The sequence below is a fragment of the Actinomadura chokoriensis genome (assembly GCF_041463665.1).
Lineage (GTDB): Bacteria > Actinomycetota > Actinomycetes > Streptosporangiales > Streptosporangiaceae > Spirillospora > Spirillospora chokoriensis_A.
The window spans coordinates 113,039-167,102 of record NZ_JAXCEJ010000020.1; the positions used below are offsets into that span (position 1 = coordinate 113,039).

General features: G+C 72.2%; 54 protein-coding genes (1 of these 54 only partly in view). 28 read left to right on the top strand and 26 right to left on the bottom strand.

Going from position 1 to position 54,064, the window contains the following annotated elements:
* Positions 1-799, top strand: partial view of an ABC transporter family substrate-binding protein gene (locus tag SM418_RS27590; protein ID WP_371944558.1) — the end only. The gene continues 800 nt to the left of window position 1, outside the view; the window shows 799 of its 1,599 coding nt (coding positions 801-1,599); its start codon lies off the left edge, out of view; it ends in the stop codon at positions 797-799.
* 9 nt (positions 800-808) lie between these two features.
* On the opposite strand, the gene SM418_RS27595 is transcribed toward SM418_RS27590, so the two are convergent.
* The 5 genes from SM418_RS27595 to aceB all read right to left on the bottom strand — a co-directional run bounded on the left by SM418_RS27595 (position 809) and on the right by aceB (position 7,304).
* Entirely contained in the window at positions 809-1,519 is a 711-nt protein-coding gene (locus SM418_RS27595; protein WP_371944557.1) for a hypothetical protein, read from the bottom strand.
* 124 nt (positions 1,520-1,643) lie between these two features.
* Positions 1,644-2,930, bottom strand: coding sequence for a (Fe-S)-binding protein (locus SM418_RS27600; protein ID WP_371944556.1), 1,287 nt, complete (start codon positions 2,928-2,930; stop codon positions 1,644-1,646).
* Positions 2,930-4,126 carry an FAD-binding oxidoreductase gene (locus tag SM418_RS27605; RefSeq protein WP_371944555.1) on the bottom strand — a complete coding sequence of 399 codons (1,197 nt, stop codon included), beginning with the start codon at positions 4,124-4,126 and terminating at the stop codon, positions 2,930-2,932. The genes SM418_RS27600 and SM418_RS27605 overlap by 1 nt, the downstream gene beginning before the upstream one ends.
* The gene (locus tag SM418_RS27610; RefSeq protein WP_371944554.1) at positions 4,126-5,574 is read right to left on the bottom strand and encodes an FAD-linked oxidase C-terminal domain-containing protein; all 1,449 of its coding nucleotides are present in this window, start codon (positions 5,572-5,574) and stop codon (positions 4,126-4,128) included. The genes SM418_RS27605 and SM418_RS27610 overlap by 1 nt, the downstream gene beginning before the upstream one ends.
* Positions 5,575-5,696: 122 nt before the next feature.
* Positions 5,697-7,304 (bottom strand): malate synthase A, encoded by a 1,608-nt coding sequence (gene aceB / locus SM418_RS27615; protein ID WP_371944553.1) that lies wholly within the window; start codon positions 7,302-7,304, stop codon positions 5,697-5,699.
* Positions 7,305-7,527: 223 nt separating this feature from the next.
* On the opposite strand from aceB, the gene hflX reads away from it, so the two are divergent.
* The 7 genes from hflX (at position 7,528) to SM418_RS27650 (ending at position 17,023) form a co-directional block, all read left to right on the top strand.
* The gene (gene hflX / locus SM418_RS27620) at positions 7,528-8,970 is read left to right on the top strand and encodes a GTPase HflX (protein ID WP_371944552.1); all 1,443 of its coding nucleotides are present in this window, start codon (positions 7,528-7,530) and stop codon (positions 8,968-8,970) included.
* Positions 8,971-9,496: 526 nt separating this feature from the next.
* Positions 9,497-10,711: an imidazolonepropionase gene (gene hutI / locus SM418_RS27625; protein ID WP_176405683.1), complete on the top strand. Its 1,215-nt coding sequence runs from the start codon at positions 9,497-9,499 to the stop codon at positions 10,709-10,711.
* Positions 10,712-10,746: 35 nt separating this feature from the next.
* Positions 10,747-11,592 carry a DegV family protein gene (locus SM418_RS27630; protein WP_371944551.1) on the top strand — a complete coding sequence of 282 codons (846 nt, stop codon included), beginning with the start codon at positions 10,747-10,749 and terminating at the stop codon, positions 11,590-11,592.
* Between the two features lie 116 nt (positions 11,593-11,708).
* Positions 11,709-12,455, top strand: a complete 747-nt coding sequence (locus SM418_RS27635; protein ID WP_371944550.1) for a ComEA family DNA-binding protein — start codon at positions 11,709-11,711, stop codon at positions 12,453-12,455.
* The gene (locus SM418_RS27640; protein WP_371944549.1) at positions 12,452-14,956 is read left to right on the top strand and encodes a ComEC/Rec2 family competence protein; all 2,505 of its coding nucleotides are present in this window, start codon (positions 12,452-12,454) and stop codon (positions 14,954-14,956) included. The genes SM418_RS27635 and SM418_RS27640 overlap by 4 nt, the downstream gene beginning before the upstream one ends.
* 28 nt (positions 14,957-14,984) lie before the next feature.
* Positions 14,985-15,938 (top strand): DNA polymerase III subunit delta, encoded by a 954-nt coding sequence (gene holA / locus SM418_RS27645; RefSeq protein WP_371944548.1) that lies wholly within the window; start codon positions 14,985-14,987, stop codon positions 15,936-15,938.
* A 131-nt stretch (positions 15,939-16,069) separates the two neighbouring features.
* Positions 16,070-17,023 (top strand): DUF5954 family protein, encoded by a 954-nt coding sequence (locus SM418_RS27650; protein ID WP_371944547.1) that lies wholly within the window; start codon positions 16,070-16,072, stop codon positions 17,021-17,023.
* 45 nt (positions 17,024-17,068) lie between these two features.
* Here SM418_RS27650 and SM418_RS27655 read toward each other — a convergent pair whose 3' ends face one another.
* Both SM418_RS27655 and SM418_RS27660 read right to left on the bottom strand, forming a co-directional pair.
* Positions 17,069-17,485, bottom strand: a complete 417-nt coding sequence (locus SM418_RS27655) for an SRPBCC family protein (RefSeq protein WP_371944546.1) — start codon at positions 17,483-17,485, stop codon at positions 17,069-17,071.
* Positions 17,425-18,345 carry a LysR family transcriptional regulator gene (locus SM418_RS27660; RefSeq protein ID WP_371944545.1) on the bottom strand — a complete coding sequence of 307 codons (921 nt, stop codon included), beginning with the start codon at positions 18,343-18,345 and terminating at the stop codon, positions 17,425-17,427. Before SM418_RS27660 ends, SM418_RS27655 begins: the two co-directional genes overlap by 61 nt.
* A 69-nt stretch (positions 18,346-18,414) precedes the next feature.
* Here SM418_RS27660 and SM418_RS27665 point away from each other — a divergent pair, with 69 nt between their 5' ends.
* Positions 18,415-18,942: a hypothetical protein gene (locus SM418_RS27665; protein ID WP_371944544.1), complete on the top strand. Its 528-nt coding sequence runs from the start codon at positions 18,415-18,417 to the stop codon at positions 18,940-18,942.
* On the opposite strand, the gene SM418_RS27670 is transcribed toward SM418_RS27665, so the two are convergent.
* The gene (locus SM418_RS27670) at positions 18,884-19,432 is read right to left on the bottom strand and encodes an RNA 2'-phosphotransferase (RefSeq protein WP_371944543.1); all 549 of its coding nucleotides are present in this window, start codon (positions 19,430-19,432) and stop codon (positions 18,884-18,886) included. The two genes, SM418_RS27665 and SM418_RS27670, sit on opposite strands and share 59 nt — an antisense overlap.
* Before the next feature lie 64 nt (positions 19,433-19,496).
* Positions 19,497-19,769, bottom strand: a complete 273-nt coding sequence (gene rpsT, locus SM418_RS27675) for a 30S ribosomal protein S20 (RefSeq protein WP_371944542.1) — start codon at positions 19,767-19,769, stop codon at positions 19,497-19,499.
* 203 nt (positions 19,770-19,972) lie between these two features.
* Between rpsT and lepA the strand changes: the two genes are divergently transcribed.
* On the top strand, positions 19,973-21,847 hold the full coding sequence (lepA, locus tag SM418_RS27680) for a translation elongation factor 4 (RefSeq protein ID WP_371944541.1): 1,875 nt from the start codon (positions 19,973-19,975) through the stop codon (positions 21,845-21,847).
* Positions 21,848-21,961: 114 nt separating this feature from the next.
* Here lepA and SM418_RS27685 read toward each other — a convergent pair whose 3' ends face one another.
* From SM418_RS27685 to SM418_RS27695, 3 genes are all read right to left on the bottom strand, one after another.
* Complete coding sequence (locus SM418_RS27685; RefSeq protein ID WP_371944540.1) at positions 21,962-22,309, bottom strand: DUF4870 domain-containing protein; 348 nt, start codon at positions 22,307-22,309, stop codon at positions 21,962-21,964.
* A 333-nt stretch (positions 22,310-22,642) separates the two neighbouring features.
* Entirely contained in the window at positions 22,643-24,070 is a 1,428-nt protein-coding gene (locus SM418_RS27690; protein WP_371944539.1) for a hypothetical protein, read from the bottom strand.
* Positions 24,071-24,145: 75 nt separating this feature from the next.
* On the bottom strand, positions 24,146-25,042 hold the full coding sequence (locus SM418_RS27695) for a hypothetical protein (protein ID WP_371944538.1): 897 nt from the start codon (positions 25,040-25,042) through the stop codon (positions 24,146-24,148).
* Positions 25,043-25,251: 209 nt separating this feature from the next.
* Here SM418_RS27695 and SM418_RS27700 point away from each other — a divergent pair, with 209 nt between their 5' ends.
* Positions 25,252-25,644, top strand: a complete 393-nt coding sequence (locus tag SM418_RS27700; protein WP_371944537.1) for an antitoxin YezG family protein — start codon at positions 25,252-25,254, stop codon at positions 25,642-25,644.
* Between the two features lie 31 nt (positions 25,645-25,675).
* Positions 25,676-26,884, top strand: a complete 1,209-nt coding sequence (gene hemW, locus SM418_RS27705) for a radical SAM family heme chaperone HemW (protein WP_371944535.1) — start codon at positions 25,676-25,678, stop codon at positions 26,882-26,884.
* 34 nt (positions 26,885-26,918) lie between these two features.
* Here hemW and SM418_RS27710 read toward each other — a convergent pair whose 3' ends face one another.
* Positions 26,919-27,731, bottom strand: a complete 813-nt coding sequence (locus SM418_RS27710) for a DUF3097 domain-containing protein (protein WP_371944534.1) — start codon at positions 27,729-27,731, stop codon at positions 26,919-26,921.
* A 204-nt stretch (positions 27,732-27,935) separates the two neighbouring features.
* Here SM418_RS27710 and hrcA point away from each other — a divergent pair, with 204 nt between their 5' ends.
* The 3 genes from hrcA (at position 27,936) to SM418_RS27725 (ending at position 30,890) form a co-directional block, all read left to right on the top strand.
* Positions 27,936-28,949: a heat-inducible transcriptional repressor HrcA gene (gene hrcA, locus SM418_RS27715; RefSeq protein WP_371966123.1), complete on the top strand. Its 1,014-nt coding sequence runs from the start codon at positions 27,936-27,938 to the stop codon at positions 28,947-28,949.
* A 1-nt stretch (position 28,950) separates the two neighbouring features.
* Positions 28,951-30,087 carry a molecular chaperone DnaJ gene (dnaJ, locus tag SM418_RS27720; RefSeq protein WP_371944531.1) on the top strand — a complete coding sequence of 379 codons (1,137 nt, stop codon included), beginning with the start codon at positions 28,951-28,953 and terminating at the stop codon, positions 30,085-30,087.
* Positions 30,088-30,158: 71 nt separating this feature from the next.
* A complete protein-coding gene (locus SM418_RS27725) occupies positions 30,159-30,890 on the top strand; it encodes a 16S rRNA (uracil(1498)-N(3))-methyltransferase (RefSeq protein WP_371944530.1) in 732 nt (243 codons plus the stop codon).
* Positions 30,891-30,908: 18 nt separating this feature from the next.
* Here the strand turns inward: SM418_RS27725 and SM418_RS27730 are convergent, their stop codons facing one another.
* Both SM418_RS27730 and SM418_RS27735 read right to left on the bottom strand, forming a co-directional pair.
* Entirely contained in the window at positions 30,909-31,601 is a 693-nt protein-coding gene (locus SM418_RS27730) for a hypothetical protein (protein ID WP_371944529.1), read from the bottom strand.
* Positions 31,598-32,140 (bottom strand): SigE family RNA polymerase sigma factor, encoded by a 543-nt coding sequence (locus SM418_RS27735; RefSeq protein WP_243718326.1) that lies wholly within the window; start codon positions 32,138-32,140, stop codon positions 31,598-31,600. Before SM418_RS27735 ends, SM418_RS27730 begins: the two co-directional genes overlap by 4 nt.
* Positions 32,141-32,486: 346 nt before the next feature.
* Here SM418_RS27735 and SM418_RS27740 point away from each other — a divergent pair, with 346 nt between their 5' ends.
* The 4 genes from SM418_RS27740 to SM418_RS27755 all read left to right on the top strand — a co-directional run bounded on the left by SM418_RS27740 (position 32,487) and on the right by SM418_RS27755 (position 35,852).
* On the top strand, positions 32,487-32,831 hold the full coding sequence (locus SM418_RS27740) for a histidine triad nucleotide-binding protein (RefSeq protein WP_371944528.1): 345 nt from the start codon (positions 32,487-32,489) through the stop codon (positions 32,829-32,831).
* Between the two features lie 137 nt (positions 32,832-32,968).
* Positions 32,969-34,048: a PhoH family protein gene (locus SM418_RS27745; RefSeq protein WP_371944527.1), complete on the top strand. Its 1,080-nt coding sequence runs from the start codon at positions 32,969-32,971 to the stop codon at positions 34,046-34,048.
* Positions 34,045-34,521: an rRNA maturation RNase YbeY gene (ybeY, locus tag SM418_RS27750; RefSeq protein WP_371944526.1), complete on the top strand. Its 477-nt coding sequence runs from the start codon at positions 34,045-34,047 to the stop codon at positions 34,519-34,521. Before SM418_RS27745 ends, ybeY begins: the two co-directional genes overlap by 4 nt.
* The gene (locus SM418_RS27755; RefSeq protein WP_371944525.1) at positions 34,521-35,852 is read left to right on the top strand and encodes a hemolysin family protein; all 1,332 of its coding nucleotides are present in this window, start codon (positions 34,521-34,523) and stop codon (positions 35,850-35,852) included. Before ybeY ends, SM418_RS27755 begins: the two co-directional genes overlap by 1 nt.
* A 30-nt stretch (positions 35,853-35,882) precedes the next feature.
* Here the strand turns inward: SM418_RS27755 and SM418_RS27760 are convergent, their stop codons facing one another.
* Entirely contained in the window at positions 35,883-36,215 is a 333-nt protein-coding gene (locus tag SM418_RS27760) for a cytidine deaminase-like protein (RefSeq protein WP_371944523.1), read from the bottom strand.
* Positions 36,216-36,321: 106 nt separating this feature from the next.
* Between SM418_RS27760 and era the strand changes: the two genes are divergently transcribed.
* Positions 36,322-37,245: a GTPase Era gene (gene era, locus SM418_RS27765; RefSeq protein WP_371944521.1), complete on the top strand. Its 924-nt coding sequence runs from the start codon at positions 36,322-36,324 to the stop codon at positions 37,243-37,245.
* 76 nt (positions 37,246-37,321) lie between these two features.
* Here the strand turns inward: era and SM418_RS27770 are convergent, their stop codons facing one another.
* Positions 37,322-38,068, bottom strand: a complete 747-nt coding sequence (locus SM418_RS27770; protein WP_371944520.1) for a hypothetical protein — start codon at positions 38,066-38,068, stop codon at positions 37,322-37,324.
* Positions 38,069-38,168: 100 nt separating this feature from the next.
* Between SM418_RS27770 and SM418_RS27775 the strand changes: the two genes are divergently transcribed.
* The 3 genes from SM418_RS27775 (at position 38,169) to leuA (ending at position 41,501) form a co-directional block, all read left to right on the top strand.
* Positions 38,169-38,780, top strand: coding sequence for a hypothetical protein (locus SM418_RS27775; RefSeq protein ID WP_371944518.1), 612 nt, complete (start codon positions 38,169-38,171; stop codon positions 38,778-38,780).
* A 1-nt stretch (position 38,781) separates the two neighbouring features.
* Positions 38,782-39,540 carry a dimethylargininase gene (ddaH, locus tag SM418_RS27780; RefSeq protein WP_371944516.1) on the top strand — a complete coding sequence of 253 codons (759 nt, stop codon included), beginning with the start codon at positions 38,782-38,784 and terminating at the stop codon, positions 39,538-39,540.
* Positions 39,541-39,788: 248 nt separating this feature from the next.
* Complete coding sequence (gene leuA / locus SM418_RS27785) at positions 39,789-41,501, top strand: 2-isopropylmalate synthase (protein ID WP_371944515.1); 1,713 nt, start codon at positions 39,789-39,791, stop codon at positions 41,499-41,501.
* 95 nt (positions 41,502-41,596) lie between these two features.
* Here the strand turns inward: leuA and SM418_RS27790 are convergent, their stop codons facing one another.
* Both SM418_RS27790 and SM418_RS27795 read right to left on the bottom strand, forming a co-directional pair.
* Entirely contained in the window at positions 41,597-41,851 is a 255-nt protein-coding gene (locus tag SM418_RS27790; protein WP_371944513.1) for a protealysin inhibitor emfourin, read from the bottom strand.
* Between the two features lie 4 nt (positions 41,852-41,855).
* Positions 41,856-42,896 carry a M4 family metallopeptidase gene (locus SM418_RS27795; RefSeq protein ID WP_371944511.1) on the bottom strand — a complete coding sequence of 347 codons (1,041 nt, stop codon included), beginning with the start codon at positions 42,894-42,896 and terminating at the stop codon, positions 41,856-41,858.
* A 184-nt stretch (positions 42,897-43,080) separates the two neighbouring features.
* Here SM418_RS27795 and recO point away from each other — a divergent pair, with 184 nt between their 5' ends.
* A complete protein-coding gene (gene recO / locus SM418_RS27800; protein ID WP_371944509.1) occupies positions 43,081-43,893 on the top strand; it encodes a DNA repair protein RecO in 813 nt (270 codons plus the stop codon).
* Positions 43,890-44,687, top strand: a complete 798-nt coding sequence (locus SM418_RS27805) for an isoprenyl transferase (protein ID WP_371944507.1) — start codon at positions 43,890-43,892, stop codon at positions 44,685-44,687. The genes recO and SM418_RS27805 overlap by 4 nt, the downstream gene beginning before the upstream one ends.
* Before the next feature lie 8 nt (positions 44,688-44,695).
* Here SM418_RS27805 and SM418_RS27810 read toward each other — a convergent pair whose 3' ends face one another.
* The 7 genes from SM418_RS27810 to SM418_RS27840 form a co-directional block, all read right to left on the bottom strand.
* The gene (locus SM418_RS27810; protein WP_371944505.1) at positions 44,696-45,121 is read right to left on the bottom strand and encodes an OsmC family protein; all 426 of its coding nucleotides are present in this window, start codon (positions 45,119-45,121) and stop codon (positions 44,696-44,698) included.
* A gap of 113 nt (positions 45,122-45,234) precedes the next feature.
* Positions 45,235-46,848, bottom strand: coding sequence for a M4 family metallopeptidase (locus SM418_RS27815; protein WP_371944503.1), 1,614 nt, complete (start codon positions 46,846-46,848; stop codon positions 45,235-45,237).
* Positions 46,849-47,028: 180 nt separating this feature from the next.
* A complete protein-coding gene (locus SM418_RS27820) occupies positions 47,029-47,415 on the bottom strand; it encodes a Fur family transcriptional regulator (RefSeq protein WP_371944502.1) in 387 nt (128 codons plus the stop codon).
* Entirely contained in the window at positions 47,412-48,308 is an 897-nt protein-coding gene (locus SM418_RS27825; RefSeq protein WP_371944500.1) for a metal ABC transporter permease, read from the bottom strand. The genes SM418_RS27820 and SM418_RS27825 overlap by 4 nt, the downstream gene beginning before the upstream one ends.
* Positions 48,305-49,090, bottom strand: coding sequence for a metal ABC transporter ATP-binding protein (locus tag SM418_RS27830; RefSeq protein WP_371944498.1), 786 nt, complete (start codon positions 49,088-49,090; stop codon positions 48,305-48,307). The genes SM418_RS27825 and SM418_RS27830 overlap by 4 nt, the downstream gene beginning before the upstream one ends.
* On the bottom strand, positions 49,087-50,055 hold the full coding sequence (locus tag SM418_RS27835; RefSeq protein WP_371944496.1) for a metal ABC transporter substrate-binding protein: 969 nt from the start codon (positions 50,053-50,055) through the stop codon (positions 49,087-49,089). Before SM418_RS27835 ends, SM418_RS27830 begins: the two co-directional genes overlap by 4 nt.
* A gap of 32 nt (positions 50,056-50,087) precedes the next feature.
* Positions 50,088-50,396, bottom strand: a complete 309-nt coding sequence (locus SM418_RS27840) for a DUF6703 family protein (protein ID WP_371944494.1) — start codon at positions 50,394-50,396, stop codon at positions 50,088-50,090.
* Positions 50,397-50,425: 29 nt separating this feature from the next.
* On the opposite strand from SM418_RS27840, the gene SM418_RS27845 reads away from it, so the two are divergent.
* The 3 genes from SM418_RS27845 to SM418_RS27855 all read left to right on the top strand — a co-directional run bounded on the left by SM418_RS27845 (position 50,426) and on the right by SM418_RS27855 (position 53,874).
* Positions 50,426-50,710: an antibiotic biosynthesis monooxygenase family protein gene (locus SM418_RS27845; protein WP_371944492.1), complete on the top strand. Its 285-nt coding sequence runs from the start codon at positions 50,426-50,428 to the stop codon at positions 50,708-50,710.
* Positions 50,711-50,848: 138 nt separating this feature from the next.
* Positions 50,849-52,318 carry a glycoside hydrolase domain-containing protein gene (locus tag SM418_RS27850; protein WP_371944490.1) on the top strand — a complete coding sequence of 490 codons (1,470 nt, stop codon included), beginning with the start codon at positions 50,849-50,851 and terminating at the stop codon, positions 52,316-52,318.
* 167 nt (positions 52,319-52,485) lie between these two features.
* On the top strand, positions 52,486-53,874 hold the full coding sequence (locus SM418_RS27855) for a glycine--tRNA ligase (protein WP_371944488.1): 1,389 nt from the start codon (positions 52,486-52,488) through the stop codon (positions 53,872-53,874).
* The last annotated feature ends 190 nt before the right edge of the window (positions 53,875-54,064 follow it).

The following is a 54,064-nucleotide window of genomic DNA, read 5'->3' on the forward strand; positions in this document are numbered from 1 at the left end:
CCGCGCGGGGGGACCCGACTGGCGGCACTTCACGTTCAACGCCGCCGGGCCCGTCCTGTCCGATATTCGCGTACGGCGTGCAGTGATGCTCGGCATCGACCGGCGGATCATCGCGCGGTCCGACCTGTCCGGCCTCGGGGTGTCCGTGCGGACGCTCGGCAACCACTTCTATGTCAACACCCAGGACGGCTACCGGGACAACTCCGAAGAGTTCGGAGCGTACGACCCGGCGCGGGCCAGGCGACTCCTGGACGAGGCCGGCTGGCGACCGCACGGCAAGTACCGCGCCAAGGCCGGCCGCACGCTCGCCCTCCGGTTCGTGGTGCCGTCTGGAGTCCCTCTGAGCGGGCGTGAAGGGGAGTTGACGCGTGCACTGCTCGAACGGATCGGCGTCCGGGTGGACATCAGGCCCATCCCGGCCGACGATGCGCTGGACACCTACGTCACGCAGGGGAACTTCGACATCGTCCCGTTCTCGTGGCTGGGCACGTCGTTCCCGGTATCGCCGATGAGAGCGGTGTTCGCGCGGCCGCACGACGGACGCGTCCAGCAGAACTACTCCCGCACCGGAACCGCCGCCATCGACGCGGCGATGGACCAGGCGATCGCAGAGGTCGACCCGGCGAGGATCCACGTCCTGGTGAACAGAACCGACCGGCTCATCTGGCGCCAGGCGTCGGTCTTGCCGCTGTACCAGCGCCCACAGCTCGTCGCCGCGCGCGCGGACCTGGCCAACATGGGAGCCTGCGGCTTCCTGGAGCCCGACTACCAGGACATCGGCTTCACGAGGCGCTCCTAGCCTCGACCGTCAGGGGAACGCGAGCCGGATGCCCTTGCGGTCGCTGGTGTAGCGCGCGTTCCACACGTACATCCGCAGGTCGTCGGCGGAGAGGTCGTCATCGACCGGGAGGTCCGAGACGATCCGGACCACGTAGGACGCGCCGGCCGGCATCATCGCGTCGCCGCTCTCCTCGGTGGGCGCCTTCGCCCCGTCGATCCGGGCGGTGATCTCGCTGTGGTTGGGCAGCGTGCACATGTCGGAGGGGATGCCGGCCTGCGGCATGCAGCGGTCCCGCGCGGACGCGGGCACCTTCGCCTTCGGCATGAACAGGTCGCCGGGGAAGTCCAGCAGGACCGGCCGCCGCTGGGTGTTGGTGAGGATGTAGTCGGCGTAGGCGTACGTCGTCCCCGACGGCGGCGCCTCGGGGGCGCCGAGCGGCTGACGGCCCGTCCCGGCCTCGACGGCGGCGAGGCTGTAGCCGTAGCCCTCGGGGGTCGTGAAGTTCACCGGCGGACCGGCCTTCGGCGCGGGCACGGCCGAACCCGCCCCGGCGCCGTCGCCCTGGCTCGCCAGGGTCGGGTGGGCGCTGTCCCCGGCGTCCGTGCCGGGCCGCAGGACGACGATCCCGACGGCCACCGCGGCGATCCCCACGGCGCCCGTGAGGGCCCCGGCGAGGCCGAGCCTCCCGGCGCTGGTCTTCTTCCTCCGGCGGTGCGAGCGGTGGTGGCTGTTGGACATGATGGTGCGTGCTCCCTCGGCCGTTCTCCAGGCTCAGTAAGCGCGTCCTTATCGAGTTCAGGGCGGCAATGGCGGCTGGACACGATACCGGACGCCCGGATCGGCGGTGATCCTGGCCTGCGGGTTACGAACCGCGCGCGATAAGGGCGCCGCGGCCGAGCCCCCGCAGCGAGGCGTCCAGCACCTGCGCGGTGTGCGCGACGGCGATGCCGGCGCCGCGCCGGCGCAGCGCGGTGGCGATCTGCATCGAGCAGCCGGGGTTGGCGGCGACCAGTAGTTCGGCTCCGGTGGCGTCCACGTTCACCGCCTTGCGATCGCCGAGTTCTCCGGCGGCCTCCGGCTGGAACAGGTTATAGGTGCCGGCGGAGCCGCAGCAGATGTCCGGTTCGGCGATCTCCCTGACGCTGAGCTCGGGAATCGCAGCGAGCAGCGCACGGGGCTGGCTGCGCACGCCCTGGGCGTGGGCGAGGTGGCAGGCGTCGTGGTAGGCGACGGTGACCGGAAGCGGCCGCCGTTCCGCGCGGGGCCCGAGTTCCACGAGATACTCGGCGAGGTCACGCGTCCTCGCCGAGAGCGCCTCCGCGCGCGCCGCCCAGGCGGGATCGTCCGCGAGCAGCGCCCGGTACTCCTTCATGGCCGACCCGCAGCCCGCCGAGTTCACCACGATGACGTCGACGGACTCGAACGTCTCGACCGTCCGGCGGGCGAAGGCGCGGGCCTCGTCGGCCCGGCCGGAGTGCATGGACAGTGCCCCGCAGCACCCCTGGCCTTGGGGGATGACGACGTCGCAGCCTTCGAGAGCGAGGACGCGGGCCGTGGCCGCGTTGACGCCGGGGAAGAACTCGCTCTGCACGCAGCCGGTCAGCATCCCGACCGTGGCGCGGCGCCCGCCGCGCGCGGCGACCCGCTCGGGCAGCCTCGGCGCCTTCCCGAGAGGCGGCGCGAGCCGCTCCATCGCCGCGATGGACGGCGAGAGACGCTCCAGGATGCCGCTGCGCCGGACGAGGCGCTCCAGACCCGACTTCTGGTACGCGCGCAGGGGACCGCGCAAGGCGCGGAGCCTCCGCTTGTACGGGAACAGCTGGAAGACCATCTCCCGTATGGCCCGCTCCTTCAGCGAGCGCGGATGTTCGCTCTCGACATCGGCGCGCGTGGTCTCGATGAGACGGTCGTACTGGACGCCGGACGGGCAGGACGTCACGCAGGCCATGCATCCGAGGCAGCGGTCGAAATGCTCGACCATCGGCCCGCTGAGCGGTTCGCCCTCCACGTGCTGCTGCATGAGATGGATGCGGCCTCTGGGAGAGTCCATCTCCTCGCCCCACAGCACGTACGTCGGGCATGTGGGCAGGCAGAAACCGCAGTGGACACAGTCGTTGAGCAGGTCCGGGAGGTCGTCCTTGGCGCTCATCAGATACCTCCTACGAAGCGGCCGGGGGACAGCCTGTGATCCGGATCGAACTGGTCTTTCACACGCCGCATCAGTGCGAGCGCCGGAACCGGCCCCCACAGGTCGATCTCGCCGCGCACCTCTTCGGGGACGTAGCGTACGACGGCGTGACCACGGTGCCGGGTCAGGACATGCCTCAGACGGCCCAGGATGTCGGCCACATCTTCCGGCGTCATCTCCGGGGGTAGACCGACGTGGCCGTGTCCGCTGCCGCTCCACGTGGTGGGGATGTCCGTTCCGAGGAGGGTGAGAACGTCGCGGAGGGAAGGCGGTGGTGCGCTGATGTCGATGAGGGTGGTGCCGTCCGGATAGCGTCCCCAGCCCTCCGGTGCGGTTTCAGAGATCGAGGTGTTCTCCCCGAGGAGTTCTGCGGCTTGCCCAGCGCGCGCGGCGACACCGTCCGGCACGCCTTCCAGCAGCACTGCAACCGTTCCCGGGCCCATGTATTCGATCGCGCTCGGGGCAAGGGGGGAGTGGAGGACGCTTTGGACGGCGTCATGCGCGTCCTCTGGCCCGCCCACGGCACACGTCACGTACGCGGAGGCGGCGGGTATCGGATGCAGGCGGAACGTCGCCTCCACGATCAGGCCCAGGGTGCCGTAGGAGCCGGAGAAGAGCCGGCCGAGGTCGTAGCCGGCGACGTTCTTGACGACCTTGCCGCCCGACCGCGCGACCTGGCCGTCCGCCCGGACGACGGTGAGCCCGATGACCAGGCTCCGGGGCGTCCCGTACATCGTGCGGAGCGGGCCCGCCGCGCCCGTCGCGACCGTCCCGCCGATCGTCGAGCCGGGCAGCGGACCATCGAGGGCGAGCCGCTGCCCCCGCTCCGCGAGACTCTCACCGAACACCTCCATCGGCAGGCCGGCCTCCGCCTTGGCGACAAGGTCACCGGCGGTGTGCTCCACGAGCCGGCTGAGCCGGTGGGTGTCGACCAGCAGATCGCAGCGTTCGGGAGGCGTCCCCCAGTCCAGGCGGGTCTCGGCCCCGCGCGGGACGACGGCGAGCCCCTTCTCGGCGGCGACGTGCATGACGTCGGCGGCCTCGGTCAGATCCTTCGGCGCGGCGACGAGCGCGGGCTCGACGCCGAGCACGCCTTCCGCGGGCTCGCCGGGCCGTACGTCGGCGCAGACCTTCGCAAGGGCGTCCAGGGGCCGCATCAGAAGATGTCCGCCTTTCCCTCGTACGGGTGGGGGCCCTTGCGCTTGCCGGGCACCTCGCCGCACAGCCGCGGCGTGGGGAAGACCTTGCCCGGGTTGCACAGCCCCGCCGGGTCGAAACCGCAGCGGACCATCTGCATCGTGTCCAGATCGGCGTCGGTGAACATGCGCGGCATGTACCGGGACTTGTCCACGCCTACGCCGTGCTCGCCCGTGATGGACCCGCCGTGCTCGATGCACAGGTCGAGGATCGCGCCCGACACCGTCTCCGCGCGCTCCTCCGCGCCCGGTTCGGCGTCGTCGAACAGCACCAGCGGGTGCAGGTTGCCGTCGCCCGCGTGGAACACGTTCGCGACGCGCACGCCCGACTCCGCCGACAGCGCGTCGATGCTCGCGAGGACCTGCGGCAGCACCGTCCTCGGGATGACGCCGTCCTGGACGAGGTAGGCCGGGCTGATCCGGCCGACCGCCGCGAACGCGGACTTGCGGCCCTTCCAGATCAGCGCGCGCTCCTCGTCGTCGGCGGCGATGCGGATCTCGAACGCGCCCGCGTCCCGGCACAGCCGCTCGACCTCGGCGAACTGGGCCGCGACCTCGGCCTCCGGGCCGTCCAGCTCCACGATCAGCACCGACCCGGCGCCCGGCGGGTACTCGCAGCGCACCGCCGCCTCGGCCGCCTCGATCGCGAGGGCGTCCATCATCTCGATCGCCGCGGGGACGACGCCCGCCCCGATGATCGCCGACACCGCCGTGCCGCCCGCCTCGATCGAGTCGAACGCCGCCAGCAACGTCTGGACGGTCTCGGGGACCCGCGTCAGCCGCACCGTGATCTTGGTGGTGATGCCGAGGGTCCCCTCCGCCCCGACGAACACGCCGAGCAGGTCGTAGCCGGGCGCGTCCGCCGACAGCTCGACCAGCTCCCCGTCCGGCGTGACGATCTCGCAGGCCAGCACGTGGTGCGCGGTGAACCCGTACTTCAGGCAGTGCGCGCCGCCGGAGTTCTCCGCGACGTTCCCGCCGACCGAGCAGATCTGCTGGCTGGACGGGTCGGGCGCGAAGTAGTACCCGTACGGCCGGACGGCCCGCGTCACGTCCAGGTTGATCACGCCGGGCTCCACCACGGCCCGCTGCCCCGGGATGTCGATCTCCAGGATCCGGCGCATCCGGGACGTGACGATCAGCACGCCGTCCGTCCGGGGCAGCGCGCCGCCCGACAGCCCCGTCCCCGACCCGCGCGCCACGTACGGCACTCCCGCCGCCGCGCACTCCCGCACGATCGCCGCGATCTGCTCGGCGGTGTCGGGCAGCACGACGATCCCGGGCGTCGCCCGGTGGTTGGTGAGGCCGTCGCACTCGTACGTGCGCAGGCGCACCGGATCACTGATCACCGAGTCGGCCCCGGTGATCTCCGCCAGCCGGCGTGCGAGCCCTGTGAGCTTGGTCTCCATCTCCTCCACCCTCCCTCGCCCGCGTACCGCTCGCAAGATCCGGCCACCGCCTCGTCCGCCTCGGCGGACGTGCGGCGGCCGGCGCCGCGGGCGCCGGCCGCCGGAGGCACCGCTCAGGGTGCTTACGGGAACTGCTGGTAGGCCGGGGTGGTGAGGAACTCGGAGTAGTCGTCGGCCAGGGTGACCTTTTTGAAGAGGGTCACGGCCTGGTCGTAGCGGGGCTCGTTGTACGCCTGGCCCAGCTCCGCGCGGATCTGGGCGAGCTCCTCGTCCAGGAGCTGCTCGACCCACTCCTTGGTGATCTTCCGGCCCTCGGCGGTGGAGACGCCGTTGTAGATCCACTGCCACACCTGGGAGCGGGAGATCTCGGCGGTGGCCGCATCCTCCATCAGGTTGTGGATCGCGACCGCGCCGGCGCCGTCCAGCCAGGTGGCGAGGTAGCGCAGCGCCACGTCGATGTTGTTGCGCAGGCCGGTCTCGGTGATCTCGCCCGGGGTGTCCTTGACGTTCAGCAGATCGGCGGCGGAGACGTGCACGTCCTCGCGGAGCCGGTCGCGCTGGTTCGGCTTGTCGCCGAGGACGCCGTCGAACACCTCGCGGCAGATCGGGACGAGGTCGGGGTGCGCGACCCAGGAGCCGTCGAAGCCGTCGCCGGACTCGCGGGTCTTGTCGGCGCGGACCTTCTCCAGCGCGACCTTGTTGACCTCCTCGTCCCGGCGGGACGGGATGAACGCCGCCATGCCGCCGATCGCGTGCGCGCCGCGCTTGTGGCACGTCCGGACGAGCAGCTCGGTGTAGGCGCGCATGAACGGCGCGGTCATCGTGATCGCGTTGCGCTCGGGGAGGATGAAGTCGGCGCCCCGGTCCCGGAACTTCTTGATCACCGAGAACAGGTAGTCCCAGCGGCCGGCGTTCAGCCCCGCGGAGTGGTCGCGCAGCTCGTAGAGGATCTCCTCCATCTCGAACGCGGCCGGGATCGTCTCGATCAGGACGGTCGCGCGGATGGTGCCGCGCGGGATCTCCAGGGCGTCCTGGGCGAGGTTGAACGCGTCGTTCCAGAGCCGCGCCTCGAGGTGGCTCTCCATCTTCGGAAGGTAGAAGTAGGGCCCCTTGCCCTTCGCAAGCTGGCGGCGCGCCGAGTGGAAGAGGTAGAGGCCGAAGTCGAACAGCGATCCGGACATGGGCTCGCCGTCGACCAGGAGGTGCTTCTCCTCCATGTGCCAGCCGCGCGGCCGGACGACGATGGTCGCGAGCTCCTCGTCGGCCTTCAGCGCGTAGGACTTGCCGCTCTTGCCGTCGGTGAAGTCGATGGTGCGGTCGAGGGCGTCCCGCAGGTTGAGCTGTCCCTCGATCATGTTGTCCCACAGCGGGGTGTTGGCGTCCTCGAAGTCGGCCAGCCACACCTTCGCACCCGAGTTCAGCGCGTTGATCGTCATCTTCCGGTCGGTCGGGCCGGTGATCTCGACGCGGCGGTCCACCAGGCCGGGCGCGGGCTCGGCGACGCGCCAGGCGTCGTCGGCGCGGACGACCGCGGTCTCGGGCAGGAAGTCCAGCGTCCCGCCCGCGGAGAGCTTGCGCTGCCGCTCGGCGCGGGCCTCGAGGAGCTCCTTGCGGCGAGCGCCGAACTCGCGCTGCAGGGCGGCGAGCAGGCCGAGCGCCTCGGGGGTCAGGATCTCCTCGTAGCGATCGCCGAGGGGTCCGGTGACCTCGATGCCTTCCAGTCCAGCCATCTGCTCGCCCTTTCGTATGGTGAAATTCGACTTCTGTTACGTGGAGAACGGTACTCGGCGGTACGAGGCCCGGTCAAAGCGGGTGTTCCCTGCCACATCTCCCCGCGCGCGCTTACGTCAACCCAGGGCGGAAACCATGGCTATAACCAGGTGACCACCAGCGAGGCGCGTGAGACGATCGCCGGGAAGATACGGCCGCTAGGCGGCGTTCTACTGAGGACATATGACACAGCCTTTCTCTGCAGACCAGACCCAGAGCCAGACCCAGGACGAGCACGAGTACGAGCCCATGACGGGCGAGCTCGACCTGGAGGACCGGAGGGCACTGCGCCGCGTCGCGGGCCTGTCCACCGAGCTGACCGACGTCACCGAGGTCGAGTACCGCGCGCTGCGGCTGGAGCGGGTCGTCCTCGTGGGCGTGTGGACCGAGGGAACGGCCGAGGCGGCCGAGAACTCCCTGCGCGAGCTGGCATTGCTCGCCGAGACCGCGGGCTCGCAGGTGCTCGAAGGGCTCGTCCAGCGCCGGTCCCGTCCCGACCCCGCCACCTACATCGGCTCAGGCAAGGCCGCGGAGCTGCGCGACGTGGTCATCTCCACCGGCGCCGACACCGTCATCTGCGACGGCGAGCTGGCCCCGAGCCAGCTGCGGCACCTGGAGGAGACCGTCCAGGTCAAGGTCATCGACCGGACCGCGCTGATCCTCGACATCTTCGCCCAGCACGCCAAGAGCCGGGAGGGCAAGGCGCAGGTCGAGCTGGCCCAGCTCAACTACCTCCTGCCGCGGCTGCGCGGCTGGGGCGGCAACCTGTCCCGGCAGGTCGGCGGGCGCGCCGCGGGCGGCGTCGGCATCGGCGGCCGCGGCCCCGGCGAGACCAAGATCGAGCTGGACCGGCGGCGAATCCGCACCCGGATGGCCAAGCTGCGCCGGCAGATCGCCGAGATGTCCAAGGCGCGCGACACCAAGCGCGGCGAGCGCCGCCGCCACCAGGTGCCCGCCGTCGCCATCGCGGGCTACACCAACGCCGGCAAGTCGTCGCTGCTCAACCGGCTCACCGGCGCCGGGGTGCTGGTGGAGAACGCGCTGTTCGCCACCCTCGACCCCACCGTCCGGCGCGCCGAGACGCCCGGCGGGCGCGCCTACACCCTCGCCGACACGGTCGGGTTCGTCCGGCATCTGCCGCACCAGCTCGTCGAGGCGTTCCGGTCGACGCTGGAGGAGGTCACCGACGCCGGGCTGGTCCTGCACGTCGTGGACGGCTCCGATCCGGACCCCGAGGCGCAGATCGACGCCGTCCGCGAGGTGCTGCGCGAGATCGACGCCGACGCGATCCCCGAGATCATCGTCATCAACAAGGCCGACGCCGCCGACGACCTCGCGATCGCGCGGCTGCAGCGCCGCGAGCCGCACAGCGTCGTCGTGTCCGCCCGCACCGGTTTCGGCATCGAGGAGCTGCGCGCCGCCATCGAGGCCGACCTGCCGGGGCTGGAGAGCGAACTCCACGCTCTCGTGCCGTACGAGCGCGGCGACCTCGTCGCCCAGGTGCACGAGCGGGGCGAGGTGCTCAAGCAGGAGCACGTCGCCGAAGGCACCCTCCTGCACGCCCGCGTGCCGGCGGTCCTCGCGAGCGACCTCGCCCAGTACGAGACCGTCTCACCGACGGCCTGATCCGACCCGCCGGGCCCCGCGCGGGCCCGGTGGGGTTCGGGCCCGCGTGCGTTAGGGCCCGCGTTCGGGACGCGTGCAGTCGGGACGGCGTGCTCGGGACGGCGCGTGTATTCAGGACGGCGCGGGTTCGGTTTTCGGGTCGTCTGGAACCCGGTGACAGCCCCGTCCCGGTCGCCGAACGGTGACAGCTTGTCCAATCCGCTTGACGGTTCGGTTGAAACCCGTACGGTCTTAGAGCTAGGGCGGGGGGATGGCTGTCGATGCGCTACGACCAGAGGTTGTCGGACGGGCCTTCGGTGCACTACCGTGACGAAACCGATATCTCCGGTCTCGTTGCCAGTGGTGGCCGTCCGGCCACCCGACCCTCCAATGGTGAATCGCCGGCACCCAGTCGGTGTTTCGGATCGAGAGCAGGTGGCCATGGCAGGTCCGAACACTGCAGCGAGGGCGGGCGGCCCGTCACAGCGCCATCCGGCGCCCGGTACCGCGCCGAAGGGCGCACGGCTCCATCCAGGTCGGTGACCCCATGACGGTACGGCTGTTGACGAACATCGGCAGGCTCTGGACGGGCACCGACGTCTGCAGCAACGCCGCGGTGCTCATCCACGACGACCGGATCGTCTGGGCCGGGCCCGCGTCCGACCTCCCGCAGAGCGTCCCCGGCATCATCGACGACATCGTCGACGTCGACCACGTCGAGAACCTCGGCGGCGGCCTCGTCACCCCGGGGCTCATCGACGCGCACTCCCACCCGGTCTACGCGGGCAACCGCTGGGCCGAACTCGCCATGCGCACCAGCGGGTCGTCCCACTCGGCCATCACCGCCGCGGGCGGCGGCGTCAACTCCACCGTGACCGTCACCCGGGGGACCGACCCCTGGACGCTGTGCAACGGCGTCCGCGAACGGCTCCGCCAGTGGATCCTCGCCGGCACGACCACCGTCGAGGCCAAGACCGGCTACCACCTCACCCGCGACGGCGAGCTCGCCGACATCCGGATGCTGCGGTCGCTGGAGGGCGAGCCGTCCATGCCGCGCATCCACGCGACGTTCCTCGCCGCGCACATCCTCCCGCCCGAGTTCTTCGGCCGCCGCCGCGACTACATCGAGGCCGTCCGGCTCTGGGCCGGCGACGCCGCCGTCGCGGGCGCCGACTCGATCGACGTCTACTGCGACGAGGGCCACTTCACCGCCGAGGAGGCGCGGGCCCTGCTGCTCACCGGCAAGCGCGCCGGGCTGAAGGCCCGCATGCACGCCTGCGCCAACGAGCGCATCGGCGCCGCGCAGGTCGCCGCCGAGGTCGGCTGCGCGTCCGCCGACCTGCTCACCCAGGCCAACGACGACGACATCAAAGCGCTCGCCCACGCCGGCGTCACCGCCACCGTCTGCCCCGGCAGCGCCCTCAACAGCAGCCGGGCCCCGGCGCCCGTCCGGCAGATGCTCGACCGCGGCGTCACCGTCGCGCTCGGCACCGACCACAACCCGGGCCAGTGCGGCATCACGTCGATGCCGCTCGTCATCGGGCTGTCCGTCGCCATGTTCGGGCTGAGCGTGACCGAGGCCCTGCGCGCCGCCACGCTCGGCGGGGCCGCCGCGCTGCGGGTCGGCGACCGCGGCTCCCTCGCGCCCGGGATGCTCGCCGACATCGTCCTGTGGGACGCCGACCACGAGGGCGCGTTCGCGTGGGCGTTCGGGCTGCGGGCGCTGCGCATCTGGCGCGGCGGCGTGCCCGTCCAGCCCTGACGGTTTCAGCGCTTGTACGGGGTAATGTCCCTGCCATGGGCAGTGCGGTCGCGGTCGTCACGGATTCCACCGCCTACCTTCCCCCTGGGCTCGCCGAGCGGCACGGGCTGACCGTCGTACCGCTGCAGATCTCCGTGGGCGGCGCCACCCGCGACGAAGGCGACATCAGCACCGCGGAAGCCGCGCAGGCGCTGAAGGAGCGGCACCCCATCACGACGTCGCGTCCGGCGCCGGAACGCTTCGCCGGCGTGTACGAGGCCGCGGCCTCGTCCGGCGCCCGCCACATCGTGTCGGTGCACCTGTCGTCCGCCCTGTCCGGGACGGTGGAGGCCGCACGTCTCGCGGCTCGCGACGCACCCGTCCCCGTCACGGTCATCGACAGCGGCACGATCGGGTTGGGGCTCGGCTTCGCCGCCCTCTCCGCGGCGGCCACCGCCATGTCGGGCGGCACGGCGGAGTCGTCGGCGTCGGCCGCCGTCCGCCGGGCCGAACTCACCCGGTCCCTCATCTATGTCGACACCCTTGAGCACCTGCGGCGCGGTGGCCGGATCGGCGCCGCCGCCTCTCTCCTCGGTTCGGCGCTCATGATGAAGCCCCTCCTGGACATCGCGGACGGACGTATCGCGCCGCTCGAGAAAGTCCGCACCTCCTCGCGCGCGCTCGCCCGGCTCGAAGAACTCGCCGTCGCCGAGGCCGGTGACCGGCGGGTCGACCTGGGCGTCCAGCACCTCTTCGCCGCATCCCGCGCGGAAACCCTCGCCGCCCGCCTGCGCGAGCGTATCTCGCACGTCGAGGACGTCTACGTCGGCGAGGTCGGCCCGGTCATCGGCGCCCACGTAGGCCCCGGCATGCTCGGCGTCGTGGTGGCCCCGCAACTCTGACGCGCGAGCCTGACGTCCGCGAACACGTCAGCTACCGGGGGCGGCGCCGTCGCGAGTTATCCACAATCTCCGAAGCCGTCGCGGCCGTCCCCCGGCTCTCCTTAGCGTCGGACCACATGAGACCCGACGCGCAGGACCGCCTGACCGCCCTCATCGGGAGGGTGCGGCCGCCCGCCCCTCCTCCCGACGCACCGCCGTCGGCCCGCTTACGGGCGACCTTCCGGGCGACGCCCGAACGATCCCACGTCCGGACGCTCGTTCTCATCGGCGTGGTCGCCGCCCTGGTCGCGGCCGGCTACCTGTGGCTCGCGCGCCCGCGCCCTCAGGCGTCCGCGGCCCCCATGGCCGGCGCCACGCTCGCCGGCCCGCGGCCCGCCGTCTCCGCGCGCCCGGCCGCGGCACCCTCCGTGGTCGTCCACGTCCTCGGCAAGGTGAGGCGGCCGGGCGTGGTCACGCTGCCGTCCGGCTCCAGGGTCGCCGAGGCCATCAAGGCCGCCGGCGGGGTCCGCCCGGGCGCCAGAACCGGCACGCTCAACCTCGCCCGCGAACTCGTGGACGGCGAGCAGATCCCGGTCGGCGTGCCCCGGCCCGCCCAGCCACCGGGTGTCGGCGCGTCTGCCGGCACGTCCGGTCCTGGCGCGTCCGGTCCCGGCACGTCCGGCGCGTCCGGCGCGCCGCTCGACCTCAACGCCGCCACCCCCGACCAACTGGACGACCTCCCTGGCGTCGGTCCCGTCCTCGCCCAGCGCATCGCCGCCTACCGCGCCCAGCACGGCGGCTTCCGCTCGGTCGAGCAACTCCAGGAGGTCAGCGGCATAGGCGCCCGCCGCTTCGAAGACCTGAAACCCATGGTCCGCGTATGACCCACGACATCCGGCTGCTGGCCCCCGCCCTCGCCACCTGGCTGACGGCCGCCCTGACCATGGGCCTTCCTCCGTGGCTCACCTATGCCCTGGCCGCCGCCGCGGCCCTGGCGTCCCTCTACCTCCTGGCCGGCCGCCGCCAGACCCGACCGGCCACCCCTCCGAGCGGGCGAGAAGCGCACCGCGACTCCGATGACCGGCGCCGACCGGCGGCAGCGGCGGCTGGGAACCTTCTCCGTCAGCCCGGCCGACCGGGAAGCCCAGAGCGGAGCACGTTCTTCGGCTCGCCCGGCCACGGGCTGCCGCGCGCCGTTCCACGGTGTGCGCAGGCGCGTTCCACGCACGGGCGCCGACTTCCCGGACTGCGTCCGGGCTGTGGCGGTGGCCGTCGGCGGGTCGTGCTCGGCGTCGTCCTGGCATGCGCGGCGGCGTCGGCCTGCGGCGTGGCGCTCCGGGTGACCGCCGTCGGCGGCGGGCCGGTGCGGGACCTCGCGCGCGCCGGACGGTTCGCGACGGCCGAGGCCGTGGTGACCGGCGACCCGCAGGGCAAACCGGGCGGCGGCCGCCAGATGATCATCGTCCGGGCCCGCGCCGAGGCGGTGCCGCGGGCGAAGATCCGCGTCCCGGTGCTGCTCATCGCGGGCGATCCCCGCTGGCTGCGCCTCGTGCCCAGCCAGCGGGTCCGGCTGCGCGGCCGGTTCGTGCCGCCCCGAGGCCACGACCTCCTGGCCGCGGTCGTGATCGTCCGGGGGCCGCCCACCCTGCTCGGGCCGCCCTCCAGGGTGCAGCGCGCCGCCGAGCACGTGCGCGCGCGCCTGCGGGCGGCGGTGCAGCACATGCCACCCGACCGGCGCGGAGTGCTGCCCGGCATGGTCGTCGGCGACACCTCCCGCCTCGATCCCGCGCTCGCGGACGACTTCCGGACGGCCGGCCTCACCCACCTCCTGGTGGTCTCCGGCGCCAACCTGGCGATCGTCGCCGGGGCGGTTCTCGGGCTGTGCCGTCTCGCCGGCCTCGGCCGCCGCCGCGCCCCGCCCGTGGCCGTCCTCGCGGTGCTGGCGTTCGTCATCGTCGCGCGGCCGGAACCGAGCGTTCTGCGGGCGGCGGTCATGGGCGTGATCGGCATCCTCGCGCTGTTCACCGGCCGGGAACGGCAGGGGCTGCCCGCGCTCGCCGCCGCCGTCCTCCTCCTCGTCCTGATCGATCCCGAACTCGCGCGCTCCTACGGATTCGCGCTGTCGGTCCTCGCGACGGCCGGGCTGCTCGTCCTCGCGCCGCCGTGGCGGGAACGGCTCGCGCGCCGGCTGCCCGGCCCCCTCGCCGACGCCCTCGCCGTGTCGGCCGCCGCCGAGGTCGCGGTGGCCCCGGTCCTGGTGATGATCTCCGGCGAGGTGGGCGTCGTCTCCGTCCTCGCGAACCTGCTGGCGGCCCCCGCCGTCGCCCCCGCCACCATCCTCGGCGCTCTCGGCGCGGTGACGGCGACCGTCTCGCTGCCGGTCGCCCGGCTGGTCGTGTGGCCCGCCGGCCTCGCCGTCGGCTGGATCATCCGGGTCGCCCGCACCGCCGCCGCGCTGCCGTACGCGACCGTCCCCTGGGCCGGCGGCGGCCTCGGCGCCGCCACCCTCCTGGCGGCCGCCGCGGCGGCCGTCCTGATCCTGCGCAGCGGCCGCCTGCGCCTGATCGCCGCCGCGGCCATGACCGGGGTCCTGATCGCGGTCGTCGCCATGCGCGCGACGGCTCCCGGGTGGCCTCCGCCCGGATGGCAAATGGTGGCCTGCGATGTGGGCCAAGGCGACGCGCTGGTCCTGTCCGCCGGTCCGGGCCAGGCCGTCGTCGTCGACACGGGCCCGGAGCCCGCCCCCGTCGACCGCTGCCTCCGGCGCCTTCGCGTGATCGACGTGCCGCTCCTGATCCTGACCCATCCGCACGCCGACCACATGAACGGCACCTCCGGCGTCCGCCGCCACCGCACGGTCCACGAGGTGCTGACGACACCCCTCACCTCGGGCCGCGAGGCGCGCCACACCTTCGGCCTCCGATCCCGCCACGCCGAATCGGGCCAGCAGTGGCGCGTAGGCGATCTGACGCTCTCGATCCTGTCCCCGCTCACCGCCGCCCACCGCCTCTCAGCAGGGGACGACGGCACCGCGGTCAACAACGCGAGCGTGGTCCTGGTCGCCCGCAAACCGGGCTTCAGCGCGCTCCTGGCAGGCGACATCGAAGCGGACGCCCAGCGCGCCCTGGAGACGGCCGTCCCCCACGTCCAGGTCCTCAAGGTCCCGCACCACGGCTCCCGCAGCCAGGACCCCCGGTTCCTGGCCGCCGCCCACGCGTCCATCTCGCTGATCTCGGTCGGCGAACGCAACGACTACGGCCACCCGTCCCCGGCGACCCTCACCCTTCTCCGCCGCCTCCACACGCAGATTCACCGCACCGACCAGGAAGGAGACATAGCCATAGTCCGCACGAACACCGCCATGACAGCCGTCCCCCGCCACTGACCGCATCCGAACGTGGGATGCTGCTGGGGTGTCGGTTGAGTCCATCGTTCTGGTCGTCGGGGACGAAGAGCTGCTCGTGGAGCGGGCGATCGGGGAGGTCGTCGCGTCCGTGCGCGGGGAGGACCCGGAGGCGGAGGTCATCGATCTGGCGCCGGGCGGGCTGGAGACCGGGCGGATCTCGGAGCTGACGTCGCCGTCGCTGTTCGGCGGCGCGAAGGTGCTGGTGATCCGGTCGGCGCAGGACCTCGGCAAGGACCTGACGGCCGAGGTGCTGAAGTACGCCAGGAACCCGGCCGACGATGTGGTGCTGGTGGCCGTCCACCACGGCGGGGCCAGGGGGAAGGCGCTGGTCGACGGGCTGGTCAAGCTCAAGGCCCGCAAGATCTCGTGCCCGAAGGTCACCAAGGCGGGGGAGCGGATCGACTTCGTCCGGGCCGAGATCCGCCGGGCGGGCGGGAAGATCTCGGCCGACGGCGCGCGCGGGCTGCTCGACGCGGTGGGGAACGACCTGCGCGAGCTGGCGGCGGCGTGCAGCCAGCTGGTGGCCGACACCGGGGGGAAGGTCGACGACGCGGCCGTCGCCCGCTACTACCGGGGGCGCGCCGAGGTCAGCGGGTTCACGGTGGCGGACAAGGCCATCGAGGGCCAGCTGGCCGAGGCCCTGGAGCAGCTCCGGTGGGCGCTCGCCACGGGGGTGGCGCCGGTGCTGATCGTCAGCGCGCTCGCCCAGGGCGTGCGGGGGCTGGCGAAGGTCGGCGGCGCGCCCCGCGGCGCGCGCGGCGCCGCGCTGGCGAAGGACCTGGGCATGCCGCCGTGGAAGATCGATCGAGTGCAGAAGCAGTTGCGGGGCTGGTCCGGCGACGGGGTCGCCCGAGCGCTGGCGGCGGTCGCCGAGGCCGATGAGGCCGTCAAGGGCGGCGCGGCCGATCCCGCGTACGCCCTGGAGAAGACCGTCGCGGAGATCGTCGCCGCGCGCGGCTGACCAGCCTCGCGGCGCGACGCGCGGTGCGGTGCGGTGCGGTGCGGTGCCAGGGTCGAGCCGCCCGCTTGCCCAGGAGGGCTGTTTTTCACGAAACGTGTGCGGGTGGATCGGATCTGTGACCATGATGTGGCATGAGCTTCCCGTTGATGCCCGGTTACGACCGCATCGATATGGTCGCCGATCTCGACCCGGTGGCGGCGGTGCGGGACAAGGAGCTCGGCGAGCGGATCCAGGAGTACCCCAAACTGTTCCCCGCCGGGTCGCCCGACTTCGGATTCGCGATCCAGAGCGGGACGGGCTGGCGCATCGGGTGCCTCGGCGCGTCCGATCCGGAAGGCGGACGCAGGAGCCTGGCCGTCCATCTGCGTCAGACCGTGGCCGAGCAGGAGCCCGCGCCGGACCTGGCCCGCGCGATGCTGGCGGCCGCCGGACGGCTCGACCCCGAGGAGGGCGAGCAGCTCGCCAAGGACGAGTGGGAGATCGGCGACCGGCGTTACCGGGTGATCCGGATCGAGAAGTTCACCCTGATCGGCGGGGGCGAGATGGAGCCTCCCCGGTCCACCGACACCGAACCGGACGGATGGCCGGTGCCGCTCCGCGACCACCCCATCGAACCGCTGGCTCCGTCCGGCCACTGGGAGACGCAACTGCGGCTGAACCTGGTCGGGTTCCGCCCCATTCCGGGCACCGTCCCGGAGATCGTCCAGACCGAGGCCGCCCACGCGATCCGGTCGCACCCGGGAGTGATCCTGCTGCCGCCGACCTTCACCGTGGTGGAGATCAAGGACGGCGCCTGGGATCCCATCACCGGAGGCGAGGGCCCCCTTCAGGCGCGCGACAATCTGGCCGCCCATTTCACCCAGCTGCTGCCCCTGCTCCGCAACTATCAGGGCGATCCCGCGTCGGCGGCCGAGCTCGCCGAGTGGGCGCGGGCGGCGGAGGAGATCAAGGCGGTGCGCGGGTACGAGTTCGCGACGATGGGGCGCCGGTTCCGCACGGTGCGGATCTCGCGGATGATGCGGGTCGGCCGGGACGGTCCAGAAGGCCCGCGGCCGTCCGATCAGGACCGCTATGGCCTTCAGTAGGGGAGAAGCCGCCCGCGCCCGGGATGACGGTCGATCCCGGAGACCTCATCGTTCGGCCTTGGCCTTCAGGCCGTTGGCCTCCATCGTCACGTAGCGGCGGGTCAGGCGCCCCGTCAGCAGGGAGAACAGGGGAGCCAGGGGGCCCTTCTGGGTGAGGGTCAGGTGGACGGCGACCGTGCCGCCGGGGGTCCGGACGATGTCGTGGGCGGCGATGGTGGTCACGCCGGGGGAGCGGGACTCCCAGGTGAAGGTCTCGTTCTCCTTGAAGGCGGTGACCGTCCAGGTCGCGGCGGGGATCTTCGGTTGGTGGACGCGCGCCCGGCTGGAGAGGGCGAAGGGTCTGTCGAGCACTTCGACGCGGTTGATCGACTCCGTCATCTCGGGCCAGCGTTCGACGTCCTTCAGGAGGTTCCAGACGGTCTCGGGCGGGGCGTCGATATCGACGGTGATCTCGAAGCGCACGGTGTACTCCTCACGGCGGTGCGTACGGCGGTCAGGAGGCCGGTTACCAGGGGGTCGTCGGCGCGGCCCGGCAGGTGCAGAGCGTAGTAGGGGACGGCCGGCAGGTCGATGATCTCGCGGGCGGCCAGGCCGGGCGGCGGGGGCACGCAGCCGTTCACGACGGCCAGGCCGACGCGCAGGGACACGAAGTGCAGCATGAGCGGCCAGCCTTCGGCCTCGACCGCGAGTGTCCAGGGGACCTCGGCCGCGCGCAGCGCGCGTTCGAGCGTGATGCGGTGCGGGCCGGTCGGGGGCGGGACGACGAGGGCGGCGCCGGCGAGGTCGGCGAGGGTGAGGCGGGGACGCGCGGTCAACGGGTGGCCGTCCGGCATGACGAGCGTCTGCGGGTAGGACGCCAGCGGTTCCGCCTCCACGTCGCCCGGGAGGACGTCGAGGACGGCGACGCCCACGTCGGCGCGCCCGGTCCGGACGGCGGTGAGGGTGCGGGCGCGGTCGCCGTTGATCAGGCGGACGCCCGGGTGGACGGCGTCGCCGAGCAGGTACAGGTAGGCGCCTTCGCCGGCGGCGAGGGTGGGGACGCGGGAGGCGGCGGCACCGTCGACCTCCGCGAGGAACGCCGTCATGCGGGCGTCGAGGTCACGGGCGAAGCGGGCGACCCGCTCGCCGGCGGGGGTCAGGACCAGGCGGCGTCCGTGCCGGGTGTAGAGGGGGCGGCCGAGGGTTTCGGAGAGTTTGCGCACCTTGACGTGGAGGGCGGGCTGGGAGAGGTGGAGTTCGTCGGCGGCCCGCGTGAAGTTGAGGTGGTCGGCGAAGACGGCGAACGAGGCGAGCGCGTCCGTGGACAGGCGGCTCAGATCCATAGTCATGGACTATAACGAGGTCGCTAATCGATAGTTCTGTTTTAGGGTTCAGGGTTCGAGAGTTGAGACATGGACATCGAACCTCGGCTCGGCGTCGATTTCGGCCGGGTCATCCACGGGGGTCTGCTGGCTCCCGGCGACGACGACACCGTGTTCCTGGGCGGCAGTTTCGAGGAGGCCCTCGCCTCGCCCGCGACCGAGGGCGTCTACGAGGTGCTGCCCGGGCTCATCACGGCCTTCGAAGGGCGCGCCTGGATCATTTCCAAATGCGGCGACCGGATCCGGAAACGGACGCTCGCATGGCTCGACCATCATGACTTCTACGCCAGGACGGGGCTGCCCAGGGAGAACGTCCGGTTCTGCCGGAAACGCACGGAGAAGGCGGGGCACTGCGCGGATCTCGGCATCACCCACATGATCGATGACCGGCTGGACGTGCACCGGACCATTCGCGACATCGTGCCCTACCGGTACCTGTTCGGGCCGAGTGAGGGACCGGAATGGGTGCGGCACCTGTCCGACTGGGCCGCCGCGGAGGTCATTCGCGGAGATATTCCGGCGGCACGGAACCGGCCAGCCACACGCCGTTCGCGCTGACCCGGAACTCGTGCCCGTCGCCGGCCATCCGGCCGGACTCCACCGTGAGGACGACGGGCCGGCCGCGGCGGGCGCCGACGCGCCGGGCCGTCTCGCGGTCGGCGGAGAGATGGACGGCGTGCCTGCCCATCGGCAGCAGTCCCTCACACAGGATCGCGTCCGCGGAACGGCGGACGGTGCCGTGATAGAGGCATTCCGGCGGGGGCGTCGGAGGCAGGTTCAACTCGACGGGGATCGAATGCCCCTGGACGGCCCGTATCCGGTTCCCGTCCAGTTCGTAGCGCTTCTTGTCGTTGACTTCGACCACGTGTTCCAGTTCGGAACGGGTCAACGCGAAGCCGTGCCGCTCGGCGGCGGCGAGAAGTTCGGTGACGTCCGCCCAGCCTTCGGGCGACAGCGTGAGACCGATCCGCTCGGGGCGGTGCCGCAGATGCTTGGCGAGATACTTTGAGATCTTCACCATGCGGCGCTCGTCCAGACGCTCGTCCATGGGCGTGGACCGGACATGCGTCGGGGCCGGCCGGTGACGCGGGCCGGCCCCGGGCGCGCGGCTCTTACTCGGCCGCCTGCAGGGCGGCGGTGCGCTTGGCGATCGCCGACTTGCGGTTGGCGGCCTGGTTCTTGTGGATGACGCCCTTGCTGGCGGCCTTGTCGAGCTTGCGCGCCGCGGTGCGCTGCGCGGTGACGGCCTCGTCGAGGTTGCCGGCGTCGGCGGCCTCGCGGAACTTGCGGATCGCCGTCTTCAGCTCGGACTTGACGGCCTTGTTGCGCAGCCGGGCCTTCTCGTTCTGCTTGTTGCGCTTGATCTGGGACTTGATGTTAGCCACGTCGTAGTGCCTCAGCTTGGTAGCGATCCTCGCCTGCTCGCCGGCAGGCTCCAACAGATGTCTGAACGGGGGCGGGACGGTGCCCCCGGGGCACGACGCTACGCCACACGCAGTCGCACAGCCTACCAATCACTGGCGCCCGCCCCAAACCGGGCCGTGCACGGAGCATCGCGCACGGCATGGGACTATGGAAGCACATATCCATGCCCACCAGTGAGTTTTGCGAACGGACCCCGGTGCCAGCGCCTCAGCCCGACAAGACCGATCCCGCGATCATCCGCAACTTCTGCATCATCGCGCACATCGACCACGGCAAGTCGACCCTCGCGGACCGGATGCTGCAGCTGACGGGTGTGGTGGAGGCGCGCCAGATGCGCGCCCAGTACCTCGACCGCATGGACATCGAGCGCGAGCGCGGCATCACGATCAAGAGCCAGGCCGTCCGGCTGCCCTGGACGTCGGGCGGCGTCGACCACGTCCTCAACCTGATCGACACCCCGGGGCACGTCGACTTCTCCTACGAGGTGTCGCGGTCGCTGGCGGCGTGCGAGGGCGCGGTCCTGCTGGTGGACGCGGCGCAGGGCATCGAGGCGCAGACGCTCGCGAACCTGTACCTGGCCATCGAGGCGGACCTGCACCTCATTCCGGTGCTGAACAAGATCGACCTTCCGGCGGCCCAGCCCGACAAGTACGCCGAGGAACTGGCCGGGATCATCGGCTGCGACCCGTCGGACGTGCTGCGCGTGTCCGGCAAGACCGGCGAGGGCGTCCGCGAGCTGCTCGACAAGATCGTCGCGGAGGTGCCGGCGCCGGTCGGCGACCCGGACGGCCCCGCCCGCGCACTGATCTTCGACTCCGTCTACGACACCTACCGCGGCGTCGTCACCTACGTCCGGATCATGGACGGCCGCCTGTCGCGCCGCGAGAAGAGCCTCATGATGTCGACCGGGGCCGCGCACGAGACCCTGGAGGTCGGCGTGATCTCCCCGGAGCCGAAGCCCGTGCAGGGCCTCGGCGTCGGCGAGGTCGGGTACCTGATCACCGGGGTCAAGGACGTCCGGCAGGCGCGGGTCGGCGACACCGTGACCGGCGCGTCCCGGCAGGCGGCCGAGGCGCTCGGCGGCTACCGCGACCCGAAGCCCATGGTGTTCTCCGGCCTCTACCCGATGGACGGCGACCAGTACCCGGAGTTGCGGGACGCGCTCGACAAGCTGCGGCTGAACGACGCCGCGCTCGTGTACGAGCCGGAGACGTCGGCGGCGCTCGGGTTCGGGTTCCGCTGCGGCTTCCTCGGCCTGCTGCACATGGAGATCGTCCGGGAGCGGCTGGAGCGCGAGTTCGACCTGTCGCTGATCTCGACCGCGCCGAACGTCGTCTACCGCGTGGTGATGGAGGACGGCAGCGAGCACACCGTCACCAACCCCAGCGAGTTCCCCGAGGGCAAGATCGGCGCGGTGTACGAGCCGGTGGTGAAGGCGACGCTGCTGTCCCCGGCCGAGCACATCGGCGCGATCATGGAGCTGTGCCAGGGCCGCCGCGGCGTGCTGCTCGGCATGGACTACCTCTCCGAGGACCGCGTCGAGATCCGCTACACGCTGCCGCTCGCCGAGATCATCTTCGACTTCTTCGACCAGTTGAAGTCGCGGACGCGCGGGTACGCCTCGCTCGACTACGAGCCCAGCGGGGAGCAGGAGGCCGAGCTCGTGAAGGTCGACATCCTGCTGCAGGGCGAGTCGGTGGACGCGTTCAGCCAGATCGTCCACCGGGACAAGTCCCGCGAGTACGGGCTGATGATGACGTCCAAGCTGAAGGAGCTCATCCCCCGGCAGCAGTACGAGGTGCCCATCCAGGCCGCGATCGGCGCCCGGATCATCGCCCGCGAGAACATCCGCGCCATCCGCAAGGACGTCCTCGCCAAGTGCTACGGCGGCGACATCTCCCGCAAGCGCAAGCTGCTGGAGAAGCAGAAGGAGGGCAAGAAGCGGATGAAGACCATCGGGCGGGTGGACGTCCCGCAGGAGGCCTTCGTCGCCGCCCTCTCCACCGGCGGCGGCGACGCCGACAAGGGCAAGAAGTAGGCCCCGCCCCGGGCCCCGCCTAAACGGCGCCTACTTCACGGCCTACTTCACGGCCTACTTCACGGCCTACTTCACGGCCTACTTCACGGCCTACTTCACGGCCTACTTCACGGCCTACTTCACGATGGGCCACGCCACCGGGGCCGGGACGCTGCGGAACTCGCCGCGGTTGGCGGCCCGCCCCGCGTAGACGAGGAAGAACATCACGGCGGCCGTGAACAGCAGCGGCACCCAGATGAGGACGTCGACTGCGAGGGACAGCAGGCCGAAGACGAACCAGACGGCGATGGCGGCGATGCCCATGTTGAGGCCCTGCGCGGCATGCCGGCGGACGAACGGTGAGCGGGCCTTGCCGAAGTAGACGATGGCCGGTGCGATCGCGCCGACCAGGAACTGGCCCAGGTACGCCATCAGCGACCACGTCTTGTCGTCATCGCTGACTGGCCCGTAGTGACCGGGCATCTGGGCGGTGCCTCCACCGGGCTGGGGCTGTTGCCAGGCCGCGTTGGGCTGCTGCTGAGCATGCTGGGGTTGCTGCCAAACGTTCCCTGGTTGCTGCCAGGGAGCCTGCTGCTGCGGCTGCTGCCAGACGTTCCCTGGTTGCTGCCCTTGGCCGGGCGACGGGGGAGGCCCGTAGGCCATGGCGGACGTCCTCTCCTCTAGTTCGCTGCGCGTTCGCGGTGCGAGCTATTGCGCGAAGTGTATGACTCATTGGACGCGCCAGAAGTTCGGACGGGTTCCCCGGAACCGCCCGGCCCGTGGCCGTTTCGCGCCACGGGCCGGCCCATATCGCGGTTACGGACGCCAGATGACGGCGGACGGGTTCGCCTGGGTGAGCGTGACCGAGCCCGTCCATGCGATGGACGACGGCTGAGGCAGGTACGCCTCGTCCAGGAAGAACCCCCGGTTGACGGACGTGACCGTGGCGGGCGCGCCGTTGTCGCCGGACCCGGTAGGACGGCGGATCGCCTCGATGCTCGCGATGTCGGAGACCCGCGTCCCTTCCGGCAGTTCGACGGTGGTGGCGACGGCGCCGTCACGATCGATCGACCAGGTCGGCTCGTCATGGTCGGACCGGTACAGCGTGGACGTGTCGGACTTCAGCCGGACACCGAGCGCCACGCCCGGCACCGACCCGGTCCCGGCCGCCGCGCCCGTCGCCTTGGCGAACTCCGCGAAGAGGTACGTGCGCTGGTCGCCGACCTCCCGCGTCGCCGGATCGGACGGGTTCTCGATCTTCCCTTCCCGGACCATCTCCTGCGCCGCGACCCGGTACGTCCACGGCTCGCGGTCCATGACGACCTCGCGCGCGCGCCCGTCCGGACGGGTCCCGGACGCGTCGAGGAGGAAGCGCAGCGGCGGCTCCGGCGAGACCACGTCGCACATGTTGTTGTTCTGCGTGCAGGTCTGGAGGACCGGATGGTCGCCCTCGTAGCGCCCGCTGAACTTCAGCGTCAGGTGCATGGGCGCCTGGTAGACGGCGGTGCCGTCCACCCGGTTCCCGGACGCGTCCACCTCGACCCGGTACACCCACTCGATGTCGGTCGTCCGGCCCCAGCGGGCCATCAGCGCGGGCGTGTCGGTGCCGCCGTCCTCGTTGCTCCAGACCACCGAGTACTCGATGACGCGGTGCCCCGGCGTGGCCGCGGCCCGCGTCTCGTGCCAGGCGATCAGCGGGGTGTCGGTGGCGGCGTTCTGGTAGGGGTCGCCGAAGGGCCAGCCCGTCCGGCCGACGACGACCGGCGCGTGGCGGAGGGCGAGCGCGTCCGACGTCCGGACCGCGGCCCGCCGGAGCGTGACGCGGCGGGCGGCGGGCGCGCTGCCCTTCGCGAAGCGCAGCGTCACCCTGTGGCGGCCCTTCCCGACATGTCCGAGGCCGAGGCTCCGGGGGATCGGGTCTGACGAGGGGACGACGAGGTCGGTCACATGGCGTCCGTCCACCGAGATCGACACGACGGCGGACTCGGCGCCCGCACGCGCCCAGGAGACCCCCGGGGCGGACGCGGTGAAGGAGATCACCGCCTCCCCGTCCCGGCGCGCGGTGAACGGCAGCGACCGGGCGGGCCCGCCGCGCCGGACGGTGATCGTCCCGGCGGCGGAGGACGTGAGGGCGGAGGACGCGGCGGGGGAGGCGTGGGCGGGCAGGGCGGTGAGGGTGAGGGGAGCGCCGGCGAGGGCGGCGCCGGTCACGGCGAGCACGGCATGACGCGCACGGCTTCTCATGATCAGGAACCTAGGGCGGCCGGGTCGCGTTCCGGTGACGGCAGGGTCGCCCGCGGGTGTCGGCTCGGTGAGCCTTCAGGCACGGCTCCGGTGCGGCGTCCGGTGCGGCGCGGGGACGGCGGGCGGCTGCAGCGACACCGCCGTGAAGGGCTCGGCGTCGCCGGGCAGGTCGGGCCCGTAGAGCGTGAGCCCGGACGCGGCCAGCCGGACCGTGCGCCCCCGCCGGACGACCTCGTGCCCCAGTTCCCGCAGCAGCGCGACCACGTCGCGGGCGGGCTCGTCGAGCAGGTCGACGCCGTCCACCCGGAACCGCATCTCCGGGTTGCCGCTCCAGCCGGGCGACCGCGTCCCGCAGATCTCGGCGAGCCGCTCCACGCCGTCCTCGCCCCGGTCGGTGGACAGCGCCAGCGTCCCGCGACCCACCCGGACGCTGCGATGATCGGCCCAGCCGCACAGCAGCGACGCCTTCGGCGGCGGGGTGCCGCACCGCTCGGCGACCGCGGCGAGCGTCGTCCACGCGTCGGGGGCGTGCGTGGAGAACAGCAGGTTCGCCTCCGGCAGCAGCGCCCCGCGCCCCGGCTCCAGCGTGATCACGAACGGCGCGACCCGGCCGGGGAACCGCGCCGGATCGGCCTCCCGGAGCGTGACGAGCCCCTCCCACGCGACCGGCTCGTCCACCGCGAACCAGGTGATCACGGCCTCGACGCCGAGGGCGCGGAACGTCGCGTCGGTCAGCCGCTCGGCGACCGCCTCCCGCAGCCCCTCGGCCGTCTCGGCGAGCCTGCGCCGCCACCACGGCGGTTCGGGATCGCCGCCCCCGCCCGTCGACCAGCGCGTTCCCGCGCCGGCGAAGTCGCTGCGCCGCTCGCCGCCCGCCCCGTCGACCACCACGCAGTGCCAGCCGTCCGGCTCGCCCTGCAGCAACACGCGCGCCGGCGCGCGTCCCCGCTCGGTCGCACCCTCGTCCACCATCCCGATGACACTATCCACCCAAGAGGGTCGGCACGCTCCATTCCGGCCGCGCGGCGGGTGGTTTCACCACGACACGGCGGTGGTTGCTCGACCTGGGCGCGTATGTCGGTACGGTCGGAAGCAGCGGCCAGACGGTCCCGACCCGACCTCCCGGAGGTAGCGTGACCCACCCCGAGCAGGTTCTGCGTTCTGCGAAGGAACGGGAAACGGTGAACGGCGCCGTCCGCGCGCTGCGCTCCGCCGCCCCCGACGGCTGGGAACGGCTCGACTTCGAGTTCCGCGCGACCGTGGGCATCGACAGCGCCTCGTTCGAGGTCGAGGACGCCGGCGGCGGGCGCCGCACCGCCATCCCGCCGGGGCAGGCCATCGGCAGGATGGACGAGCTGCGCCGCGTCATGTACCGCAGCGGCAAGGGCGCCTGGTTCACCGCGCGCCTGCAGATCGAGCGCTCCGGCCGGTTCAGCGCCGAGTTCGACTACGACGGCGAGCCCGACTTCACCCCGCCCCTCACCCCGTCCGCCTACGCCCTGGACCTCGACCGCTTCCCCCGCTCGGAGACCCACATCCCGGACTGGCTCCGCGCCAAGCTCGACGAGGTCTGAAGCAGGGCTGCACGCGAGGCAGACTTGAGGGGTGCCCTCGACCCTTCCCGATGGTGATCCCGTACCGGCCGACGGTGCGCTGCCCGGCAGCGCCCTGAACGGCCTCGGGGACCGTCCCTTCGCCTTCTACGTCCATGTGCCCTTCTGCGTGACGCGGTGCGGGTACTGCGACTTCAACACCTACACCGCGACGGAACTCGGGCCTGGGGCGAGCCGTGATTCCTACGCCGACACCGCCATCGGCGAGGTGCGCACGGCCCGCCGTGTGCTCGGGGACGCGGACCTCCCCGTCGAGACGGTTTTCGTGGGCGGCGGCACACCGACGCTGCTTCCGCCTGACGACCTGGGCCGAATCCTGGCCGCGATCGACGCCGAGTTCGGGCTCGCCAGGAACGCGGAGATCACCACGGAGGCGAATCCCGAATCGGTGGACGAGAGGTACGTGGCCGAACTCCGGCAGGCCGGGTTCACCCGTATCTCGTACGGCATGCAGAGCGCGCGCGAGCACGTCCTAGCCGTCCTGGAGCGCGCCCACACCCCCGGGCGCGTCCCGCAAGTCGTCGAGTGGACGCGTAGGGCGGGCTTCGAGCACATCAACCTGGACCTCATCTACGGGACGCCAGGGGAGACCGACGACGACTGGAAAGCCTCCCTGGAGGCGGCCCTGGCATCAGAACCAGACCATGTGTCGGCGTACGCGCTCATCGTGGAGGAGGGCACCCGCCTGGCGGCGCAGGTGAGGCGGGGTGAACTGACCGCGCCCGACGACGACGCCATGGCCGACCGCTACCTCATCGCAGACGAGATGCTCAGCGCCCACGGCCTGCACTGGTACGAGATCTCCAACTGGGCCGCCGACCCCTCCGCCGCCTGCCGCCACAACATGCTCTATTGGACGGGCGCCGACTGGTGGGGCGTAGGCCCAGGCGCGCACAGCCACGTCGGCGGAACGCGCTGGTGGAACGTCAAGCATCCCGCCGCCTACGCCTCTCGCCTGGCCGAAGGCACCACGCCCGCCCACGCCAGGGAGATCCTGACCGACGACGACCGCCACATCGAGCGCATCATGCTCGAACTACGCCTGGCCCAGGGCTGTCCCACCGAACTCCTGGACGACAAGGCCGTCCGCAGAGCCATCGATGAGGGCCTGCTGGAACCGGCACCTTACGAGCAGGGCCGCGCCGTCCTGACCCTCCGTGGCCGCCTCTTGGCCGACGCACTGGTCCGCGACCTGACCTAGGCGCAGGTGGCGAGCCCAGCCACCTGCGCCTGGGCTACGCAGTGACGAAGTCGATGAGCTCCTCCACCCGGCCCAGGAGGTCGGGCTCCAGGTCGGTGTAGGAGTTGACCGAGTTCAGGATCCGCTTCCACGCGGCGCCGGTCTCGACGCCCCAGCCGAGTTCGGCGACGACGCCCTCCTTCCACGGGATGCCGCGCGGGATGCGGGGCCAGGCGCGGATGCCGACGGCCGCCGGCTTGACCGCCTCCCAGATGTCGATGAAGGGATGCCCGGTGATGAGGACGTGCGGGGACGACACCCGCGCGGCGATCCGGGACTCCTTGGACCCCTCCACCAGGTGGTCGACGAGGACGCCGAGACGGCGCTCCTCGCCAGGGCCGAACTCCTCGACGATGGCGGGCAGGTCGTCCACGCCTTCGAGGTACTCCACGACGACGCCCTCGACGCGCAGGTCGTGTCCCCAGATCTTCTCGACAAGCTCGGCGTCGTGGACGCCCTCCACGTAGATGCGGCTCTCCTTGGCCACCTGGGCGCGCAGCCCCTGGACGGCGATGGACCCGGACGCCGAACGCGCCGGCCCCTTGGGCGCGGCGGTCGGCCGGACCAGCGTGACCGGCTTGCCGTCGATCAGGAAGCCGGACTTGGTGAGCGGGAACACGCGCCGCTTGCCGAACCGGTCCTCCAGGGTGACGCCGAACTTGTCGCAGCCGACCACCGCGCCGCAGAAGCCGCTGCCCGGATCCTCCGCCACCAGCCCGGGTTCCGCCGCGACCTCGGGAATCTGCCCTTTCCGGGGCCTGCGCCAGTCGCCGGCGAGCACGTCGTTTCCGTAGTCCTTACTGTGCACGGGTCCGCACATTAACCCTCCGGAACGGCCGCGTGGCGTCGCTCCTCGTCCCTCGGCGTGGCGTCCGCGTTCGATACGGATAGGATCGCGCAGCCGTGCGGGGAGTGCACAGGCACTCCGATCGGGGTCCCGGGGCCGTACAATTGGCACTCCAGAGTAAGGAGTGCCAGCGGCACGGGCCGGCCGGACGAGGGAGGTGAGGCCGTGCTGGACGACCGGAAACTCGCGGTCCTGCGCGCCATCGTCGAGGACTTCGTCTCGACCAACGAACCGGTGGGGTCGAAGGCCCTGGCGGACCGGCACAACCTCGGGGTGTCGCCGGCGACCATCCGCAACGACATGGCGGTGCTGGAGGAGCAGGGCTACATCGCCCAGCCGCACACCAGCGCCGGGCGCGTTCCCACAGACAAGGGCTACCGGCTGTTCGTCGACCGGCTGTCCACGATCAAGCCGCTTTCGGTCGCCGAGCGGCGCGCGATCGAGACGTTCCTGTCGGGCGCCTACGACCTCGACGACGTCGTCGGCCGCACGGTGCGGCTGCTCGCGCAGCTCACCCGGCAGGTCGCCGTCGTGCAGTACCCGTCGCTGACCCGCTCGTCGGTGCGGCACGTGGAGCTGGTCCCGGTCGCCGAGGGACGGCTGCTGCTCGTCCTGATCACCAACACCGGGCGGGTGGAGCAGCGGCTCATCGAGACGCCCGCCGGCCTGTCCGAGGAATCGATCGGGCACCTGCGGGCGTTGCTCAACACGTGCCTGGACGGGCTCGGCTTCGGCGAAGTGCCGGCCGCCGTCGCCGACCTCCCCGAGAAGGTGGGGCCGGACGACCGGCCGGTCGCGGCGGCGGTGCTGTCGGTCCTGCTGGAGACGCTCGTCGAGAACCACGAAGAGAAGATCGTTTTCGCCGGCGCGGCCAACCTCGCCGCCGTGGACTTCTCGCAGAGCCTGCGGGAGGTACTGGTGGCACTTGAGGAGCAGGTCGTCCTCATGCGGCTGCTCGGCGAGACCGGAGACTCCTCTACAGTTACGGTGCGGATCGGCACCGAGAACCCCGACCTGGGGCTCCGATCGACCTCGGTCGTCGCCGCGGACTACGGGGTGGGCGACCTCACCTTGGCCCGGCTTGGAGTGCTCGGGCCTACACGCATGGATTACCCCAGCACGATGGGAGCGGTACGGGCAGTGGCACGCTACGTGGGACAGATCCTGGCGGGGTCGTAAGGTGGCGAACGACTACTACGCGACCCTGGGCGTCCGGCGCGACGCCAGCGCCGACGAGGTGAAGAAGGCCTACCGCCGGCTCGCCCGGGAGCTTCACCCGGACGTCAATCCTGATCCGGAGACCCAGGAGAAGTTCAAGGAGATCACCCAGGCGTACGAGGTGCTCTCCGACCCGAAGAAGCGCGAGATGTACGACCTCGGTGCGGACCCGTTCGCGTCCGGGGCGGGGGCGGGCGCCGGCGGCTTCGGCGGCGCCGGGTTCCCGTTCAGCGACATCATGGACGCCTTCTTCGGGACGGCGACCTCGCGCGGCCCGCGGTCGCGGGCGCGGCGCGGCCGGAACGCGACGCTGCGGGTCGAGCTCGACCTCGGCGAGACCGCGTTCGGCACGACCCGCGAGCTGTCCATCGACACCGCGGTCGCCTGCGGCGCCTGCGAGGGGTCGGGCTGCGCGCCCGGCACCCACCCGGACACGTGCGACACCTGCCACGGGCGCGGCGAGGTGCAGCAGGTGCAGCGCTCGTTCCTCGGCCAGGTCATGACGGCCCGGCCGTGCCCGGCGTGCGGCGGGTTCGGCTCGGTGATCCGCAACCCGTGCACCGAGTGCTCCGGCGACGGCCGGGTCCGCACCCGGCGGACCGTCAAGGTCAAGATCCCGGCCGGGGTGGAGAACGGCATCCACATCCAGCTCGCCGGCGAGGGCGAGGTCGGCCCGGGCGGCGGCCCGCCCGGCGACCTGTTCCTGGAGATCGTGGAGAAGCCGCACCCGATCTTCGAGCGGGAGGGCGACGACCTGCACTGCACGGTCGAGATCCCGATGACCGCGGCGGCGCTCGGCACCAGCGTGACCATCGAGACGCTGGACGCGGCCGAGAGCGTCGACATCAAGCCCGGCACGCAGTCCGGGCAGGTCATCACGCTCTACAACCGGGGCGTGCGGCACCTCAACGAGAGCGGCCGCGGCGACCTGATGATCCACGTCAACGTGGAGACGCCGAACCGGCTGGACGAGGAGCAGGAGGACCTGCTCCGCCGCCTCGCGGCGCTGCGCGGCGAGGAGCGCCCGCCCGGCAAGTTCGCGCCCGGCCAGCGCAGCGGCGTGTTCTCCCGCATCAAGGACGTCTTCAACCAGCACTGAAGCGAGGTGGCGGCGGCCTACCGGGAGGGCCGCCGCGGCGATTCGGAGCAGGGTGACCATGGAGGTCCCTCATGAGCCCGCCGGTGTTCCTCGCGGGTACGGACGCGCTCGAGCGGGACACGGTCGTCCTGGACGGGCCCGAGGGGCGGCACGCGGCGGCCGTGCGGCGGCTGCGGCCCGGTGAGCGCGTCGACCTGACCGACGGCGCGGGCCTGCTGGCCGAGTGCGTCGTCACCGCCGCGGACCGGGCGTCCCTCACCCTGGACGTGCGAAGCCGGCACAGGGAGCCGCCGCCCTCGCCGCGCCTCGTGGTCGTCCAGGCCCTGCCGAAGGGCGACCGGGGCGAGCTGGCGGTCGAGGTCATGACCGAGGTCGGCGTGGACGTGATCGTCCCGTGGGCGGCGGACCGCTGCGTCACCCGGTGGCGTCCCGAACGCCGCGACAAGGCACTCGCACGCTGGCGCGCGACCGCGCGGGAGGCGGGCAAGCAGGCGCGGCGCGGCCGGCTGCCCGAGGTGCCGGAGCTGGCGTCCACCGAGGACGTCGCCGCGCGGATGGCCGGCGCGTCCCTGGCCCTGATCCTGCACGAGGAGGCCGAGGCGCCGCTGAGCGCCGTGGAGCCGCCCGCGGAGGGCGACATCGTGCTCGTGGTCGGCCCGGAGGGCGGGATCACGGAGGCGGAACTGGACCGGTTCGCCGCAGCCGGCGGGCGTCCCGCAAGGCTCGGCCCGACCGTGTTGCGCACGTCGACCGCCGGGGTGGCGGCGGCCAGCGTGCTGCTGGCCGCCACCGGACGCTGGTAGGGCCGCCCGCCCGGGACGTCAGGGGGTGGTCGCGGCGCCCTGCTCGGTCGTGTTCGCCGGCTCGCTCGTCGGCGCCTGCGTGGGCGTGTCGGTGGGCTTCTCCGACGTCGGCGGCGCGGGCGGCTCCGGCGTGGTCGACACGGGCGGCTCCGTCGTCGGGGTGCTGCTCGGGCACGGCGTGGTCGCCGTGGCCGGCGCGGCGGTCGCGCCTGGCGAGCCGGAGGCCGCGCCCACCGACGGCGGCGGGATGCGGCAGGACGACAGCCCCGGCTTGGAACTCGGGGCCGAGGTCGACGAGGCCGACGGCGCGCCGGACGGGCTGCTCCCCGGCGACGACGGGTCGGGGAACTCCGGGTTGCCCTGGGCGTCGGTGCGGTCGCCGTCGCTGTTGTTCTGCCCGCCGCCGGACGGCCCGTTGTTGCCGACCGTCTGCTGGATGAGGTTCATGGTCTGCGGGGCCGTCACGCCGAGCGCGGCGATCGCCACGGAGGCGGCCACGGCGAGGACGGGCCGCGCCCAGTTGACGGTGAACCGGTCGAACCCGAACCGGGCGGGGCCGAACCGTCCGATACCGAACCGGCGGCGCCGGCCGTCGGCTATCCGGGCCCGGATGTGCTCCAGGCCGTCGCTCGCGGGGTTGACCGCGTCCGCCTCCGCGTGCAGGGCGCGGCGGAGGATCTCGCCGAGCTCGTCGTGGGGGTCGGTGGTCATGAGAACTGCTCCAGGACGTTGCGTAGCGCGGTCATTCCGCGCGCCGTATGACTCTTCACGGCGCCTCGGGAGATGCCCATCGCGCCCGCGATCTCCGCTTCGGAGAGATCGGCGTAGTAGCGCAGGACGAGTGCCTCCCGCTGGCGGGCGGGAAGCCGGGACAACGCGTCGATGACCGCCGAGCGTTCCAGCTCCCCGATGGCCCCGGCCTCGGCGCTCGGCGCGTCCGGCAGGCCCTTCGGGGCGTACTTCTCGACGACGGCGCGGTGCCGGAGCACCGATCGCGACCGGTTCACCACGGACTGGCGCAGGTACGACAGGGCCTTGTCGGGGTCGCGCAGCCGCCGCCAGCCGCCGTGCATGGCGACGAAGGCGTCCTGGACGACCTCTTCGGCCGTCCCGGCGTCGCGGACGAGCATGGCTGCCAGGCGTACGAGCGAGCGGTAGTTGGCGCTGTAGAGCGCGGTCACCGCCTGATCGGCGTCCCAGGCGACGGCCACTGCCCCGGCCGTGCCCCTGGCCACGAGGGTCTCGGTCACGTCAGTTCGACGCGTGCCCTCCTCACCCGGTTTACGGAAGGGCAATTCCTGGTCTGCCTCGGTCACCTGTCCGCCGCCTCTGCCGGCCCCGGCCGTCTCCATTCGGACGGTCGCCCTCGGGGCGGCACGAATCGGTGTCCCCGCCCGGCGCCGAGCATGCCGCAATCCCTTGCGAACCGGGGGGTACGCCTGAGCTGACAACCTTAACCAGTGACCGGTCGCGATGGTGACCGCAAACGGAGGTCGGCTCCCGAAAAAACGCGTCGGGCGCGGAGCGCGGCGGGCCCGGCCGCGCGGGGGTCGGTAGGATTCCGGGGCGGTCACGGGCCGTTGCGAGGGGAGACAGATGATCGACTGCCTGTTCTGCAAGATCGTTTCCGGGGACGTGCCCGCCAAGATCGTCCGGGAGTCGGCGGGGACGGTGGCGTTCCGGGACATCAACCCGCAGGCGCCCACGCACGTGCTGGTCATCCCGCGGGACCACCATCCGACGGTGGCCGAGCTCGCCGCGTCCGATGCCGGGCTGCTCGCCGAGGTCGTCCGGGAGGCCCACGAGGTCGCCGTCGACGAGGGCATCGCCGAGAGCGGCTACCGGCTCGTGTTCAACACCGGCGTCCAGGCCGGGCAGACCGTCTTCCACGTGCACGTCCACGTGCTCGGCGGCCGCGGCCTGAACTGGCCGCCCGGCTGACCCCCGCGCGGCCGGGCGGACGTCACGCCACGCGAAAAACCTTTCGGCGTCGTGTCGTGGGTGCCCAGTACGATGGAAGCCAACTGGACACCCGGAGCAGACAGAAGGCAGGTCCGAAAGGCCGCAAGGCCCGGCTGATGGTCGAATCAACTCACACGAGGGCAACTCGCACGGGGCGCGACGACCGCAACGGCTCGCGCTCGCAGATCAAGATCGTGGTGCCGGACGACCATTCGATGGTGAGCCTGCTCGGCTCCCGGGATGAGCTGCTCCACGCGATCGAGCAGGCGTTCGGCAGCGACATCGACATCCACGTCCGCGGCAACGAGATCACGGTGACCGGCGCGGAGAGCGACACCGACCTGGTGTCCCGGCTCTTCACCGAGATGCTCGAACTGCTGAAGGGCGGCACGCAGCTCACCCCCGACGCGGTCGAGCGCAGCCTGGCGATGCTGCGCGGCGAGAGCGACGCCCGCCCGGCCGAGGTCCTGACCCTGGACGTGCTGTCCAGCAGGGGCCGGACGATCCGCCCGAAGACGCTGAACCAGCGGCGCTACGTCGACGCGATCGACAAGCACACGATCGTGTTCGGGATCGGTCCCGCCGGCACCGGCAAGACCTACCTGGCGATGGCCAAGGCCGTCCGCGCGCTGCAGGACAAGCAGGTCAACCGCATCATCCTGACGCGCCCCGCGGTCGAGGCGGGGGAGCGGCTCGGGTTCCTGCCCGGAACGCTCTACGAGAAGATCGACCCGTACCTGCGGCCGCTCTACGACGCGCTGCACGACATGGTCGACCCGGACTCGATCCCGCGCCTGATGGCCGCCGGCACCATCGAGGTCGCCCCCCTGGCGTACATGCGCGGACGGACGCTGAACGACTCGTTCATCATCCTGGACGAGGCGCAGAACACCTCGGCCGAGCAGATGAAGATGTTCCTCACCCGGCTCGGCTTCGGCTCGAAGGTCGTCGTGACCGGCGACGTCACCCAGGTCGACCTGCCGAACGGGCAGACGAGCGGGCTGCGCGTCGTCCAGGACATCCTGGAGGGCGTCGAGGACATCGACTTCTGCCGGCTGGACAGCCGCGACGTCGTCCGGCACAAGCTCGTCACCGACATCGTCGACGCCTACAACCGCTGGGACGAGACGCGGGTGCCGGAGTTCAAGCAGGGCGCGGCCGGCCGCGGCGGGTCCCGCAAGCGGGGGCGGCAGTGAGCATCGAGGTGCTGAACGAGTCGGGCGTGCCGGTCGACGAGAGGGCCATCGGGGAGCTGTCCCGGCACGTCCTCGACGGCATGCGCGTCCACCCGCTGGCGGAGCTGTCGATCCTGCTGGTCGACGAGGCCGCGATGACCGAGCTGCACGAGAAGTGGATGGACGAACCGGGCCCGACCGACGTGCTGTCCTTCCCCATGGACGAGCTGCGCCCCGGCCACATGTCCGGCGGCGCCGACGAGGACGGCGAGACCGATCCGGGGCTGCTCGGCGACGTCGTCCTGTGCCCGGCGGTGGCGGAGCGCCAGGCGCGCGAGGCCGGGCACGACACCGAGGCGGAGCTGGAGCTGCTGTGCGCGCACGGCATCCTCCATCTCCTCGGCTACGACCACGCTGAGCCGGAGGAGCACAAGGAGATGTTCGGCCTGCAGGCCGAGCTCCTCGCCTCCTGGCGGGAGGAACGCGGCGGCTGATGAGCACCGCGCAGGTGTGGCTGTCCGCCCTGGCGGTGGGCCTGGTGTTCATGGCGGGCCTGCTGGCCGGCACCGAGACGGCGCTGGCCCGGGTGTCGCGCGTCACCGTCGAGGAGGTCGTCCGCGAGGGGCGGCGCGGCGCGAAACGGCTGGCCGAGGTGGTCGCAGACCCCGCCCGCTACGTCAACATGGTGCTGCTGCTGCGCATCGGCTGCGAGCTGGTCGCGACCGTGATCGTGGCGGACCTGTGCATCTCCTGGCTGGACGAGACGTGGCGCGCCTACGTGACCGCCGCGGTGGTCATGATCCTGGTCAGCTACGTGGTGATCGGGGTCGGGCCGCGCACGCTCGGCATCCAGCACGCCGACCGGATCGCGCTGGCCGGCGCCGCGGTGATCCATCCGGTGACCCGGGTGCTCGGGCCGCTGCCCGCGCTGCTGATCGCGCTCGGCAACGCGCTGACGCCCGGCAAGGGCTTCCGGGAGGGCCCGTTCGCGTCCGAGGCGGAGCTGCGCGACCTGGTCGACCTCGCCGAGCAGCGCAGCCTGATCGAGCCGGTCGAGCGGGAGATGATCCACTCGGTGTTCGAGCTGGGCGACACCCTCGTCCGCGAGGTGATGGTGCCGCGCACCGACATCGTGTTCGTCGAGCGCACCAAGACGCTGCGGCAGGCGATGTCGCTCGCACTGCGCAGCGGCTTCTCCCGCATCCCCGTCGTCGGCGAGAACGAGGACGACGTCGTCGGCATCGCCTACCTGAAGGACATCGTCCGCCGCAGCCAGGAGCACCGCGAGGGGGAGTCGGTCGAGACGGTCGACTCGGTGATGCGCTCGGCCACCTACGTGCCCGACAGCAAGCCGATCGACGAGCTGCTGCGCGAGATGCAGGCCCGGCAGATCCACGTCGCGATCGTCATCGACGAGTACGGCGGCACCGCGGGCCTCGTCACCATCGAGGACATCCTGGAGGAGATCGTCGGGGAGATCACCGACGAGTACGACCGCGAGATCCCGCCGGTGACCTGGCTCCCGGACGGCGCCGCCCGCGTCACCGCCCGCCTGCCCGTCGAGGACCTCGCCGAGCTGTTCGACGTCGAGCTCGACGGCGAGGACGTCGAGACGGTCGGCGGGCTGCTGGCGCACGCCCTCGGCCGCGTCCCCATCGAGGGCTCCACGGCGGAGGTCGGCCCCGGCGAGGGCGACCCCGTTCTGTCCCTCAAGGCGGAGACGATCGCCGGCCGCCGCAACCGCATCGGCACCGTGCTGGTGCACCGGCTGGGCGCGACCGCCGCGGACGCGTCCGACACCGGGGAACCGGACCGGGCACGCTAGGACCGCGGCTCAGCGGGTCGTGCGCAGGGCTCAGCGGGTCGTGCGCAAGGTCCCGTCGTGGCCCGCGACGAGGACGGGCGCCTTGGGGCCGAGGTCGCGGACGGCGGCGACGTCGGCGGGGTCGGGAGCGTCGTCCTCGGTGACGACGGCGGCGGCCTCCAGGTCTTCGGCGCCGCTGGAGACGGCCATCGCTACGGCGGCCTTGAGGGCCGAGAGCTTCAGGGACGGCAGGTCCACGCTCGTGGCGGAGTAGGTGCGGCCCGTCTCGTCGCGCACGGCGGCGCCCTCGGCGGCGCCCGTGCGGGCCCGTGCCGACCTGGCCAGGGTGATGATCTTCGCGTCCTCGGCGTTCAGCTCGCTCACGCCGCCAAGCGTACGGGGTGGCGCACAGGTCCGCTCCATCGCCCGGGCGCCCCCGCGGCATGCCCGGACGTGCCGGGCGCACGGCCGGGTAAGGGACAATCGACGTGTGACGAGTCTGGGGAATGGGACGCCGGAGGGGCGCCGGGCGGGGTTCGCGTGCTTCATCGGCCGCCCGAACGTGGGGAAGTCGACCCTGATGAACGCGCTCGTCGGGACGAAGGTGGCGATCACCAGCAGCCGCCCGCAGACGACGCGGCGGGCGATCCGGGGCATCGTGCACCGGCCGGACGCGCAGCTGGTCGTCGTCGACACGCCCGGCCTGCACAAGCCCCGGACGCTGCTCGGGGAACGGCTGGACAGCCTCGTCCGGTCCACGCTGACCGAGGTGGACGCGATCGGCTTCTGCGTGCCGGCCGACCAGCCCGTCGGGCCGGGCGACAAGTACATCGCCCGCGAGCTGGCCGGGGTGAAGAAGACGCCCGTGGTGGCGATCGTGACGAAGACCGACCTGGCCGCGCCCGAGCAGGTCGCCGAGCAGCTCCTCGCGGTCGGCCGGCTGGGGGAGTTCGCCGACATCGTGCCGTGCTCCGCCGAGAGCGGCTTCCAGGTCGATCTCGTCGGCGACCTGCTGATCTCCCACCTGCCGGAGGGGATGCCGCTCTACCCGGAGGGCGACCTCACCGACGAGCCCGAGCAGGTCCTGATCAGCGAGCTGATCCGCGAGGCGGCGCTGGAGGGCGTCCGGGAGGAACTGCCCCACTCGATCGCCGTGGTGGTCGACGAGATGGCGCCGCGCGAGGGCCGCGACGACCTCGTCGACGTCTACGCGCACCTGTACGTCGAGCGGCCCAGCCAGAAGGGCATCATCATCGGGCACAAGGGCTCGCGGCTCCGCGAGGTGGGCGCGGCGGCGCGGCGGCAGATCGAGGCGCTGCTCGGCACCAAGGTCTTCCTCGACCTGCGCGTCAGTGTCCTCAAGGACTGGCAGCGCGACCCGAAGCAGCTCCGCCGGCTCGGTTTCTACGACTGACGCCGGCCCTACGACTGACGTCGCCCTACGACTGACGTCGCCCTACGACGACACCGCCTTACGACCGGCGCCGCCCCTACGGCTGATCCTTACGCTGCTCCTCCTCGGCGGGCGACCCGGACGACAGCGGGTCCTCCCGGCGGCCCCAGGCCTGGTCCTCCTCGGGCCAGGAGGCGTAGTCGCCCGGCTGGCCCGGGTAGGCGAGCTCCGGCTGGTACTCGTCCGGCTGCTGCGACCGCGACACCCGCTCGCCGATGGGGCGGGCGAGGCTGAAACCGACCACGAACAGGGCCGCGACGACCCCGAGGTACCAGCCGTAGCGGACGGTGATCTGGTAGCCGAGGTCGAGGCCGGTCTCGGGCAGGTCGTCGCGGACGTCGCCCAGCCGCAGCACGAAGATCCCGCAGACCAGCAGGGCGAGCGTGCCGGGGACGGCGGCGAGCCCGCCGATCCGGGCGTCGCGGCCGATCAGGTCCCAGAAGGCCAGCGCGATCGAGACGACGGCCAGCACCGGGACGGCGAGGACCATGTCGTCGGCGTCGATGCCGGCGACGCTGCCGAGGTCGCGGCTGAGCGTGCGGCCGAACAGGTCGACGACGACCTGCGCGTGCGCCCACGGCAGGAACGCCGACACGAGCAGCGCCGACGCGGAGGCGACCACGGCGAGGATCCACGGGGTGCCGCGCCGCGCGGCGGGCGGCCCGGCGGGCGCCTCCGCGGCCTCGGCCGGGTCGGCGGCGGGCGGCGGGTAGCCGTCGACGGGCGGCAGGAAGGACGGGCGGGAGCGCGCACGTTCCGCGTCGGAACCCAGGTCACCGGTCATGAACCCAGCGTAAAGGCAGGAACGGCATTGACCGGGACGGCCACGTCGGCGCCCCCGTGTCGGTACTTTGGACGAAGTCCGTTATGGGAGGAGAACCCGGGTGTTGCTCGTTTTCGGCCTCACGGCGGTGTTCCGTACGGTCAGCGAGGGGACGTTCCACTGCCCGCAGTGCGGGGGCGACCGTCCCTACCGCAGGCGTGCGGGCCGCCGCTGGTTCTCGGTGTTCTTCGTCCCGATGATCCCGCTGTGGCGGCTCGGCCACGCCGTCGAGTGCCGGACGTGCCGGGGCCGTTTCCCCGGCTCGGCGCTGCGGACGCCGACCGCGCAGCAGATGGCGGAGACGCTGGCCGCGGGCATGCGGGCGGCGGCCGCCCTGGTGCTGCGGGCCGGCGACCCGTCCGACGCGGTGGCCCGCGCCCGCGCGATCGCCACGGTCACCGGGTACGGCGAGCCCGACTACGACGCCGACGCCGTGAACGCCGACCTCGGGCTGCGCCGCACGTTCCTGGAGCGGGAGGTCGTCCAGGCCGGGGCGCAGCTCGCGGTGGAGGCCAAGGAGTGGTTCCTGGCGCAGGCCGTCCGGATCGGGCTCGCGGACGGCCCGCTCGGCGAGGGCGAGCGGCAGGCCCTGCACGGCGTCGCGGACCTGCTCGGCATGTCCCCCGCGTACGCGCTGGGCGTGATCGTGACCACCGAGGGGGCGTCGCGCTGACATGGGCCGCGCCGGCAGAGCGCTCGTCCGGGCCCCCGGCCCGCGGATCGCGGAGGGGATCGTCACCCACGCCGCCCGCCGCCGCGTGGACGCCGCGCTCGCCGCGCGGCAGCACGAGGCGTACGTCGCGGCGCTGCGGTCGGCGGGCTGGCGGGTCCGCGCGGCGCCGCCGGCCGACGACCGGCCCGACGCGGTGTTCATCGAGGACGTCCTGGTCGTCGCCGGCGACCTCGCGATCGTGTGCCGGTCGGGGGAGGAGCGCCGCCGGGGCGAGCGGCCTGGCGCGGAGCTGGCGGCGCGCGAGCTCGGCCTGCGGATCGAGCGGATCAAGGATCCGGGCACCCTGGACGGCGGCGACGTGCTGAGCGTCGGGGACACCGTCTACGTGGGGCGCGGCGACCGCACGAATGAGGAGGGCATCTGCCAGCTCGCGCACCTGCTGGGCGGGCGGAAGGTCGTGCCGGTGGACACCCGCGGCTGCCTGCACCTGAAGTCGGCGCTGACCGCGCTGCCCGACGGCGGCCTGATCGGCATCCCCGAGATGGTGGACACCTCGGTGCTGCCGTGCCTGCGCGTCGCTCCCGAACCGTCGGGCGCCCACGTGGTGCCGCTCGGCCCCGACCACGTCCTGATGGCCGCGTCGGCGCCGCGCACGGCGGCGGGGCTGGCGGCCGACGGCCTGCGCGTCACGAGCGTCGACATCAGCGAGTTCGAGGCTCTCGACGGCTGCGTGACCTGCCTCTGCGTGCTCGTCCCCTAATGGGAGCTGCCGGGGAATGGCGCGGCCGCCGGCGAGCGTTCCGGTGAGATGGAGAAGGCCCTTCTCGTCTCAACATGCGGACGCCGGTTTCCGTAACACGGATGGCATCTGTTAACTTGACGATCGTGTTGCGTGAGCTGCTCCTCCTTAGCGGCCGCAGCGGGGGCCTGTAAGACAGGCCGGCTCCCTCGCTGCGGGACTTTGACGTGGACGTCGGCCGCGAGGTTCGAGCAGAGAGATCTCAACGGATGTATCCGCAACAGCAGTCCTCCGGCATGCCCTTCCAGCGCTACCGCGGGTTCGCGCCGATCAGGCTGACCGACCGGACCTGGCCGGACCAGGTCATCACCGAGGCCCCGCGCTGGTGCGCGGTCGACCTGCGGGACGGCAACCAGGCGCTGATCGACCCGATGGACGCCCACCGCAAGCTCAAGATGTTCGAGCTGCTGGTGGCGATGGGCTACAAGGAGATCGAGGTCGGGTTCCCGGCGGCCAGCCAGACCGACTTCGACTTCGTCCGGCAGATCATCGAGGAGGACCGGATCCCCGGCGACGTGGTGATCCAGGTCCTGACGCAGGCCAGGCCGGAGCTGATCGAGCGGACCTTCGAGGCGGTGCGCGGCGCCGGGCGGGCGATCGTGCACCTGTACAACTCGACCAGCACGCTGCAGCGCCGCGTCGTGTTCGGCCAGGACAAGGACGGCATCACCGCCATCGCCGTCGAGGGCGCCAAGCTGTGCGCGAAGCTCGCCGAGGACATGGGCGACACCGAGATCTTCTTCCAGTACTCGCCGGAGTCGTTCACCGGCACCGAGCTGGAGTACGCCGTGGAGGTCTGCAACGCCGTCAACGACGTATGGAAGCCGACCCCGGACAGGAAGGTCATCGTCAACTTGCCGGCGACCGTCGAGATGGCGACGCCGAACGTGTACGCCGACCAGATCGAGTGGATGAACCGGAACCTCGCCTACCGCGACTCCGTCATCCTGTCGCTGCACCCCCACAACGACCGCGGCACGGCCGTCGCCGCCGCCGAGCTGGGCTACCTGGCGGGCGCCGACCGCATCGAGGGCTGCCTGTTCGGCAACGGCGAGCGCACCGGCAACGTCTGCCTGGTCACGCTGGGCCTGAACCTGTTCACCCAGGGCGTCGACCCGCAGATCGACTTCTCCGACATCGACGAGATCCGCCGGACGGTCGAGTACTGCAACCAGCTGCCCGTCCACGAGCGGCACCCCTACGGCGGGGACCTGGTCTACACCGCGTTCTCCGGCTCCCACCAGGACGCCATCAACAAGGGCTTCGACCACCTGAAGCGGGACGCCGAGGCCGCCGGGTCGCCGGTGGAGGAGTACCCCTGGGAGGTCCCGTACCTGCCGATCGACCCGCACGACGTCGGCCGGACGTACGAGGCCGTGATCCGCGTCAACAGCCAGTCGGGCAAGGGCGGCGTCGCCTACGTCATGAAGACCGAGCACTCCCTGGAACTGCCGCGCCGGCTGCAGATCGAGTTCTCGCGGGTGGTGCAGGAGCACACCGACAGCGAGGGCGGCGAGGTCACGCCCGAGCGCATGTGGGAGATCTTCCAGGCCGAGTTCTTCGCCAACGGCCCGCGCGCCGGCCTGCTGGCGCACCGCGCCACGTCCCGGGTGGACGAGAAGGACGCGCTCAGCTGCGACGTCCGCGTCGACGGCGAGATCCGCGAGATCGAGGGCGTCGGCAACGGCCCGGTCTCCGCGTTCGAGGACGCGCTCGCCACGGTCGGGATCAACGTGCGGGTGCTGGACTACGCCGAGCACGCGATGAGCGCCGGCGGCGACGCCCGCGCCGCCGCCTACGTCGAGTGCGACGTGAACGGGACGACCGTGTGGGGCGTCGGCATCGACGGCAACATCGTGACCGCGTCCCTCAAGGCGATCCTGTCCGCCGTGAACCGGGTGGCCCGCGCTCAGGAGAAGTGAGCCTCGGCGTGCCGCTGAACCCCGTGGTCACCGGCCGGTGACCACGGGGTGGACGCCTCGCCCCCGGCCGGGCTCCGGGGGGTGAGGCGATCGGGTCAGCGGGCCCGGCCGAGGACGTGGTGGACGAGTTCGCGGAGCGGGCCGTGGAGCTGGGCCTCGCCGACGGTCGTTCGGTCGCCGTCGATGTCGATTTCGTAGAGGAACTGGTCGGGGATCCGGCCCGGCGGCGGGACCGTCTTCAGGTCGACCCGGTGGACGAGCCTCGTCAGCATGGGGTCGCTGGCGCTGTCGGACTCGGCGCGCCGTTCGATCCCCGCGAATCCTCCGCTGCGGACGACTGTCACTCTCACTGCGCTATCCGTTCGGCTGCTGGGGGAGACCTACCCCCGTCCAGGCCCGGTTCACCGCCTTCGTCTCGACCGCGTCGGCACCGTAGAGCCGGACGGCGGACCGGACGGTCGCGGCGGCGAACCCGGCGAAGTCGACATCGGCGGCCAGAGTGCCGCCGGTGAGCGTGTCGTACCAGACGCGGCCGGCGCTCTCCCAGGCGTTGCCGCCGATGGCGGTGGCCGTGAGGTAGAAGGCGCGGTTGGGGATGCCCGAGTTGATGTGGACGCCGCCGTTGTCGCGGTAGGTCTCGACGTAGTGGTCCATGTGGGCGGGCTGCGGGTCCTTGCCGAGGCGCGGGTCGTCGTAGGCGGTGCCGGGCTCCTTCAGCGAGCGGAGCGCGACGCCGCGGACGCCGGGGGCGAGGAGGCCCTGCCCGATGAGCCAGTCGGCCCGGTCGGCGGTCTGCCCGAGATGCCACTGCTTGATGAGCGAGCCGAACACGTCCGACATGGACTCGTTGAGCGCGCCCGCCTGACCGTAGTACTCCAGGTTGGCGGTGTACTGCGTGATGCCGTGGGTGAGTTCGTGCCCGGTGACGTCGAGGGGGCCGGTGAACCCGGTGAACAGGACGCCGTCGCCGTCGCCGTACACCATCTGCTCGCCGTTCCAGAAGGCGTTGTCGTACTTGTCGCCGTAGTGGACGGTCGAGACCATCCGCAGGCCGGCGCCGTCGATCGAGTTGCGCCGGTAGGCGGCCTCGAAGAAGTCGAACGTCGCGCCGAGCCAGTCGTAGGCCTGGTCGGCGGCCTCGTCGCCGGTGGCGGGCGCCCCCTCGGCGCGCACGGTGCGGCCGGGCAGCTCCTCGCGGCCGCCGGCGTCGCCGATCGTCCGGTCGGGGACGAAGTCCGCGGAGGGGGCGGGGGCCCCGGCCGCGGCCGTCTTCCGGTCGGCGAACTGCGCCGAGGTGAGCGCCAGCGTACGGCGCGCGCGGTCGCGGAGGGCCGGATCATCGGCGTCGCGGGCGATCCGCTCCAGCATGTGCGGTGGCACGATGTGGCATCTCATGCCACAACGCTGCCAGTTCCGCGTGATTCGAGCCACAATTTTCGGCGCGCCGCCGCGGCCGAATCCGGTCACGTTATGTGATTGGTGCGAAGCGGAGCGGAACCAGTCGGGTGACTTGTGGGGATCCTGGGGAGATGTCCGACGCCGCACCGAGGCATCGCGCGGCGTGCGTCAGAATGAGGGGGTGACCCTCTACCGCGACGAAGGCATCGTCCTGCGCACCCAGAAGCTGGGCGAGGCCGATCGCATCGTGACGGTGCTGACCCGGCGCACCGGCCGGATCCGCGCCGCGGCGAAGGGGGTCCGCAAGACCAGGTCCCGTTTCGGGGCGCGGCTGGAGCCGTTCACCCACGTGGACCTCCAGCTCTACGAGCGGCGCTCCCTCGACCTCATCACGCAGGCCGAGACGCTGCGCCCGTACGGGGAGGCGCTCGTCAGCGACTACCCCCGCTACACGGCGGGGACGGCGATGCTGGAGACGGCCGAGAAGCTGACGAGCGAGGAGGGCGAGCCCGCGCTGCGGCAGTTCCTGCTGCTGGTCGGCGGGCTGCGCACGCTCGCCGAGCGCCGCCACGACCCCCGGCTCGTCCTGGACGCCTTCCTGCTGCGCTCGCTGTCGGTCGCCGGGTGGGCGCCCGCGCTCGACGAGTGCTGCCGCTGCGGCACCCGCGGCGGGCTGCGCGGGTTCGCGATCGCGGCGGGCGGCGCGATCTGCGCGAACTGCCGGCAGCCGGGCGCCGCGACCCCGGCGCCGCCGACGTTCGCCCTGATGCTGGCGCTGCTGCGCGGCGACTGGGAGTACGCCGACGGCAGCGAGCAGCGCCACCGGGCCGAGTCCAGCGGCCTGGTGGCCGCCTATCTCCAGTGGCATCTGGAACACGGGATCCGGTCGCTTCGCCACGTGGAGCGCCAAGCCCCTCCCGAGGCCCCGCACGACCACGCACACGACCACGCGTACGACCACGCGTACGACGACATCGACAGGGAGCGAGTTTGAGCAGGGCCGTATCGCCGCCGGAGCCGCACCGCGACGGCGCCACCCCGCCCGCGATCCCCGCGGACCTCGTGCCGCGGCACATCGCCATCGTCATGGACGGCAACGGCCGCTGGGCGAAGGAGCGCGGGCTGCCGCGCACCGAGGGGCACAAGCGCGGCGAGGACTCGCTCTTCGACGTGATCATGGGGGCGATCGAGCTGGGCGTCCCCTACCTGTCGGCGTACGCGTTCTCCACCGAGAACTGGAAGAGGTCGCCGGACGAGGTGCGGTTCCTGATGGGCTTCAACCGGGACGTGATCCGCCGCCGCCGCGACCAGCTCCACTCCATGGGCGTGCGGGTGCGGTGGGCGGGCCGGCGGCCGAGGCTGTGGCGCAGCGTCATCAAGGAGCTGGAGACGGCCGAGGAGATGACGCGCCACAACGACGTCCTCACGCTGCAGTTCTGCGTGAACTACGGCGGGCGGGCGGAGATCGCGGACGCGGCGGCGGCGATCGCCCGCGACGTCCGGGACGGCCGGCTCAACCCGGACAAGGTCAACGAGAAGGTCTTCGCCCGCTACCTGGACGAGCCCGGCATCCCGGACGTCGACCTGTTCCTGCGCTCGTCGGGGGAGCAGCGCACGTCCAATTTCCTGCTGTGGCAGTCGGCGTACGCGGAGATGGTGTTCCTCGACACGCTCTGGCCGGACTTCGACCGGCGCCACCTGTGGCACGCGTGCGAGCTGTACGCCTCACGCGACCGCCGGTACGGCGGCGCGGTCCCGAACAGGGCGGAACCGGCCGCCGCCGGCTGACGGCGTCCTCAGACGAGGGCGGCGTCCAGGGTGATCTTGGTGCCCGTGAGGGCCTTGCTGACGGGGCAGTTCTCCTTGGCGCCCTGGGCGGCCTTCTCGAAGTCGGCCGCGGACAGGCCGGGCACGCTCGCCCGGACGGTCAGGTGGATGCCGGTGATGCCCTCGCCCGGCTGGAACGTGACCTCCGCCTTGGTGTCCACCTTCTCCGGCGGCGTTCCGGCCCCGGCGAGGGCGTGCGAGAGCGCCATCGAGTAGCAGGTGGAGTGGGCGGCGGCGATGAGTTCCTCCGGGCTCGTCCGCCCGCCCGGCTCCTCGGATCGCGATGCCCAGGTCACGTCGTAGGTGCCGAGCTTCGAGGAGTCCAGCGAGACCGTCCCCTGGCCCTCGATGAGCGAGCCTTCCCAGTGTGCGTTCGCGGTGCGTGTCGTAGCCATGTCCCTGATTCTTCACCATGGCCCCGCGCCGTGGATCATCAACCCGGTAAAGCCCCGCACCCGCGCCGCGGATCGGACGCTGATGCGGGGCCCTCGTTCCGGAACAGGGGTCTCTAGGTGACGTTCACCGCGGACCAGGCGGCGGCCACGGTGCTGTACTGGGTGCTGCCCGCGCCGTAGAGGTCCGTGGCCGCGTTCAGGGTCGCCGTGCGCGCCCCCTTGTAGTCGGTCGAGGACGTCATGTAGGTGGTCAGCGCCCGGTACCAGATCCTCGTGGCGGCGTCCCGGCCGATGCCGGTGATCGTCGAGCCGTTGGACGTGGGGCTGTTGTAGGAGACGCCGTTGATCGTCTTCGCGCCGCTGCCCTCGGACAGCAGGTAGTAGAAGTGGTTGGCGACGCCCGAGGAGTAGTGCACGTCGAGGTTCTTGGTGGTGGACGACCAGGAGTCGGCCGAGTTGCCGTCCTTGCTGGGCTTGTCCATGAACCGCAGTGCTGCCCGGCCGAGGCCGGACAGGACGACCTCCTCGCCGACCAGGTAGTCGCCGACGTCGTTGGAGTTGTTCGCGTAGAACTCGACGGCTGCGGCCATGATGTCGGACGTCGCCTCGTTCAGCCCGCCGGACTCCCCGGAGTAGGTGAGGTTCGCGGTCGCGCTGGTGACGCCGTGGCTCATCTCGTGCGCGGCCACGTCCAGAGACGTCAGCGGGCCGAACTGGGTGCCGTCACCGTCGCCGTAGGTCATGCAGAAGCACGAGTCGTCCCAGAAGGCGTTGGCGTAGGAGCTGCCGTAGTGGACGCGGTTGTACGATCCCGCGCCGTCGCCTTCGATGCCGGTGCGGCCGAAGACGTTCTTGTAGAAGTCCCAGGTCATGTTGGTGCCGAACTGGGCGTCGACGGCGACGGTGGAGCGGTCGGACGTCGTCCCGGTGCCCCAGTGGTTGTCGGCGTCGGTGAACAGCGTGGCGGGGGCGCGCCTGATGCACCAGCCGAGGAAGCAGAGGTCGGTCTGGTTCCCGGCGTCGCCGGTGTAGGTGTTGCCGCGCGTCGGGTCCTTCAGCTGGAAGGTGCTGCCCGAGGCGGTGGTCTCCAGCGGGACCGTCCCGGTGTAGAGCGACTGGCCGTCGCCCGCCGCGGTGCGGACGGTCTCCTCGCGCAGCAGGACCTTGCCGGTCGCGGCGTCCACGGAGGTGAAGACGCGGCTCGGGGTCCCGTCGGCCTGCGTGCCGACGGTCTGGACGCGCCAGGCGAGGCGGGGCTGGTGGTCGCCGGTGCGCGCCTCGACGACGAGCGCGGGGGAGCCCTTCGTCTTGCGGTGCTTCGTGACGGCGCGCTTCTCGGCGGTCTTGGCGGGGACCTCCGGGCTGGAGTCGGCCGGCGCCTCGGCGAGCGTGCCGCTGCTGCCGCGCCACGCGCCAGAGGCCGACTGGTGGACGACGAGGTCGCCGCCCAGCACCGGTAGCCCGTCGTAGGTGCGCGTCATTCGAGTGTGGGAGGTGCCGTCCCGGTCCAGGGTGACCCTGACGACGCGGAACGCCTGCCCGTCTCCGCCGCGCACCTGCGCGCCGCGTTCGGCGAGCGCGTGCAGCGCCCGCTCGGCGGCCTTCTGCGGTGTCGGCGGTGTCGGCGCCCGTCCCGCGGACGCGGGCAGCGCGGTGCCGGCGGTCGCGAGCAGGGTCGCCGAGGCCAGGAGCACGGTCCTTCGGCTGGTGAACGCCCGTCTTGTCATGAACGCCCTCTCGTGCGGGCGCCACGCACCCCCGAGAGGCCCGCCGTCGGGCCTGCCATGGCGACGGGTTATTTATGACATAGGGCAGGAAGGTTGTAGATGTGACAATTCGCCAAGAATTGCCTACGGAGCGTGTGAAGTACGCGCCTTGCTACTGATCAGTAGACCAGGGCCGCCGGGTCAGCGCGCCTTCGCGGCGCACCCGCCGCAGGTGCCGAACACCTCGACGGTGTGGGTGATGTCGGTGAACCCGTGCTCGGCGGCGATCGTGTCCGCCCAGCGCTCCACGGCCGGGCCCTCCACCTCCACCGTCCGGCCGCAGCCGCGGCAGACGAGGTGGTGGTGGTGCTGCTCGGTCCGGCAGGCGCGGTAGACGGCCTCGCCCTCGTCGGTGCGCAGCACGTCGACCTCGCCCGCGTCGCTGAGCGCCTGCAGCGCCCGGTAGACGGTGGTGAGCCCGATCTTGGAACCGTCGGCGCGCAGGTCGGCGTAGATGTCCTGCGCGCTGCGGAACCTCTCGCAGCCGGCCAGCACCTGCCGTACCGCGTCCCGGCGGGCCGTCGTCATCCCCTGAGCACCTCCGCCTCGGCATCGACGCGCGCCTCCCCGCCCGGCCCGGCGTGGACGGCCTCGCCCGCGCTCGCCCGGGCGCGCCTGCGGCGCACCACCGAGCCCCCGGCGACCGCGACCACGAACGCCGCGAGGGCCAGCAGCACGATCGAGGGGCCCGGAGGCAGATCGTACTCGAAGGACCCGGCGAGCCCGGAAACGGCCGACAGCACCCCGATCCCCATCGCGGCCAGCATCGTCCCCCAAAAGCCCCGGGTGACCTGCTGCGCCGCCGCCACCGGGACGACCATCAGCGCGCTGACCAGCAGCAGCCCGATCGCGCGCATCGAGATCACTACCGTGACCGCGGCGGTCGCGGCGATCAGCACGCCGAGGAACCGGACGGGCAGGCCCGCCGCCCGCGCGACCTCCTCGTCCTGGCACAGCAGGAACAGCTCGCGGCCGAACAGCGCGATGATCGCGAGGACGGCGGCGGCGAGCCCCGCGACCACGTACAGGTCGGTCACGGTCACGCTGCTGATCGAGCCGAACAGGTAGGACTGGAGGGTCGCCGAGCCGTCGCCGTTGGCGTTCGTGAGGAGCACGCCGCCTGCGAGCCCGCCGTAGAAAAGCAGCGCGAGCACGACGTCCCCGCCGCTGCGGCTGCGGGCCCGCAGCACCTCGATCGCCACGGCGCCGAGCACCGACACCGCCAGCGCGCCGAGTACGGGGGAGGTGCTGGTGAGCAGTCCCAGCCCGATGCCGGTCAGCGCGATGTGCCCGATGCCGTCGCCGAGCAGCGACAGCCTGCGCTGCACGATGAACGTGCCCACGGCGGGGGCGGTCAGCCCGATCAGCACCGCCATCACCAGGGCGACGCGCATGAAGTCGTACTGCAGCATCTCGCTCACGCGGGCCTTCCCGTGGTCGCCGTCCGGCCGACCGTCGTCGCGTGGGTGGTGGTCTCGTGGACGATGCGCCCCCGGCCCAGCTCGATCGTGCGGGTGACGAGCGGCTCCAGCGGGCCGAGCTCGTGCGCGACGAGGACCACGGTGCGCCCCTCCCCGGCCAGCTCGTGGAGCGTGGAGGCGAGCGCCGCCTGGCTGCGCGCGTCCACGCCGGCGGTCGGCTCGTCCATCACGAACACGTCGGGCTCGCCGGCGAGAGCGCGGGCGATCAGCACCCGCTGCTGCTGGCCGCCCGACAGCAGGTGCGCCGAGTCGCGGGCCCGCTCGCCGAGCCCGACCGCCCGCAGCGCGCGGTCGACGGCCGCGCGGTCGGCCGCCCGGTCGGTGAACAGGGCGGGCAGCCGGCGGGACCGGCGGCCCACCCGCCCGGACGCCACGACCTCCCGGACGGTCGCCGGTACGCCGCCGCCCATCGGCAGCCGCTGCGGAACGTAGCCGAGGCGGTTCCAGGCGCGGAACCGGGCGGGCGGCTCGCCGTAGATCTCGGTGCGGCCGGCGGCCAGCGGGACGAGCCCGAGCAGCGCCTTGACCAGCGTGGACTTGCCCGCGCCGTTCGCGCCGAGGACCGCCAGCACGTCGCCCGCCTCGACCCGCAGGTCGACGCCGGCGAGCACCTCGCGGCCGTCCCGCCGGACGGTGCCGCCCGTCATGGCGAACGGCGGGGCGGTCTCCTCGCTCGGCGCGGTCTCCTTGCTCGGGGCGGTCTCCTCGGTCGGGCGGGTCATGAGCACTCCAGGGCGGGACGCAGCGTCCGCAGGTTCTGTCGCATGATCGTCATGTAGTCGCCGGACGAGCCTTCCTCGATGCCCTCGACCGGGTCCAGCACGGCCGTCCGGACACCCGCCTCGCGGGCCAGCGCCTCGGCGACCTTCGGGCTGACCAGCGTCTCGGTGAAGACCGTCGTCGCGCCGGAGGCGGACACCAGCCGGGTCAGCTCGGCGAGCCGCTTCGGGGAGGGCCCGCCGGACGGGTCGACGCCGGAGACCGGGCGCTGCCGCAGCCCGTAACGGTCAGCGAGGTAGCCGAACGCGGCGTGCGCGGTGACGATGTCCCTGCGCGCGCAGGTCTCCAGTCCGTCGCCGAAGGCGCGGTCGAGCCCGTTCAGCTCGCCGGCCGCGGCCGCGGCGCGCCGCAGGTAGCCGGACGCGCGGCCGGGGTCGGCGGCGGCCAGCCGCTCGCCGAGAGCGGTCGCGACGGTCGCCATGCGGCTCGGGTCGAGCCACAGGTGCGGGTCGTAGGACGCCTCCCGGTGCCGGACGCCGTCGTGGGCCTCCTCGTCGCGGGTCTCGCCCGGCGGCGGCAGCGTCCTCACCAGGGACGCGGCGTCCAGCGACCGGCCGCGTTCCGCGTGCCTGGCGACGGCGTCGTCCACGGCGGGCTGGACGCCCGCGACGTAGACGGAGAGGTCGGCGTCCTCGATGTTCGCGACCTGCCGGGCGGTCAGCTCCAGGTCGTGGGGTTCGGTTCCGGGCCTGGTGAGCGTCCGCACGAAGACGTCGTCTCCGCCGACCTTCTCCACCAGCCATGCCATCGGATAGAACGACGCGACCACCGCGGTCTTGCCGGGTGGGACGTCGGCGTCCGCGTCGGCGCAGCCCGTCAGGCCCGCGGCGAGCCCGGCCAGGGCGAGGACCACCGCGGGGAGGACGGCCGCGGGGAGGGCGCGCAGGGACTCGCGGAGGCGGGGCACACGGCGATTATGGACGAAGATGAAAACGGTTGTCAAAATCGGCCGATGCCGCGTCCCAGGGCGAAACCGACGAGGACCGCCAGCGTGACGATCCGCAGCAGCCGTCCCGAGCCGTCCAGCGCGGGCCAGTTGAGATAGGCGAACCAGCCCAGCGCGACGGCGAGGACCAGCAGCCCGGCGGCGGCGACCCAGCCCGTCCCGGCCATGCCGACCACCAGCAGCACGAACACCGCGGCGAGCAGCACCCACCGCGGCAGCCGGTGCAGGAACACCAGCGGAGCCGCGCTCCGCCGCTCGACGGCCGCCCGCAGGCCGCCCTCGCGCTCACGTCTCGTCTCCACGCGCCCCAACGTACTGCGAGGATGGGCGGATGATCGCGATAACCCGGTACCGGGTGCCGGGCGAGGAGGCCGACGGCTTCGCCGAGCGGATGACCGCGGTGCTGGCGGCGCTGTCGGCGAGCCCGGGGTTCCGCTCCGGCCGCCTCGCCCGCACCGTCGACGACCCCGGCCTGTGGGCCCTCGTCACCGAATGGGACGGCGCCGGGCACTACCGGCGCGCGCTCGGCGGGTACGACGTCCGGCTCCAGTTCATGCCGCTCGCGGTGATGGCGGTCGACGAGCCCGGCGCCTACGAGATCGTCAGCTCGGCCTGACCCGGCCGGTCCGCCGGCCGCCCGGTTCACGGGCCGGGCAACCGCCGGGCAAGAAGCGTGCGGCCCCGGTTTCGGGTGCCGCGTTCATGGTCATCTTCGCCCATACGTGATCATGCCGCGGTCCTCGGGGGAGTCGTCATGCGCCATGCGGTCCTGTTCAGCGTGCTCTCGGCGGCTGCGGTCGTTCCCGTTCTCGCCGTCCTCGGTACCGGCCCCGGACGGGTCGCGTCCCGTCCGGCCGCCGCACTGACGGGGGGTGCGCCGACCGGGGGTGCGCCGACAGGGGGAACGCCGGCGAGGGGAACGCCGGTGGAGGGCGCGCTGACGGGGACAGCCGGGCCTCGCGTCGTCGAGTACCGGGGCCTGCGCGTTCCCGTCCCGGCCGGCTGGCGGGTCCACCGGCTGGACGCGGATCCGGCCCGGTGCGTCCGCTACGACCGGCACGCCGTCTACCTCGGGCGTCCCGGGCCGCAGCCCGACTGCCCGGCGCGAGTCGTCGGCCGCACCGAGGCCGTGCACATCGAGCCGTTGGACGGCGCGTCGGTGGACGGCGGGCCCGCGGATGTCGGCCACGCAGGGGGCAGACGCGGCGCGCGGACGGTCGTGCACGCAGGCAGGCTCGCCACGCTCACCGTCGCACCGAACGCCGCCCACGAGACGCGGCTCACCCTCCCCGAGGCCGGGGTCATGATCACCGGCGTGTACGGGCGGGACCCGGGACGGCTCCAGCGGATGCTGCGCGGCGCCCGGCTGTCCGCGAGATGGACCGCGACGCCGCGCACGTCCGCCGCGGGCTCCGAGTCCGGCGTGCGCCGGGCGGCCCCGACCCCGCCTCCGGCCCTCGCTTCCGTCGTCGCCCCTGCGACCGCCGCTGACGATAATCCGGCGGGTCCGGTGGATCCGGTGCAGGATGCCGATCTGGACCGTCCGTGGGTGCGCGGCAAAGGGTTCGACACGTGCACGGCCCCGTCGCTGGCGACCATGATGGCGTGGCGCCCCTCGTTCAAGGTCACCAACATCTACATCGGCGGTGCCGCGCGCGGCTGCGCCCAGCCGAACCTGACCGCGTCCTGGGTGCGGCAGGTCCGCAGGATGGGGTACCGCATCACGCCCACCTACGTCGGCCTGCAGGCGCCGTGCGGCACCCGTCCGCAGCGGTTCACCGCCGGGAACGCCGCCGGACAGGGCGCGAAGGCCGCCGTGGACGCCGCCCGCAGGGCCAGGGCGCTCGGCATCCCGGAGGGCAAGCCGATCTACTTCGACATGGAGGCCTACAACGGCGGAGAACGCGGGTGCAAGGCCGCCGTCCTGCGGTTCGTCGACCAATGGGTCGAGCGGCTGACCGACGAGGGCTACGTCCCCTGCCTCTACAGCAGCGCGAGATCCGCCATCCGCGACGTCGGCCGGGCGACCGGGATCAGCAAGCCCGAGGCCGTCTGGTTCGCCAACTGGAACGGCCTGGCCTCGGTCTACGACGACCCGTTCCTGCCGGACGGCTGGTGGGCACCGCACCGCCGTGTCAAGCAGTACCGGGGCGCCCACCGGGAGACGCACGGCGGCGTCACGCTCGACATCGACAGCGACATCGCGGACGGCCGCGTCTACTAGCGCGTTTCCAGGCCGCCGGGTGCCCTAAGCTGGGGAATGCTCTCCGGCGGCGGCGATGCCCGCGCCGGGGCTCATCACCGGGGATCACACTCGCCGCCGCCCGCCGCCGCGCGGGGCCGGGGTGCACTCACTGTCCCGCCGACCGCCAGCCGGATGGAGAAGATTTCATGGCACGCCGTTCCGATGTGCTGGACACGATCGTCAACCTCGCCAAGCGGCGGGGGCTGGTCTACCCGTCGAGCGAGATCTACGGCGGGCTCCGCGCGTCCTGGGACTACGGGCCGCTCGGCGTCGAGCTGAAGAACAACGTCAAGCGCCAGTGGTGGAAGGCCATGGTGCAGGGCCGCGACGACATCGTCGGCCTCGACTCGTGCGTCATCCTGGCGCGCGAGGTCTGGGAGGCCAGCGGCCACGTCCAGGCGTTCGTCGACCCGCTCACCGAGTGCCAGTCATGCCACAAGCGCTTCCGGGCCGACCACCTGGAGGAGGCCTACGAGGAGAAGCACGGCCGCCCGCCCGCCGGCGGCCTGGCCGACATCGGCTGCCCGAACTGCGGCGTCAAGGGCTCCTTCACCGAGCCGAAGATGTTCAACGGCCTGCTCAAGACCTACCTCGGCCCCGTCGAGGACGCGTCCGGCCTCGCCTACCTGCGTCCCGAGACCGCGCAGGGCATCTTCATCAACTACCTGAACGTCCAGCAGTCCGCGCGCCGCAAGGTGCCGTTCGGCATCGGGCAGATCGGCAAGTCGTTCCGCAACGAGATCACGCCCGGCAACTTCATCTTCCGGACCCGCGAGTTCGAGCAGATGGAGATGGAGTTCTTCGTCAAGCCCGGCAGCGACGAGGAATGGCACCAGTACTGGATCGACGAGCGCATGCAGTGGTACGTCGACCTCGGCATCCGCAAGGAGAACCTGCGGCTGTACGAGCACCCGCAGGAGAAGCTGTCGCACTACTCCAAGCGCACCGTGGACGTGGAGTACAAGTTCGACTTCGTCGGCAGCGAGTGGGGCGAGCTCGAGGGCATCGCCAACCGCACCGACTACGACCTGACGACGCACTCCAAGGCGTCCGGCGCCGACCTGTCGTTCTTCGACCAGGAGTCCGGCGACCGGTTCACCCCGTACGTGATCGAGCCCGCGGCGGGCGTCGACCGCTGCACGCTCACGTTCATGATGGACGCCTACGCCGAGGACGAGGCGCCCAACGCCAAGGGCAAGCTGGAGAAGCGCGCCGTGATGCGGCTCGACCGCCGGCTCGCCCCGGTCAAGGTCGCGGTGCTGCCGCTGTCGCGCAACGCGGACCTGTCGCCGAAGGCCCGCGACCTCGCCGCGCGGCTGCGCCGGAACTGGAACGTCGACTTCGACGACGCCGGCGCCATCGGCCGCCGCTACCGCCGCCAGGACGAGATCGGCACCCCGTTCTGCGTCACCGTCGACTTCGACACCCTGGAGGACGACGCGGTGACCGTCCGGGAGCGCGACTCGATGAGCCAGGAGCGCATCGCGATCGGGCAGGTCGAGTCGTTCCTCGCCGCGCAGCTCGTCGGCTGCTGACGCGGCTCGCAAGACCGCTACGGGCCGCCCCCGCGTGCTGGGGGCGGCCCGCCTCATTCGGGAGCACCTAGGCCCTGTTCGTAGTTCAGATCAGTTGCCGCTGGTCACGATCGTGTGATTCCCCCCCGCCGGGGCGGGAGCGGGCGGTATCACCAGTGTGTGACACGCGGTGATGTGACCGATACGGAAT

Excerpts from the sequence above, each read along its gene's own strand:
- SM418_RS27600 (WP_371944556.1), bottom strand. The coding sequence starts at position 2,930 with ATGAGCGCCAAGGACGACCTCCCGGACCTGCTCAACGACTGTGTCCAC.
- hutI (WP_176405683.1), top strand. The coding sequence starts at position 9,497 with ATGACGGTACGGCTGTTGACGAACATCGGCAGGCTCTGGACGGGCACC.
- SM418_RS27820 (WP_371944502.1), bottom strand. The coding sequence starts at position 47,415 with ATGACGACGGCCCGCCGGGACGCGGTACGGCAGGTGCTGGCCGGCTGC.
- SM418_RS27640 (WP_371944549.1), top strand. The coding sequence starts at position 12,452 with ATGACCCACGACATCCGGCTGCTGGCCCCCGCCCTCGCCACCTGGCTG.
- SM418_RS27630 (WP_371944551.1), top strand. The coding sequence starts at position 10,747 with ATGGGCAGTGCGGTCGCGGTCGTCACGGATTCCACCGCCTACCTTCCC.
- SM418_RS27815 (WP_371944503.1), bottom strand. The coding sequence starts at position 46,848 with ATGACAAGACGGGCGTTCACCAGCCGAAGGACCGTGCTCCTGGCCTCG.
- lepA (WP_371944541.1), top strand. The coding sequence starts at position 19,973 with ATGCCCACCAGTGAGTTTTGCGAACGGACCCCGGTGCCAGCGCCTCAG.
- aceB (WP_371944553.1), bottom strand. The coding sequence starts at position 7,304 with ATGGCTGGACTGGAAGGCATCGAGGTCACCGGACCCCTCGGCGATCGC.
- SM418_RS27665 (WP_371944544.1), top strand. The coding sequence starts at position 18,415 with ATGGACATCGAACCTCGGCTCGGCGTCGATTTCGGCCGGGTCATCCAC.
- SM418_RS27770 (WP_371944520.1), bottom strand. The coding sequence starts at position 38,068 with ATGACCGGTGACCTGGGTTCCGACGCGGAACGTGCGCGCTCCCGCCCG.
- SM418_RS27725 (WP_371944530.1), top strand. The coding sequence starts at position 30,159 with ATGAGCCCGCCGGTGTTCCTCGCGGGTACGGACGCGCTCGAGCGGGAC.
- SM418_RS27605 (WP_371944555.1), bottom strand. The coding sequence starts at position 4,126 with ATGCGGCCCCTGGACGCCCTTGCGAAGGTCTGCGCCGACGTACGGCCC.
- SM418_RS27670 (WP_371944543.1), bottom strand. The coding sequence starts at position 19,432 with ATGGACGAGCGTCTGGACGAGCGCCGCATGGTGAAGATCTCAAAGTAT.
- SM418_RS27635 (WP_371944550.1), top strand. The coding sequence starts at position 11,709 with ATGAGACCCGACGCGCAGGACCGCCTGACCGCCCTCATCGGGAGGGTG.
- SM418_RS27810 (WP_371944505.1), bottom strand. The coding sequence starts at position 45,121 with ATGGCTACGACACGCACCGCGAACGCACACTGGGAAGGCTCGCTCATC.
- SM418_RS27795 (WP_371944511.1), bottom strand. The coding sequence starts at position 42,896 with ATGAGATGCCACATCGTGCCACCGCACATGCTGGAGCGGATCGCCCGC.
- SM418_RS27695 (WP_371944538.1), bottom strand. The coding sequence starts at position 25,042 with ATGGTGGACGAGGGTGCGACCGAGCGGGGACGCGCGCCGGCGCGCGTG.
- hflX (WP_371944552.1), top strand. The coding sequence starts at position 7,528 with ATGACACAGCCTTTCTCTGCAGACCAGACCCAGAGCCAGACCCAGGAC.
- SM418_RS27690 (WP_371944539.1), bottom strand. The coding sequence starts at position 24,070 with ATGAGAAGCCGTGCGCGTCATGCCGTGCTCGCCGTGACCGGCGCCGCC.
- SM418_RS27755 (WP_371944525.1), top strand. The coding sequence starts at position 34,521 with ATGAGCACCGCGCAGGTGTGGCTGTCCGCCCTGGCGGTGGGCCTGGTG.
- SM418_RS27660 (WP_371944545.1), bottom strand. The coding sequence starts at position 18,345 with ATGGATCTGAGCCGCCTGTCCACGGACGCGCTCGCCTCGTTCGCCGTC.
- SM418_RS27845 (WP_371944492.1), top strand. The coding sequence starts at position 50,426 with ATGATCGCGATAACCCGGTACCGGGTGCCGGGCGAGGAGGCCGACGGC.
- SM418_RS27850 (WP_371944490.1), top strand. The coding sequence starts at position 50,849 with ATGCGCCATGCGGTCCTGTTCAGCGTGCTCTCGGCGGCTGCGGTCGTT.
- SM418_RS27685 (WP_371944540.1), bottom strand. The coding sequence starts at position 22,309 with ATGCCCGGTCACTACGGGCCAGTCAGCGATGACGACAAGACGTGGTCG.
- SM418_RS27595 (WP_371944557.1), bottom strand. The coding sequence starts at position 1,519 with ATGTCCAACAGCCACCACCGCTCGCACCGCCGGAGGAAGAAGACCAGC.
- SM418_RS27610 (WP_371944554.1), bottom strand. The coding sequence starts at position 5,574 with ATGGAGACCAAGCTCACAGGGCTCGCACGCCGGCTGGCGGAGATCACC.
- SM418_RS27745 (WP_371944527.1), top strand. The coding sequence starts at position 32,969 with ATGGTCGAATCAACTCACACGAGGGCAACTCGCACGGGGCGCGACGAC.
- SM418_RS27650 (WP_371944547.1), top strand. The coding sequence starts at position 16,070 with ATGAGCTTCCCGTTGATGCCCGGTTACGACCGCATCGATATGGTCGCC.
- SM418_RS27830 (WP_371944498.1), bottom strand. The coding sequence starts at position 49,090 with ATGACCCGCCCGACCGAGGAGACCGCCCCGAGCAAGGAGACCGCGCCG.
- leuA (WP_371944515.1), top strand. The coding sequence starts at position 39,789 with ATGTATCCGCAACAGCAGTCCTCCGGCATGCCCTTCCAGCGCTACCGC.
- ddaH (WP_371944516.1), top strand. The coding sequence starts at position 38,782 with ATGGGCCGCGCCGGCAGAGCGCTCGTCCGGGCCCCCGGCCCGCGGATC.
- SM418_RS27855 (WP_371944488.1), top strand. The coding sequence starts at position 52,486 with ATGGCACGCCGTTCCGATGTGCTGGACACGATCGTCAACCTCGCCAAG.
- SM418_RS27740 (WP_371944528.1), top strand. The coding sequence starts at position 32,487 with ATGATCGACTGCCTGTTCTGCAAGATCGTTTCCGGGGACGTGCCCGCC.
- SM418_RS27730 (WP_371944529.1), bottom strand. The coding sequence starts at position 31,601 with ATGACCACCGACCCCCACGACGAGCTCGGCGAGATCCTCCGCCGCGCC.